Genomic DNA, 52182 nt, shown 5'->3' on the forward strand with positions numbered 1-52182 from the left:
TCAGCTATCAGCTATCAGCTTTAGGTAGGTATAAAAAAGCCCGCACTTTATTTTAGTAAAACACAGGCTCTTATCACTTTTTTCGTTTAACTTTGTGGGCCGAAGCGCTCTTTTAGGTAAGTATCTAAAAAGTTTAAGTAAGCATTGGAGGCACTAATACGGTTTTCTTTTTTGGTAAAGCCGTGGCCTTCATCGTCAAACAATACGTACTCTACGGGCACACCATTGGCTTTTACTGCGGCAACAAGTTCATCGCTTTCAACTTGTAATACCCGCGGATCGTTAGCACCTTGAATAACCATTAAAGGTTTGGTGATGTTTTTGGCGTGGAATAATGGAGAGATCGCACGATGACGTTCACCATCTGTTGCTGGATCGCCCATTTCATCGTATAACGCTTTTTTAAAGCTTTCCCACCATGGCGGAATTGAATTGAGTGTGCGTACCCAGTTGGTAACGCCAAAAATATTAATGCCGACTTTAAACTCTTCTGGCTCAAAGGCAAGCGCTGCCGCTGTCATAAAGCCGCCGTAGCTGCCACCCATAATACCGATCTTATCCGCATCAACCCAATCTAAACTTTGTAAGTGTTTTTTACCGTAAACTATATCTTGTAAATCGTCTGTGCCGTGTTTTTTATCATCCAAATGAAAAAAGGTTTTACCATAGCCTGAGCTGCCGCGATTGTTAACAGCAAAAATTGCATAGCCGTGATTAACTAGGTGCTGTTGCATAGCACTGTAACCGGTACGACTTTGCCCACCTGGACCACCATGCACCCAAATAAGTGCTGGAACTTTATTAGTACTGCTGGCTTGTTTTGGTTTATACAAAACGCCTGGTATTTCTAGGCCATCAAAACTTTTAAAACGCACGATGGTGCTCGCAACTAAATCGTTTTGATTTATATCTTCACTTAATGTGTTTGTAAGTTGTTTCGCTTCATTACTTCCCACTTGCCAAACAAATAAATTGCTTGGTGAGGTGTCTGAGTTTAAGTAAAACGCCATTGTTTTTTCATCACTTGAAAAGCTAACACCACGTAAATTACCCGCGGGTAACTGAGGCATAGCGATTTCTTTGCCTGTTTGCGTGTTTATAACGGTTACTTTGGTACTGGCATCGGCATTGATACCACTGACTTGATAGCGCCCTGATTTAGAAAAATAAATAAAACTAACATCCCAATCATCCTTTAGCGCAGCACTATGTTCACCTGAGGCTAAGTCATAACGCCATACCTGAGAAAACTCTCCTTTAGCGTCTGTAGAGTAATATAAATATTTGCTATCGACAGAGAAGGTCTCAGGTGTATATTGAGCCGGTGTGTCATGTTTTGAAATTAACTGTGGCTTAAGGGTCTTTTTAAAGGTATCAAGAATAAATGTGTCGCTGTCTTTATTGGTGTTGCTTTTAGAAAGCGCGATGTAACGCCCATTAGGGCTAATTGCCCCCACATCTAAACCTAGGGTGTTTAGATAAACAGGTTCAATTTTATAGGTCTTACTATCAACGCGGTATAAGTCCATAAACTTAGCATCGCGCTGGTTGCTGGTGATAAAAAATTGGCTGCCATCTTTGGTAAAACCTGCAAAGCTTGCGCGAGTTTCATCGCCTGGAGTTAAGTCTTTTACCGTGCCGTCAAGCTCTTGCACATAAACATGATAACGCTCGTTACCCCCTGAATCTTTAGTAAACAGTACGCGCTCATCATTGGGAAAATAGCGGATAGGGTAGGTGCTGTCTGCAAAATTAGTTAAGCGAGTTTTATTACCTGTTTTCACATCGACTTCATACAAGCTGTAGATGCCGCTTTCATCGCTACTAACTAAAACTTTATCACCTGTTGGCGAAAAGCTGCTACCCATAATAGAAGTGGTATCAAAAAAGGTTTTTGCGTTATAGGTTTTAACTTGCTGAACTTGTTGTGACTGCACCTCAGTGTGTGTAGTTGGGTTGCTTGATTGGCTGCAACCACTCAAAGCAATACTGATCGCACAGGCGAGTGTAGCGAATTTTAATCTGTTATTCATAGTACATTCCTTGGTTTATTGTTATTTAATGAGTTCTTTACCGATTTTAGTGTTGCCCGAACATTATTTAAACGCAAGTTTTTGGCCCATTTTAACGGCAATAAAGTGTTACAAAGCTTGTACCATCAAAAATACAGCCCATGTTACAATGCTTGTCATTTAAAAGGCTCTCTCATATAAAAGGAAAGTGATGATTGAAGTCATTGGTTTACATAAGCAATTTGCAGATAACATTCTATATAAAGATTACAGTATCAGCTTTACAGCACCGAGAGTATGCATAGAAGCGCCGAACGGCCAAGGTAAAACTACGCTACTCATGATGCTTGCAGGCCTTGAGCAAGCACAACGTGGGCAAGTATTATTCTCAGGAAAAGTGTTGTCAGAACCTTATAAACAGGTCGCAATTGCGAGTGACCGCATTGCACTGCCAGAGTTTTTAACCGCAAAACAAATTATTAATTTATCTGCTAAAGCGCTTAGTTGTCATTGGCCGATGGGGCTGATTGACGGTTTTAACTTTACTGAATTTTTAAATACGCGTTTTGATGCATTGTCATCTGGTAATCAGAAAAAGTGCCAATTAATTTTAGCCTTAATGCGGGATGCACCGTATTTATTATTAGATGAACCCAGTGCAGCACTTGATCAAACGAGTATTCAATACTTACTTGATTTGTTGGATAAATATCTAGTTGATAAAGCGCACGGGCAAATTATTATCACTTGCCATGAACCCGCACCGTTTATTGAACATGGTTTTGAGTGCATGCCATTATGAGTAAGCTTGTTATTAGCTCTACAATTACACAATACCGTGCCTTTATGGACTATCGCTACCAGGCCTATAAAATTGAGCTGACTCAATTACTGCAGCAACTTAAAAATTTTGGCTTATTATTTTTAGTGGTACTTGGTTCAGCCATGCTTGGTATGATTTTGCTGTTATTTTTAGGGCTGGGCAAAATTATCGACAGTAGTGAAGCGCCGCAATATGGTGCGCAAATGGCGTGGTTGTATCTTTTGCTGCAAAGCGTGATGCTCAGTGCAATGAAGTCAGCCATTAAGAATAGTCAACAACGACTCTTTCAATATACTATTGTAAGGTCAACTTGGCTTGCGTGTATGGATATAAAGCTATTACTGTTAAGTAATGCTTGGTTGTTAGCAAGTGCTGTTATTGCGCTGGATTTAACTTTTACACAATGGCTAAGAGCACCACATTTTATACTTTTCATGTTGCTGCAATTTGGCTTAGGCGTACTGTGTTTGTATAAGCCACGAGCATTAATATATGGCTTAGGGTTTACGGCTGTTTTAGTTTTGTTACCCATTAATATAACGTCGTTGGTTTATCATAGTAGCTTTATTGTATTATTTGCGCTGAGCATGTTACTGCCAGTATTTTTGTTAAACGATCGGCTATCGGTCAATTCACTCTTTACTTTTTGGTTAAGCTTTTTTATTCAGCACTGCTGGGTATTAGTATGGCGAGTGGCTTTATTGTTGTGCGTGTTCATGGCCACGACTACTTTACTGCTTGAGCGCGCTGACTTAGCGGCTATATTTAGTGTACTAGCCCTTGCTTTTATAGTGTTGTTTACCAGCTCACTGCAATTTGATTGTGGCAAGTTACATGATAAGTATTCGCTGTTCTTTCAAGCAAACAACCAGCAGCGGTGGTTTTTTATCAGCCAATTTATCCCAAGCTGTTTATTCTTTTTTATCACACTACTCAGTTATCTGTTATTCGTAGCTAAAATAGGGTGGTTGTTATTAAGTCTGAGTGTTGTTTGGTGCGCTGTACAATTATATATCGCGCAAAAAAAACCAGCGCATTATGCGCTGGCTTGGATGGTTATCACAGGCTTGTTGCTTGCTTTAATTGCTTAATTCATAAGAGTTCAAGCGGCATCAGCCTCATTGTTAGTACTTTTTCGTGCTGCATTACCGGCAAGTAAATCCGCAGGATCAAAATCGTCCACGTTAATCGCATCTAAGCGCGCTTTTTCAACACTTGCCAATTTATCAGCTTCGGCCTGAGTTAAAATACCAGCATCAAGGCCCATTTGTGCGACTTTATCAAGTTGAAAGAAAGGCAGTTTAACGCCTTTTTCACGGCATACCTTGTCAAAAAGTGGCTCAACGGCTAGCACATCTTTAAGCGTTTGCTCTTGGCGACCCACTAAGTTAAGTGGCTCATTCGTCAAATAGACATAACTTGCTAAGCGATTACGAGTTTCACTAGGCACTTGTAGAATTTGCGCTAGTTTGTGCTCAAGTTTGTCAGTTGGTTTACGTACCGGACGACCAAATGGGAATAGCATAAGTTTTAATGCTGCGCGTAACGGTGCTGATGGCATATTATTAATTAAATCAGCTAAAGCACGCTGGCAGTGATAAAGGTGATCTTGGCAGCTCCATTGAACAAGCGCTAAGTCTTCTTTTTTGCGGCCTTCATCGTTATAACGTTTAAGCGTAGCAGACACTAAGTATAAGTAGCTTAATAAGTCACCTAAGCGTGCTGAAATGCGTTCTTTACGTTTTAGGGAACCACCAAATACTGCCATGCTGATGTCAGACATCAATGCAAGGGATGCACTAAAGCGAGCAGCGGTGCGGTAAAACTCGGCTGTTTCATCTTTAAATGGTGTGCTTGCAAAGCGAGCACCGGTAAAGCTCATCCACTTAGTGCGAACTAAGTTTGAGATGGTAAAGCCAATGTGACCCATTAAGGCTTTATCGAATACTGCAAGCGCTTCTTCACGATCGTCAATTTCACAAGCACCTAACTCAGTTAATACAAACGGATGACAGCGAATAGCCCCTTGACCATAAATAATCATATTACGGGTCAAGATGTTGGCGCCTTCAACGGTAATGGCAATAGGCGCACCTTGATAGCCACGACCTAAATAGTTATTTGGGCCAAGCATGATGCCTTTACCACCGTGAATATCCATCGCATGGATAGTAGAATCACGCATTTGCTCCGTTAAGTGATATTTTATAATCGCAGATACCACTGACGGCTTTTCTCCTAAGTCAACCGCACCGGTAGACATGCTTACCGCTGCGTCTGAGCTGTAAGCGTAACCAGCCAGCTTTGCAAGTGACTCTTCAACACCTTCCATTTGCCCAATAGGTAAACGGAACTGACGACGAATACGGCTGTATGAACCACTGGCAAGCGCGATAGTTTTAATACCACCCACAGAGTTTGACGGTAACGTAATTGCACGACCAACCGATAAACACTCAACCAGCATGCGCCAGCCTTGGCCTGCCATTTCTGGGCCACCAATAATGTAATCAAGCGGTACGAAAATATCTTTACCGCGGGTAGGGCCATTTTGAAACGGCACATTCAACGGAAAGTGGCGACGGCCAATCTCAATACCTGGCATATCTGTTGGGATCAATGCACAGGTAATACCAAGCTCTTTAGTGTCTCCTAGTAGGCCGTCTGGATCTTGCATTTTAAACGCTAGACCAAGTACAGTTGCTACAGGTGCAAGGGTGATGTAACGCTTGTTCCACGTAAGGCTAATACCAACAACCTCTTCCCCTTCCCACATACCTTTACAGACAACCCCGTAATCAGGGATGGCGCTGGCATCAGAGCCCGCTTCTGGCGAAGTTAAGGCAAAGCATGGGATCTCTTGACCACTTGCAAGACGCGGAAGGTAATGATCTTTTTGCTCTTTTGTACCATAGTGCTGCAGTAATTCACCTGGACCTAATGAATTAGGCACACCAACAATTGATGACAGCAAAGTAGATTTACTGGTTAGCTTTTGCAGCACACATGATTGTGCGAACGCAGAAAATTGTAAGCCGCCGTATTCTTTTTTGATGATCATGGCAAAGAATTTATTATCTTTTAAGTATTGCCATACATCTTGTGGTAAATCTGTCAGCTCGTGAGTTGCTTGCCAATCATCGAGCATGCTACACACAGTTTCAACAGGGCCATCGATAAAGGCTTGCTCTTCGATAGTCAGTTTTGGCATAGGGTATTGGTGTAGCTTATTCCAATCAGGGCGACCACAGAATAAATCAGCTTCCCACCAGGTCGTACCGGCATCAATCGCTGATTTTTCAGTTTCAGACATGGTTGGTGTTACTTTCTTAAACGCTGCAAAAATAGGTTTAATAATGTATTGCTGGCGAATACCAGTAACAGACAGTGGCACTGCGATGATCAAAAAGATCAACCAGCTAATTGCGCCAAAAGCACCTGCAAAGGTACCAATAACAAGTGTTGCGATGGAAACGCCTAAGGCAGTATTCCAACTCGCTCTGTGGTAACTCGCGATGCTAAGCAGCACGATTAAACCAAGTACAAATATGAGTGTCATGTATTTAATCCTTAATAGAGGTCAGACCACCTTTGGTTAGAGTAGCGCTAGAGCGAATAATTATCAAGTAGCTTAGTAAAAATATCAGAGGCTTAAATTTACACGCTGTATACTTCAGCATACTGCTAAAGTCACAATTAGTCTGTACGGTTTTTAAGAAAATTATACGCAATGTATTTTAGTTTTTCTTACTTGCCTTGCTGCAGCTTATGTTTAACAATGCAGCTACAGCCTAGGTTACGGGTTTACTCTTTTTAGAAGCCATATTTTAAAAGTATAAGAATAGTCTAAAGGTTAATTTATTTTATGTGTGAGTTGCTTGGCATGTCGGCGAATGTGCCTACGGATATTTGTTTTAGTTTTTCAGGGTTGTTAGAGCGCGGTGGTAACACGGGCCCTCATAAAGATGGCTGGGGCATTACTTTTTATGAAGGTAAGGGCTGTCGTACCTTTAAAGATCCTGAGCCGAGCTGCCAATCTGAGATTGCCAAGTTAGTAAAGGCGTATCCAATCAAAAGTGTATCGGTAATAAGCCATATTCGCCAAGGTAACCGAGGCCGTGTGTGCCTTGAAAACACCCACCCGTTTACTCGCGAATTATGGGGCAGGGAGCTGACCTATGCTCATAATGGTCAACTTTCGAATTACCATGATTTAAAACCTGAGTATTACCGACCGGTAGGTAACACTGACAGTGAGCTGGCTTTTTGTTGGTTGCTCGACAAAATTCGCGAGAAATACCCAAAACGACCATCGAATATGGCTTCGGTTTTTCGTTATGCAGCGAAGCTTGCTCACACGTTGCGAGAAAAGGGCGTATTTAACATGCTTCTTACCGATGGTGTATATGTACTGGCGTATTGTACTAATAACTTACATTGGATCACCCGTCGCGCGCCGTTTGGTAAAGCAACGTTAATTGATGCAGATATGGTGGTGGATTTTCAACAAGAAACCACGCCGAATGATGTGGTGACTGTAATTGCAACTCGACCACTGACCAACGACGAACGTTGGCAAAAAATGGAGCCTGGTGAATTTGCACTGTTTAAAATGGGTGAGTTAATTTAGCCGTCAGCCGTCAGCCGTCAGCCGTCAGTTTTAAAGTGTGGATTAGTCATAAGTCATAAAACGAAAAGCCCAAGTTATGAATGTCATACTTGGGCCTTTCATTTTATCTAGGAAACAAATTTACTCTGGGGCAATTTCGCTTTTTACGGCTTCTGGAACTGCAACAGGGCTGGTAACTGTGAATGACTTAAGCTGCACTTCAAACTGTTCCATGCCTTTTTCGCCTTTCCACATTCTGACTAGCATGTAGTCCATTTCAGGGGCAAACCAGGCTAATGCTTGGCGTTTGTCGTTATCGTAAAGACGTTTTACTTTAATCGCTTCAATATTACCGATTGGTAATGAAATCATTTCTTTACCAACGACTTCAAAATTATAGTCGCGACAATTCCCTTTTTTGTCTACCAGTGGGTATGAAAAACTGGTTTTACCCATTTTTAACTCTTCACGAACTTGTACTTGGTATGAAATAGAGTCTTGGAATTGATCTGTCCACTGACACTCGAGTGGGTATTTGCTCTCGCTGCTACTAATTTGTTTTTTAGCGTTATCAAATTGCAGTGTATATTCTTTATCTGGACCGGTGCCGGTGCGGATCATACTATAGCTGACAGGGGTTACTTTTTCATCAGTATACGTGAAGTTTGATGTTTCTTTGCGTGAGTCTGAGAAGATCATCCACTCAATATCACTGTGGTAGCTAACTTGGTAGCTGTTATCCGCTAATTTTTTTAATGTGCGAACACCTTGGCCATGACTTTCACCTTTGCGCAAAATATCATAGTTAGCTTCAAATTGAGTAAGTTCACCGGCCATTAAACCAGTAGGAAGTAATAAAGTGCCTGCACAAAATAGCAAGGCACTTTGTTTTTTATTCTGGGTAGTGTGCGCCGTGTGCAGGAAGTTGTTTTTTGTCAAGAACTGCATAATCTGCTTCCATCGTAAGTCGTTGTTCACTGAACCATTTGACCACCAAAGGGTAGATTATATGCTCTTGCGCGTGCACTCGTTGTGCAAGTGTCTCGGCAGTATCATCTGCCAGCACCGGAACTTTGGCTTGAAGAATAACCGGTCCGCCGTCTAATTCTTCAGTGACAAAGTGCACACTTACGCCATGAACGTCGTCTTTTGCATCAATTGCTCTTTGGTGGGTATTCAGCCCCTGATACTTAGGCAACAAAGAAGGATGAATGTTCAACATTTTTCCTTTAAATTTTTGCACTAAGCTAGGAGTAAGAATACGCATAAACCCAGCTAATACAACTAGATTTGGTGTAAAAGAATCAATAACGTTCATTAATTGCGCATCATAGGCTTCGCGCGAGTCAAAATCTTTATGGCTGAGTACCGCTGTTGCAATGCCCGCCTTTTTTGCTCGTTCTAGGCCATAAGCGTCTGCTTTATTGCTGATCACAGCCGCTATGTTTGCGTTTATCTCGCCATTATTACAGGCATCTATAATGGCTTGTAAATTTGAGCCACTGCCTGAAATTAAGACTACTAGACGAGAAGGGGCCATTAATCACGGCCGCCTAGGATTTCTACTTGCTCTTCGCCCGCTTTAGCATCGTGGATTTCACCAAGGTGCCATGCGTTTTCGCCAAGATCTTTTAAGATGCTTAAGCTTTGCTCAAGTTTATCGGCTGGAACAACTAAAACCATGCCTACGCCACAGTTGAATGTACGGTACATTTCATGAGTTGTGATATTACCGTTTTCTTGTAGCCAGTTGAAAATACCAGGCCACTGCCAGCTATCACCTTTAACTACCGCTTTTGCAGATTCAGGTAAAACGCGTGGGATGTTTTCCCAAAAGCCGCCACCTGTGATATGCGAAAGAGCATGTACGTCAACTTGCTTGAATAATTCAAGAAGCGGTTTAACGTAAATACGCGTTGGCTCAAGTAGTGTGTCGCCTAAGGTTTTACCGTCTTCAAATTCAGCGCTGGTATCTGCATTTGATACTTCAAGTACTTTACGAATTAAAGAAAAACCATTTGAATGTGGACCGCTAGATGCAAGCGCGATTAGTTGATCACCCGCAGCTACTTTAGTGCCATCGATGATATTTGCTTTTTCAACTACGCCAGTACAAAAACCAGCCATGTCGTAATCTTCACCTTCATACATACCTGGCATTTCAGCAGTTTCACCACCAATTAATGCACAGCCAGAGATCTCACAGCCTTTGCCGATACCGGTTACTACGTCAGCCGCAGTATCAACATCGAGCTTGCCCGTTGCATAATAATCTAGGAAAAATAATGGTTCAGCGCCTTGAACGATAAGGTCATTTACACACATAGCAACTAAATCGATACCCACGGTATCATGCTTTTTCAAATCGATAGCTAAACGTAGCTTAGTACCTACACCGTCAGTGCCTGCAACTAATACTGGTTGCTTATAACCAGCTGGGATTTCACAAAGTGCGCCAAAGCCACCAATTCCGCCCATAACTTCAGGACGACGGGTTTTTTTAACTACGCCTTTAATACGCTCAACAAGTGCGTTACCGGCATCGATATCTACGCCCGCGTCTTTATAACTTAGAGACTGTTTTTGTTCGCTCACAGGATTTCCTCAAAAAAGTTGCATGGTTTTGCATGTGTATGCTTAGAAACGCGCGTATTTTACAACAATTGCAGGTGCGCGGCTAGTTCAAAAATAACTTTAACAATATTCACAAGGACAGTTGTCCGTATAAGTAAAGTTTCAAGTGATGGGGTGAAAGTAGCAAGTATAGGCACTTTCACCACTTTTAAGCTGTTGTTAGGCTTTAGCCGTTAAAATTGCACGCAGTGGTGCAGGGTAGCCTTCAATCGTTTTACTTATATCGTTTGGATCTAAAAAGTCGGCGAGTGACTCATTTTCCATCCAATCAGATTTACGTTGTTCTTCAAGCGTGGTAATTGCACAGTCTTTTACTTGTACATCTTTAAACCCAACGCGCTCCATCCACAGCTTTAATGCGCTCGTGCTTGGAATAAACCACACGTTGCGCATTTTTGCATAGCGGTCAGTAGGCACTAATACTGTGTTTTCATCGCCTTCAATCACCAGTGTTTCAAGCACGAGCTCACCGCCTGAGCGAAGTTGTGCCTTTAATTGCGCTAAAAAATCAATAGGTGAACGGCGATGATAAAGCACGCCCATTGAAAATACTGTATCAAACGCCTTCAATTCAGGCAGGGCTTCAACACCAAGCGGTAATAAGTGAACATTTTCGTCTGGGTTAAAGTGTTTGATAGCTTGGAACTGGCATAGAAATAAATCTGATGGGTCAATCCCCACTACAAATTCAGCCCCTTCACCGCGCATACGCCATAAGTGATAGCCAGAGCCACAGCCAATATCTAATACGGTACGGCCTTTAAGGGGCTCAATATGCGGCAGTAAACGATCCCACTTCCAATCACTACGCCACTCAGTATCTATTTCAATTCCGTGCACACTAAACGGGCCCTTTCGCCACGGCATCATGCGTTTTAATAAATGAATGGTTTGCTTTTGCTCACCTTCAGACATTTCGCCAGCAGCGCCAATTTCTACTTTATCAGAGATATTTACATGATTAGTGGTCACTTCTGGCAGGTTTTTTAACACCTTTTGCCATTTTGGTAAATCGCCGTGGCTAGCCTCGTTTTGCCAGTGCTTTAATTGGCTTGGCAATGTTTCTAGCCAATGACTCAGCGGGCTTTGTGCGATAGCGGCGTAAAATTGGTTAAACCATAAAGACATTGAATATTTCCTAAATTACTTAATTGCTACCAACGAGCAAAAGTTAAAACACTGATACCACACTTGAGTTTGACTGAAGCCAATATTAGTAAGGCGATTAAGATGAGTGTTTAATGTATCTGGGCGCATAACATTTTCAATCGCGGTACGCTTTTGGCTGATTTCAAGTTCTGAATAGCCATTGTGACGTTTAAAATCATGATGTAAATCAATTAGCAAGTTGTCACATTGCTCATTTTCACCTTTGATTTTTTCACTCAATAGCAGTACACCGCCGGGCTTTAAATTGGCGTAAATTTTTTCAAGTACAGCTAGGCGCTGTGCTGGAGGAATAAACTGCAAAGTAAAGTTCATCGCAACCACTGATGCGTTTTCAATAGCGAGTTCGTTAATATCGCCAAGGGTTACTGTAACCGGCACCTCTGAGCGAAATCCCTGTAAATGCAACTTACAGCGCTCAACCATGGCTTGTGAGTTATCCACGGCAATAATATGGCAGTTGTCGGTGCGGATATTACGACGCATACTTAACGTTACTGCGCCAAGCGAGCAGCCTAAATCATACAGGTTTGAATTACTCTGAGCGTATTCGCCTGCTAACTTACCCATGGTGCTGACAATGGTGGCGTAACCCGGCACTGAACGCTGGATCATATCAGGGAAAACTTCTACTACATGTTGGTCAAAGCTAAAATCTTTAACCGCTTGCTCTGTGGCATAAATACTGTCTTTTACAGTCACACAAACAGTCTCTTTAAAAAATAATAGGGCTATTTTAGCATTTTATGCTGGATAGTCAGTGATAATTTCAGTAGCTTGGCTAGAATAATGAATAACAAGTATAAAAAGAGAAGTTTATGAGCAAAAGTAAAGTAATTAGTACGGACGACATTTTGGCAACGCTGTGTCATTCAGTAACAGGCGTTTTATCATCAGCAAGTGGTAACGATATTAGTTATTCAGCCATGGTACAAAAGATAACACGTACCTGTATGCGACCTGATATCGGTTGCTTTGTATTGTTTGATGGTGGCTTTACAGGGCTAGTTATTACTAACTTTACTTCGCAAGCAGCAATGGAAATTTATCACGATTATATGCGCAGCATGGGGATGCCTGAAGAAGAGCTGGCACACAGTCACCTATCAGACGACGTATCAAATGTGCTTGGTGAATTGATGAATCAGATCGTGGGTGATTTCACCTCAAAAGTACGCGAGCAACTACATACCTCAATCACGCAAAACCAGCCGAAAATGATGGCTATTAATAAGCAAGTGCAAATTTCTGTTGATACGACGATGGACAGACCACAGGCACGACGAGTGACATTCACTACCAGCAAACAAAATATCTTTTACTTAGAATTAGCGATGGATAAAACTGAGTTCATTAAACTACATGACTTTGATATTAGTGAAGCGGTGGACCCTGACGATATTATTGAAAACGAAGCAAAGCATAAAGCCGAGAAACAAAAAGCGGCAGAAGAGGCGGCTAACGCAAGCGATGCAGACGATGATTTTATGGCTGAGCTTGGTTTATAAAGCTACGGAGCTTTACAGCTTTAAGTAAAACAATAAAAGCGCAAGTGTCTCTTGCGCTTTTTGGTTTAAGTAACTTGAATCCAAGTCTTTAGGAATATGGGTTTCTAAATGAAACCCAATTACATAATTAGCGGATAATCATTTGCTCACGCTCAGGGCCTACAGATACCATACTCACAGGTACGCCCATCAGTGCTTCGATGCGTTCAACATAGTGTTGAGCGGCCGCAGGTAGACTGTCAAAGGTACGACAACCGGTAATATCTTCATGCCACGCTGGCATACTTTCATATATTGGCGTTAAAGCGGCTGTTTGTGGCCAAATAGGGTTTTCGCTGTGATCGCCTGCATAACCAATACAGATTTTTAAATCTGTCATGCCAGATAGGCAATCAATTTTGGTTAAAGCAATTTCAGTGGCTGCTTGTAGCTCAACCCCATTACGGGTTGCAATCGCATCAAAATAACCCATATCACGAGGGCGGCCTGTTACGGCGCCGTATTCATTGGCGCTTTCGCGAAAGTTATCTTGCTCTGCCATGGCGGTAACGAGTGTGCCTGTACCCACAGATGAACTAAACGATTTAGCCACAGCAATAACACGTTCAGGGCGCAGCGCAGGTAAACCGCTGCCAATTCCTGCATAGGCGGCAGTTACGTTTGATGATGTAGTATACGGGTATTCGCCATAGACTAAATCCCGGCCAGCGCCTAGTTGCGCTTCAAATAATAAGTTGGCATCTTGCTTTTGCAGCGCTTTTAAAGGCTCTGTAACATTACAGATAAATGCACGCCACGGAGCAGTGACGTCTAATAGCCATTGAGTTATTTGTTCAGCCGTTTGTGAATAATCACAACTTGGGTAAAGGGCTTTGAGCTGTGGCATTTTCCAATCGAGCATAAATTGAATGCGCTCTAATAAAACTTCTGGTTGATTTAACCAACCCACTAAAATGCCTTTTTTCATGACGCGGTCGCCGTATGCTGGCGCAATACCTTGACGCGTCGAACCGTACGCAGCATCACCTAAACGTTGTTCTTCAAGTGTGTCTTCTAGGGCGTGTAACGGCAAGCACAGGGTTGCACGATCAGAAATACACAGCTTTACTTCAACACCAGCGGCTTTTACTTCAGCGATTTCTTCGCTTAATGCACCAGGGCTTATCACCATACCGGGGCCTAATACGGCAATACAATCTGGGTTAAAAATACCGCTTGGTAATTGGTGTAGTTTAAAGGTACCAAACTCATTCACCACGGTATGACCGGCGTTGTTACCACCTTGAAAGCGAATGCTTGCAGATGCGTTCTCTGCTAAAAAATCGACGATGCGGCCTTTACCTTCATCACCCCAGTTTGCACCTACAACAACAATTGACGGCATAATTTACTCTCCAAATTGATTGAATGAATATGGTATGCCCACTATCTAAATAAGAGAAATTAATTATAATTATTATCCTGATAAGAATTTCATATCAATTTGGGTGATCAAGGACATCAAGATGTTAGATATTCATTGGTTAAAAACCTTTGTTACATTGGCGGAACTAAAACATTTTGGTAAAACCGCCAATGCGCTGCATATGACGCAGCCCAATGTCAGTTTGCATATTAAGCAACTAGAAAAAATGACACGGGTAAAACTGATCGAGCGTAATCCGTTTAGTTTAACGCAAGCAGGTTTACGGCTATTGCAGTCTGGGCAAAAAACCTTGTGGGAATTACAGGTGTGCCAATCTGATTTAAATGCGATTAATGAGCTACGCCAAGGCACCTTGACGATTGCGGCCAGTGATATTATTTCTCGGTTATTATTGATTGAGCCGTTTCAGCTGTTTAAACGTCAGTTTCCAGGTATTGATTTTACTTTGCTCAATACGACGTCTTCACAAGCATCGGCGTTGGTTAAAAATGCCGAAGCTGATTTAGGGTTTGTTATTGCCCAAAAAGAAAGTGAGCCGCTGCACTTTACCCAGCTACAGCAAATAAAATGGTGTGCGCTGGGTAATCATTTACAGTTATGGCAGCAAGCTAAAAATAACAACACTATAACGCTAACCGAGCCACCCACATTAATTTTACTCGGCCACGATACGCGAACGCGAGAGTTACTCGATAGTGCATTACCGTCGTTAAATTTACCTGATTACCGAGTAATGGAAGTGGGCAGTGTGGATGCGCAAATTGATTGGGCTGAAGCCGGATTTGGTGTCGCTATCGTGCCAGAATTTTCACTACGTAGTAAAGCAAACTTAACCACGACAGTCACCGCGTTACCACAATTTCCAACCACGAGCTTAGGCTATATTGTGCGGCAAAATCAGGTGCTCTCAAAAGCAATAAAACAATTACTGTACTGGGTTAATGAAGAGATCTCACGTAGATACCAAGAAAAATAGACATAGTTGCTCATTGCTAACGATTAATTTTTTGCAACTACAAAGTGTAAAGCGTGTATGCATATATTAAGATGCTGCGCTGGCAGTTTTAATACTGCAATTATTCAGACCTATGCGGACCCTCTATTTAATGAGCTATTTTAAAAATTTAATTACAAAATTTATAATTATGATGCAACAGCGGCCAGGTTTATTGGCGGTTTTCGCATTTTGTAGTGGGGTGGCAAGTTATGTGTTGGTTGAGCGTAAAGAGTCATACTCGCAAATTATAGCCATACTATTACTTGTTAGTTGGGGGTGGTTGATAGTTGATAACTGGTTGCGTGATAAAGTGGAGCAGCGCTTTGGCGTGGCAGTATCGCCTAACTTTATGCGTTTTGCCCTGCAAATGGTGCAGCAAGAAAGTTTGTTTTTTGCTTTGCCGTTTTTTTTAGCTGTGACTTCGTGGAACCATCCACAAGCTGTTTTTACATCCTTAATTATACTTTGCGCGTTTATATCGGTTGTCGATCCTCTTTATTATAAAAAGTTAGCCAAGCACAGCATTCTGTTTACAGTATTTCATAACTTTGCGCTGTTTGTAGTTATTTTAGTTACTTTGCCAATTCTACTTAATCTCACTACAAGCCAGAGTTTAGGGATAGCTTTGATCACAGCGATTATTTTCACCTTGCCGAGTTTAGGTAATTTAATGCCTAACGCTCGATGGTGGCGGTTTCCATTATTAGTGTTACTGCTGTGTATGCTAAGTGCTGGTTTATGGCAGCTACGTAGTTGGGTACCTCCCGCAGCGCTTCGTTTAACAGACATCACTTTGTCGCATCAAGTTGATGTTGAGCAGCGTAAACCCGTAGGCAGTATTAAGCACCTTGACGCTAACTCATTACATCAACAAGGCCTGTATAGTTGGACTGCCGTTAAAGCACCAAGAGGATTAAACGAAAAAATATTTCATGTGTGGATCCATAACCGTGAAATAGTGGATCGCATTGCATTAAACATCAGTGGTGGCCGAGATCAAGGCTATAGAGCATGGACGCATAAAGTCAACTTTCCTGCAAACTCTGTTGGTAAGTGGCAAGTACACGTTGTCACTGAGTCAGGACAATTGATTGGTCTAACTAAATTTACAGTTACTAAATAGGCTATATCAAACTTTAGACTATTGGGATTAGTTACTCTCACTCTCTTCCTAGTTTATGATTTTACAAGGAAACAAAAATAATAATGTATTATAAACTTTTAAAAAGCTCACTTGCAGGCTTGCTTTTAATCGCAAGCCAAAGTGTTTTTTCACAAACAAATAAAGATAGCTTTTACGACTATGTTGAACTCTCTATGCGGTTTTTTACTAATCAAATATCAGAAAAAAACTTCATAGAAAGTGCAAGTAAAATGGGTATGTTACAAAGTCCGACATTACAAAGTAAAATTTTTAACTATCAGGTTTTTAATAAACGAAAAGAATTAGCGAAGAGGGCAGGTGTTAAAGTTGCCTATAAAATTACTGAGCAGGACTGGGAGGCATTATTAACGATAGATCCCACACTCTATGCGGCGCAAAAATCTAGCTATTTCACCGTTTACGGTGATACGCCGCTTGACTCGATCAGGCTTTTAAAAGCAGAACTAATCGACAGAGGAGAAAAGCAAGCCGCAGCTCAAGTTTCTGCGGCCTTAGGTCAGTCGTTATCATTTCGTGCAGGAGAAACCATTGCCGCTTTAATAGAGTATTTATATGCATTACCTGAGCTGCCAACTTTTGAAGATTCTAAAGGGGATTTTTTTTATTCAAAAGAATTTGTACTCAGAAGAGTCATATCTAGTTTTTATTTAATGGGGGCGTATGAGCGAGCAGATGAGTATATACAACAACTTTTTTCAATAAATGCGCATTACCTAGAGAGCATAGATTACCCTGAGCCACATTTTCAGTTTGCATTTGTATTGGCGCAGGTAGGTGAATACGAAAAAGCATTAGCAATATCAAATAATTTCATACAGAAAGTAGAAACTAAAAACTTATCTAATTCGGCAAAGTTATATGCGCTTCTTGCAAAAGCGGGCGTGCTAATACACAGACAAAAAGATGAGGATCTAAATCTTGCAGCAGACATTCTATCAAGTGCTTCACTTAGTTTCGATTCTAAAGTTTTAACTGAAACGGTAAGAAGTATTGCAATACAAACTCTACTGTATGCACTTAATAACGAGCGTAATAACGTACTTATTTCAATTAAACGTTTAGAAAAGTATGTGCAGTCTCATCAAGAAAAATTTAGAGATGCTGATTTTCGAGATAGTGCTGAGTTAGAGCGTTTATCTTATCAATTGATCGGTGAATCTGAGCTTGCGGTGCGGGCATCGTCTATTAGTTTATTGGCAGAAAAAAAACTGATCCTTCACTCTTTAAACTCGTCTCTAGATAAACTTGGTAATTATCTACAAAGGGATGTTGAGCTACTTGTACTTGAGCGAATAAAAGCTGAGCATGAAAAGCAGAACTTACAGCTAAAAACGCAAAACTTACGATTAATTATTTTAAACTTGGTTGTATTGTTATTAGTTTTATTAATAATTTGGCTTTGGCAGCGTCAGCGCTTTACTAAAAAGTTAGCAGAAACAGACACATTAACCGGTGCGATGAATCGTAGAGCGATGTATACGTGGATTAATAAATTAATGCCTGTCAATACATCTATGTGTATTTGCCTCATAGATTTAGATCATTTTAAAAAAATCAATGATACCTATGGTCATGGGACGGGAGATGAGGTATTGGAGACTTTTAGCACGATAGTACAAAACCGAATACGAAAAACAGATAGGCTTTGTCGATTTGGTGGAGAAGAGTTTTTATTGGTGCTGAATACTGTAGATAAAATAGAGGCACAGGCACTACTTGACGAAATTAGAGTTACTTTTGAAGCGCATAATCAGTGGAATAGCACGTCATTTATTTTTTCTGCTAGTTTTTCAGCCGGAGTCATTCAATTAACAGGGACAGCTGAATTAGATGCTGTTATTTCCCAATGTGATAATTTACTTTATTTGGCAAAGGGAAATGGTAGAGCTAAAACAGAATCTTCACTTTTTTGTGCTGCTTAATGATGCTTTCTGTTGAAGTCTAAATAAGGGTTTTTCCCTTGTGTCACTAACACACAAAATATTCGTAAATCGAGCTCTAGCTGGTGGTAGTTTGGCTCCATGTGACAACATAACTGATAAAAGCTTTTGTTGTGGTCTTTTTCTTTAAAGTGGGCGAGCTCGTGGACGACTAAAGCTTTTAGCAATGCTTCTGGTGCGCACAGTAAATCACTATTTATGGCTAAATCGTGTTTGCGGGTTTTTCCCTGCATACGATAGGTGTGTGTGCCTAGTGCGTTAGTCACCATGTCGCCTTGTTTTTTAAATGCGGCGCGGCCAAACGGCGGCGCGTTTTTTAAATAGCGTTTTTTAAGTTCCGTGGCGTATGTGTACAACGACTTGTCATTGGTGATGGTATGGGCATGCGGGTATTTTTTAGTTAAATACGCGCCGTGTTTATCATTATCAATAAGCTGTATAACTTGGCTGACAATTTGCTCTGGGTAGCCAGTAAAGTAGCGTTTAAAATCACTCATTTAATACTTCTGTCGTTAATAAATTAAAAAAGACTCGCTTGGCTGGCTTCCTTTTCGCCAATAAAAGGGCTGAGCACTGGGTGATCGTAACCTAAATCTTCACAAAATGCCCGCGCTAACAATGGGGCTTGGCGGTTATCTGCGGTATGAAAAAATACATACGGGTGTTTGCCTTCATCAAGCCATTGTTTTACTTTTTTAAGCCAAGGTTGGTAATAGCTTTTATAATCGTGCTCTAAATCGGCAATCACAAAGCGAGCCATAGGTTGACTGCCTGTTGCAATTGCATGTACGGGTAGATGCGGCTTTTTTTGCTGGGCATCAATGAGCGCCGCTGTATTAGCTTTGACAGCAAACAGCGCGCGGGTATCCATGGCTATTCGGTTGATGTTGTTTGCAATTAGTAGCTGATTTAACGCAATTTCCGCCGCGCCTTTTTTGAAAAACTCAGGATGGCGTACTTCCACGCCATAACTCAAACCTGTGGGCAGTTTTGTAATAAACTGCGCTAATAATGGCAATTGCTGCGGACTAAAACTACTGGGAAGCTGTAACATGATCTGCCCAATATGGGGCAATAATGGTTCAAACAAGTTAAACCAAGCAGTCAGTTCATCATCTACATTTGTCAGTTGCAATTCATGACTAAAGCGTCGGTGAAATTTAAACGTAAATTTAAAGTCACTATTAACAGCCCCACGCCAGCGGTTTAATGAGTCTACGCTGGGATCAGCATAGAAACTGGTATTGCCCTCAACGGAGTTAAACACCTGAGCGTACTCGTGGAGCATCTCGGCATTTTTGCAGTGACTTGATAATAAATTACCTTTCCACGCGGTACTTGACCACTGCGGACACCCTAAATACAACATAAAATGGTTAACTGATAGTGTGTTTTTGTTAGTGTAACAAATATCTAGAATGACTGAAAATTGAATGCTAACAGGACGCTGCGAGGCTCGCATTTTCAAGTAACTTGGGTATAATGCTTCCCCTAAAATGATTTATAAATAGTGGCTTTATCTCCCCAAAAACGTCAAATTCTTAGGGAAAGCGGCTATTAGTCTTACACTGACAGGAATACTATGCGCTCTATATACTGCGGACAGCTAAATAAAACTCACGTAGATCAAGAAGTTGAATTATGTGGTTGGATCAATAAACGTCGTGACCTTGGTGGGTTAATTTTTGTCGATTTACGCGATAGAGAAGGTTTAGTGCAAGTTGTATTCGATCCTGAAGTTGAAGGCTTAATGGATACAGCTAATAAATTACGTCAAGAGTTCTGTGTTCAGCTTAAAGGTGTTGTACGTGCTCGCCCAGAAAGCCAAATCAATAAAGACATGGCCACCGGTGAAGTTGAGATTTTAGGCACTAGCTTAACTATCATCAACCGTTCAGAGCCATTACCACTTGATTTTAACCAAGTGAACTCTGAAGAACGTCGCTTAAAATACCGTTATCTAGACCTTCGCCGCCTAGAAATGAGTGATCGTATTAAGTTACGTGCTAAAGCGAGCAGCTTTGTTCGTCGTTTTTTAGATGAAAACGGTTTCTTAGATATTGAAACACCAGTACTAACTAAAGCAACCCCAGAAGGCGCACGTGATTACTTAGTACCGAGTCGTGTTCACAAAGGTAGCTTTTACGCTTTACCGCAGTCTCCACAGTTGTTTAAACAATTGTTGATGATGTCGGGCTTTGACCGTTACTACCAAATCGTTAAATGTTTCCGTGATGAAGATTTACGTGCGGATCGTCAACCAGAGTTTACCCAAATAGATTTAGAGACTTCATTCATGAGCTCAGATCAAGTACGTGGTATGACTGAGAAAATGATCCGTGAAATGTGGCAGTCATTATTAAACGTTGATTTAGGTGATTTCCCAGTGATGCCTTACGCAGAGGCAATGAGCCGTTTTGGTTCGGACAAGCCTGACTTACGTAACCCGATGGAGCTTATTGACGTTGCTGATTTAGTAAAAGACGTTGAGTTTAAAGTATTCTCTGGCCCTGCCAATGACGAAAAAGGCCGCGTTGCGGTATTAACTGTGCCAGGCGGTGCCGCGCTTTCTCGTAAGCAACTAGATGACTACACTAAGTTTATTGGTATTTACGGTGCGAAGGGTCTGGCATGGATGAAAGTAAACGACCGCGATGCAGGCGCTGAAGGCGTACAATCACCTATCGCTAAATTCTTAAATGAAGAAGTGATCAATGAGCTACTTGCGCGTACTAATGCACAAACGGGTGACATCATTTTATTTGGTGCAGACAAACGCAACACAGTAAATGAAGCGATGGGCGCATTACGTCTTAAGATCGGTGTTGATTTAGAAATCACTAACCTTGATAGCTGGGCACCACTTTGGGTTGTTGACTTCCCAATGTTTGAAGAAGATGACGAAGGCACATTACACGCCGTACATCACCCATTTACAGCACCAAAAGAGATCAGTGCAAGTGAGCTTGAAGCGAACCCTGCAGCGGCTATTTCAGATGCATACGACATGGTATTAAACGGCTACGAAGTAGGTGGTGGCTCTGTACGTATCCATAATGCTGATATGCAAGAAGCTGCATTTAGAATACTAGGGATTGAAGCACAAGAGCAGCAAGATAAATTCGGTTTCTTACTAGATGCTCTTAAATACGGCACGCCACCTCATGCAGGTTTAGCATTTGGCCTAGACCGTTTGGTTATGCTACTTTGCGGCACCGATAATATTCGTGACGTAATTGCATTCCCTAAAACAACACAAGCGTCGTGTTTACTGACAGATGCCCCAAGCAAGGCTAATGCGGATTCGCTAACTGAGCTTGCTATCAGTGTTGTTGAAAAAGCAGAAAAGTCAGCAGAATAAGTGATTAATTAGCACTTAATTTTGCAATTGATTAAAAAACCCTTAGGTGTATGCCTAAGGGTTTTTTTGTGCTTTAATTTATCAGTTAAATAAAATAATAAAGGAATAATATGTCTATTGATGCGACGCTTTTGGGAACAATCATCTTAGTTTTGGTGCCTGTATTTGCGCTTGTTAGTTACTTTTTGGGAAAACGTAAAACAACAACGCCTATTATTGTTGCCGTGATAGGTGGGTTTTTAGGCTTAGTACCTGTGCTTGGGCTTATTTTTATAGCTGTTTTGGCACTTAAGAGTGATTTAGCTAAAGAAGCGGTTTGATGTTTTCACAAAACGATTATTACGATCAGCAATTTGCAAACTGTACGGCTACATCGCAGCGCTTTAGCGACATAGAGTTTGAACAATGCCAGTTTATAGAATGCGATTTTAGTCAAAGCCAATTTAGTAGTTGCCGCTTTATTGATTGCGAGTTTATGAACTGCAACTTGAGTGACTTAAGTTGGAACTACAGCTCACTAGAAGAGGTGAGTTTTAAAAGTTGCAAGTTAAACAGCATTGTTTGGGGGCAGGTTAATTGGCCGCAATTGGCATTAACCGCGCCTGTCAGCTTTAAAAGCTGTGAGTTAAGTCATAGCTCTTTTTTTGAATCGCAGCTAAAAGCCTTAACGATGACAGACTGTTTTGCTAAAAATGTTGATTTTAGACATGCTAACTTGGCCGCGAGTGATTTTACTGGCACAGATTTTAGAGATAGCCTATTTCATCAAACTAACCTTAATAAAGCTAATTTTGTTGGTGCGAGCCAGTTTAATATTGATATAAAAAATAATGAAGTGAGTAATGCCAAGTTTGAGCGGCTTGAAGCGTTAAACTTATTAACTGGTTTAGATATCGAGTTGGTAGATTAGCCGTTATTTCACGGCTAATCTTGTGCAAAATTAGCAGGCAGGGCCATTTTTGTTTCGTGCACTGGCAAGTGCTCTGGCAATTTCGAGTAGTGCAGGGGTAATATCACTTGCACCTTCTTTGATAAGTTTTGATACATCGCCTGATGAATACAGGCTATCGCGTGGTGATTTAATCCCTAATTCACGAACGAAATCTTTGGTTTTTCCCGTGCTACCGGTTTCAATAAATTTAAAAATAATACGTTCGTTATTATTTTTTGGCTCGGCTTGTAATACCGCGATTTCGTCTTTGTAAGCTTCAATTCGGCTTTGTAAGATGTCGATGCGTTGTTCAATGCTGCTATATGATTTCATGGCTACTTTCTAGATAAACGTAAATATTACGGTCATTATCGCATATATTTTTAATTAATTTTAACTTTGCTGAAAGTAAGGGGTTTTACCTGAGCCTAAGTCATATACAAATTACACTAAAAAAATTAAACTCATTGTAAATTAAATAAAAATTATAAAGATCATACGATGTTCCACACTTTACAATCCCTCGTAGTATTTGTTTTATTTAGCTTAAGTACCCTGAGCTATGCCAATAATGAGGTGATCGTTGATAAAAACCGCGACCGTGCTATTGCGATAAATATCGCATTGCCAAGTAATGGATTAAGTTGCAGTGAACAAAACAAATGCCCAGTGGTTTTCATTAACGCCGGTTATGGTATCTCTCATACTGACTATCAATTTGCTGCTGATATTTTTACCAGCAGAGGCTATTTAACCATTGCCGTTGCTCATGAATTAAAAGGCGATCCTGCACTGGATCCTAACCAGCCTTATATGGCAACGCGCATGGAAAATTGGCACCGAGGTGTCGTGACCCTCAAATTCTTAGTGAATGAGTTGAACGTTCGCTACCCAGCGTATGACTTTAGCCAGTTAACGTTATTTGGTCATTCCAATGGCGGTGATATCTCAGCGCTTTACGCGGCAATCTACCCAAACGAAGTGAGTGCAGTGATCACCTTAGATCATCGCCGTATGTTATTGCCACGTAATAAAAATATACTTGTGCTGACATTGCGCGGCAGTGATTATCCAGCTGATGCAGACGTATTGCTTAACGAGCGTGAGTTAAGTCAATATCCTGTTAAGCAAATTACCATCGAGCAGGCTCGTCACAACGATATGTATGACGGTGGTTCTAAGTGGTTAATTGAGCGAATGCGTAATGAGATAAACGCTTTTTTAGGAGCTTGATTTTGCGCTGCGCGTAATAGGTATTACGCGCAGGAAAGGTTTACTGAGTCGTCAATTCACTAACAATTAATGGATTATTATGTAGCGTTTTATGAACCGGGCATTTGTCGGCGATTTCAAGTAATCGCTGACGTTGTTCGCTTGTTAAATCACCCACTAGGGTGATTTTTCGCGTGATGGCTTCAAGCTTATCCGTTTGCTCGCAGTTATCGCAATCATTGTGATAGTCTCGAGTGTGGTCCAACTCTACCTTGACGTGATCTAGTGGCAAGTTTTTACGGCTTGCATACATACGTAAAGTCATCGCGGTGCATGCGCCAAGGCCTGCCAATAAGTGATGATACGGATCGGGTCCTAAATTACTGCCGCCGACTTTAATGGGTTCATCTGCAAGCCAAGTGTGATCTTTGGTGCTGACGTGCTGGGTAAACACATGATCTTTTTCTTCCACTAATACATTGCCATTATTAAGTTTAGCTGTGTATTGGCTGTTATCGAAATCCACATAACGTTTTGCCCATGACGCTATAACGTCTGCTGCGTAATCGGCATCGTTTTTGTTGGTAAGTAAATGATCGGCGTTATCGAGGCTAATAAAGCTTTTTGGGTGTTTAGCCGATGCATATATTTTTTCGGCTTCTGAAATATTTACAGTGGCGTCGATTGGGGAATGCATTACTAATAATGCACGTTTTAACTTGCTGATATGACTACGGTCATAATTAGCAATGTCGTCTACAAATTGCTTTTTAATTGTAAACTCGCGACCAGCTAAGTTGACTTTTGCTTCCCCTTTATTGTTGATCTCGTCTAAATGAGCGGCAAAGTTGTGAGCAACGTGCTGGGCATCTGATGGAGCGCCAATGGTGGTAATGGCTTGTACTTCAGAAATATGTTCAGCAGCTGCAAGTACCGCCGCGCCACCTAAGCTGTGGCCAATTAATAACTGGGGGGCTTTAAAATGCTCGCGCAGATGATCCGCGGCTGCGATTAAATCTTGGATATTTGATGAAAAGTTGCTGTTAGCAAAATCACCATCACTGTTACCAAGGCCTGTAAAATCAAAGCGTAATACCGCAATGCCTTGTTGAGTGAGAGCGCGGCTAATTCTACTGGCAGCGGCAATATCTTTACCGCAGGTAAAGCAGTGGGCGAATAGGGCGTAAAATTTAACCTCACTGGCGGGTGACTCTAATTGTCCGGCAAGGGTTAATTCACCACTTTTAAATGTTACCTTTTGTCGCATGAAATGTGCCTTACTGTTGATAGAAAGAGGAGATTATTTAAGAGTAGACCATTTTAATAACGGTTTGATTTCAATTTGATTTTATCATTTTGCAGAATAAACGAATGTTGATCTGTATCAAAGCTTGGTTTGTCACTAATCTAGAGAGGACATAAGTCCTTATGTTTTTTAGGCTATTTTATTATGCTCGCGCAGCGCAACAATGAAGCAACTGCTATGATTAGCAAAGGCTTTTGACAACTTAATTCATTGGATACGAACATGCAACTACCTACCGTTGATTATAAAGCGAGTGATGCGGCCGCTCAATTTGTTGAGTCTCTTAGAAATACTGGCTTTGGTGTATTAAAAAACCACCCAATACCGCAGTCTTTAGTTGAATCAATTTATAAAAATTGGCAGGATTTTTTTAATTCTGAGCAAAAACATGCGTTTTTATTTTCTAAAGACACCCAAGATGGTTATTTCCCGCCATCAGTATCGGAAGTTGCAAAAGGCTTTACAGTAAAAGACATTAAAGAATACTTTCATGTTTATCCAAAAGGTCGTGTACCAGCAGAATTAGAAGCAGATATTCGAGAATATTATCGTTTAGCTAATGATTTTGCTGCTACGCTTTTGAGCTGGGTACAAGCAGAAGCGCCAGCCGATGTGCGTGCTAAGTTTTCAATCGACTTAAAAGACATGATTGCTAACTCTGAGCAGACATTGCTGCGTATCTTACATTACCCACCAATGACAGGTGATGAAGAGCCTGGGGCAATTCGTGCCGCTGCGCACGGTGACATTAATTTGCTGACGGTTTTACCAGCGTCAAACGAGCCGGGTTTGCAAGTGCAAAAAACTGACGGTGGTTGGTTAGATGTGCCATGTGATTTTGGTAGCTTAATTATTAATATCGGCGACATGTTGCAAGAAGCATCGGGTGGCTATTTTCCATCAACGATTCACCGAGTCATTAATCCTACGGGTAAAGCGTCAACTAAATCGCGTATTTCGTTACCGTTATTTTTACACCCGCGACCTGATGTTGTGCTTTCTGAGCGTTATACCGCAGATAGTTACTTACAAGAGCGCTTGCGTGAGCTGGGTGTTAAGTAATTGTTCTACTTAGAGATATGAAAGCGGCTTTAAGTCGCTTTTTTTATTTTTCGGAATATTTTACTTTCATGATTTTAACAGACAAAGCGATGAGTTGTTCAAGTACGGCTAAATCTATATTTTTTAAGTTATTAATATATAGGCAACTTTTCCCTTTTGTGTGTTTCCCTAACCGATTAAGTAACGTCACAATTTCATTATGTTCGAAGCCGGGCACTATATAAATAGATAACTTTGTCTTGCGCGGCGAAAAGCCAGTCAACGGCCATTCACCACTTTGGCCTGAATCGTATTTGTATTGGTAATAGCCAAAGCCGATAATATCTTTGCCCCACACAATCGCAGGCTCCTGTGTTATTTTTTCAAACAGTGCGATTAACTGGTTTGCATCTTCTAAGCGTTTAGGGTCGGTGTTTGCAAGACATTCTTGTAATGTTATTTGATTTGCTTGTGTTTTTATTGCCATTGTTAACTCCTGTGTCACTACACAACAAGTTAGCATATAAAGTGCAGAGTTAATATTCAATGCATTATTGGTCACGATCGGTATAATGCGCGCAACTGGCCACTTTGGCCTTATTTAAAAGAGAGTTTATATGAGTTTTGATGGGTTAGGTTTATCACAGTCTTTAGTTAATGCGGTTTTAGAAAAGGGCTATGAAACGCCAACACCAATTCAGGCTCAAGCTATTCCAGCGATCATTGAAGGTCGTGATGTAATGGCCGCAGCACAAACTGGTACAGGTAAAACAGCGGGGTTTACATTACCGCTAATTGAACGTTTATCTAAAGGTCAAAAAGCCAAAGTTAACCAAGTTCGTGCTTTAATTTTAACACCTACACGTGAGCTGGCATTACAAGTAAGTGAGAACGTAGAAGAGTATGCAAAGCACTCTAATATTAGTTCGTTTGTGGTGTACGGTGGTGTTAAAATTAATCCGCAAATGATGCGTTTACGCAAAGGTGTAGATATTTTAGTTGCGACACCCGGGCGATTGATGGATTTGCATAATCAAAATGCATTAAAGTTTGATAACCTAGAAGTGTTGGTATTGGATGAAGCCGACCGTATGCTTGATATGGGCTTTATCCATGATATTAAACGTATAATCAGCAAATTACCGGCTAAGCGTCAAAACTTGATGTTCTCTGCTACCTTCTCTGATGATATTAGAGCGCTTGCTAAAGGGCTTATTAACGATCCGGTTGAAATCTCAGTGGCAGCAAAAAATACCACCGCAAAAAGTGTTAGCCAGTGTGTTTACGCCGTAGATAAAGCGCGTAAAACAGCTTTATTAAGTCATTTGATCCGTAGTAATGATTGGCAACAAGTGTTGGTTTTTAGTCGTACAAAGCACGGCGCTAACCGTTTAGTTAAACAATTAGAGCGTGATGATATCGTCGGCGCGGCTATTCATGGTAACAAGTCACAAGGCGCACGTGTTAAAGCGCTTGACGGTTTTAAAAGTGGTGAAGTTCGTGTGCTAGTGGCAACTGACATTGTTGCTCGTGGTTTAGACATTGTTGAATTACCACATGTTGTGAACTACGACTTACCTAATGTATATGAAGATTATGTTCACCGTATTGGTCGTACAGGTCGTGCGGGTGCATCAGGCCATGCGATTTCATTTGTAACAACTGAAGATGCGGTTGATTTATACGGTATTGAGCGTTTTATTGGGGAACTAATTCCTCGTGCCGAAGAAGACGGTTTTGAGCCTGTTAACCCAGTCGCAGAGCGTGCATTAGATGCTCGTCCGTTACCAGCTAAAAAGCCTAAGAAAAAGCAGCCTTTTAACAAGCCTAAATCGGATAGTAAAAAACCAAATAGCAATGGTAGCGGCACGGGCCCACGTCGCGGTGGTTCAGGTAAAAAACCTGATGCGAATAAAGCCACTGGTGAGCAAGCGCAAAACCCGTGGGCTAAACGGCAATCAGTGAGTGGTTCTGGCCAACGCCGTCGTCGTCCAAACAATGTTGGTTCACAAGGTAATTCGTAAAATTACCTTGATAAGCTAAAGATAAAAGCGCGCGATTTATGCGCGTTTTTTATATTGCGATGAGTGCATTAACCGCTAAACCAATGAATAAAGTAACGGTGACGCTTAACAAAGTGCCTAGCATTACATACTCAGTGAGTTTTTTGTCCTTACTGGCACTTAAATCACCAAAGCGAAATACAGATTTTGCCGCGAGTAAAAAACCCACTCCTGCAAATTGGTCCAGCAAAATAAATGTCAGCATTAATACGCGTTCAAGCATGCCGATACTTTGCCCTGCGGCGGGTAAACTGCCCGTAGTGCTAAACCCTGCCGTTAGTCGCTCCAACATCATTCGAATAAATACCGCGCTTGGATTCAAAACCAGTAAATAGCCGCATAGCAGCCATAAGGTACTGGGAGTAATCAGCCATTGCCATACAATTGTAAAAAACTCACTATTATCACTTAACCACATAGTCAGTATGAGTATGACGAGTAAATGAGCAAGTTGATCAACGATAAAAGGCACGACGCCTTTGCTTGAATACGACTTTGCTAAATCAATGAGATAGTGTGTCACAATGATAATAGCCGTTGCGCTACTAATACGTAGAATATCTTGCCAGCCAAAACTAAACTCCCACCACGTGATAATTGCAGCTGCGGATATGCCATGTACTAACACATGCAAGTATAGTTTTTTAGCCCGAAAATGGCGGGTATTACGATTGTTGACCCAACTCATCGGCTGCCAGTAAAAATCAGCCAATAGATGGCCGATAATTAAGGCGCTTAACAATACGGTAAAACTCATTGCGCTGCTCCTGCAAGGCTTTGTATGATGGTTTTTTCGGCGTACAGTAAAAATCGCTCGATTAATTGATAGTGTGCAAGATTAAGTAATTTAGTGACATTTTCACGGCTTGTTTTTAAATGCTTAGCAAGTTCACTATGTTGGTTATTTTGCATAGTTAAATACACGTAGAGCGCGTTTGCTTGTTTTTGTGTCATTTTAGTCAGTAGCGTATCAGCAAAAGCAAGATTAAGTGTTAATCCTTCATCAGCGGGCTCAATAATGCTATTAAATATGAAACGTTGATTGTGTATTTCATCAAGGCTGCGACCCGATAAAGTAAATGCAGAGCCGGTAGCTGTTTTAATATCCGCTCTGGCGTTATCTATTTCACCAATTGCTAAGCTTTGGCGAATTTCATAGCCGCTCGCCTTTAAATGTAAATACAATAAAATAGCAATACTGCAAACGTGCTCAGGTTGGTTTACTTGCAGTTGAAATGCATCGCCTCGATAAATAATGCTCTGATTCTGCTTACCTTCAGTAATTGCACGCAAGCTTTGATCGAGCTGATAGAGCATTGCATCGTAGTCATGCTTGGGAATATGTTGTGATTTGATCACATCACCGCTGATCACCGCAATCATAAATGTCCTAACTTAGTTACATATAAAAATGTAACCAATACTGGTTACATAATGCTATGTAACTAATTTAGGTTACTTACGCGATAAATGCAAGGTCTTAAGTGGACGTAGGTATGTTACAGTAGGGTGATAATCAAAAGGAATAATGCATGAAGCAAGAAACACACAGTTTAGCAAGCTCAAAACCTAAGGTAGGTATTTTTGTTGATGTACAAAATATTTATTACACCTGTCGTGAAAGTTACCGCAAAAACTTTGATTACAATGCGTTTTGGGCACAGATCAGCCGTGACTACGATATAGAATGTGCGATTGCGTATGCTATTTATCGAGGTGATGAAAAGCAATCTCAGTTTCAGAATATTCTGCGGGCGATTGGTTTTGAGGTGAAACTAAAGCCATTTATTCAACGTAAGGACGGCAGTGCAAAGGGGGACTGGGATGTAGGAATTACAATTGATATGCTAGAGCAGGGGAAAAATTTAGACCGCGTAGTTTTACTCTCCGGAGATGGTGATTTTGCGCTGTTACTTGGCCACTTGCAGCATAATTATAATGTACCTGCCGATGTGTACGGCGCTGATAAACTGACTGCAGAAGCATTGAAACAAAGCGCAGAGCATTTTTACTGCATTGATGACACTTTATTATTGTAATGTAAGTATAGAATTCTTAACTTCATGTTAAATATTTTTGACGTGGTTGTTGTGTGAAGCTATAGTTATTGATGTTAATTATTTTTAACATTGAGTTGGCTTTACTTTACATTGTTGGAGGGGATATGAGTTACACACAAAAATCACGATTACTAGAAGTGGCTATTACATTTGTTGTCTTGTTTAACTATCTGCAAGCTGTGCTGTCGATGACTCCAGAAGCGCAAATGGATCCGTCACTTGCCAGTGGTTTGTTGATAAAACTTGTGATTCAAACGGTGGTTATGCTTGTTGTCATGCATAGTATTTTGGCTGCATTTAACAGCAAGTATGCAAATCGGGCGAAAGATGAACGAGAGCAGGCTATTGCACTAAAGGCTAAAAGTGTGAGCTTGTTTATTTTACAATTAGGCGTGGTTAATGCTGTATTTGCTTTATTAGTCAATACTGTATATCCAATACCTATGAGTCCTGTACACCAGTTGGTGATTGCTGCATTACTGAGTGAAATCATTGGAGGGGCTGTGGAAGTATGGCTATTGCAAAGGGGTTAAAATGGCAAAGTTAGCAATTAGCAATTCAATCCGTACATTGAGATTTCAACATGATGAAATGACACAGCAACAATTAGCAGATGCTGTGGGGGTTACACGCCAAACCATAGCTGCAATTGAAGCTGCAAGATATTCCCCGTCGTTGGAGGTTGCTTTTAAAATAGCGGTTGTTTTTAATCAGCCTCTAGAAAAAATATTCCAATATAAGCAGTGATTCTTTACTAAATTATTGTTTTAGGTAAACTGGTACAACATTACACAGCGTATTTTAAGCCATTAGCCATTTATTTGTCCCTTTAAAATAAATGGCTAAATCATTATTTTAGGTATTGATTTAGGTAATTATGTCACTTTTAAGCTTTATTCTTTATGTTGAAAAATAGTTGCTACTAATTTAGTGGATTTTAATTATTTATTTAATTCAGTCAATTAGAGATAAATATGGGATATATGTGAATTTTTATAAAAAATATAATGACAACGCTGTCATTTGTTGTGTAACATTAATTCAACATGGGTTGAGGGTGAATCGCATTAAGATAATAAAAAAAGGTGCGATTAATACAAATATTAAACGAAGGTTAGAGGTCGTTAAATGATGGCTAAGAGTGCGAATGAGGACCAATTGTTTATTGGTATCGATGGTGGCGGAACTAAATGCCGTGCAACTATATACTCTACACAACATGGGGTATTAGGAACTGGTCTAGGTGGCCCCGCGAATCCATTACATGGGTTAGAGCGCACATTAGAGTCAATAATGGTATCTACACAACTGGCTATGCGTGATGCCGGTTTACAGTTAGAAACTATTCACCAAATCTATGCTGGCTTAGGGTTAGCAGGCGTTAATTTACCAAGTTTGTATGAAAAAATAACAGAATGGGAACATCCATTCAAACAAATGTTTTTAACTACAGACTTACATACGGCATGCATCGGCGCTCATGAAGGCGGTGATGGGGCCGTTATTATTACGGGCACTGGCTCATGTGGCTTTTCACATGTCAAAGGGCAATCGGTGAACTATGGTGGTCACGGTTTTGCTTTAGGCGATAAAGGGAGCGGCGCTTGGATGGGGCTTGAGGCTATTAAAGCGGTGCTAGTTGAGCTAGATGGTTTAGGTCCGCAAACAGCTTTGACTCCAGTAATAAAGAATCATTTTAATGCAATAAATGCAATGGATATAGCAGAGCAAATGGCAGGGCAGCCGTCCAGCAGTTATGCTAAGCTTGCTCGCTATGTTTTTGATGCGGCGCACCAAGGTGACGTGATTGCATTGGCTATCGTAAAAGATGGCGCAGCCTACGTGAGTCAATTAGCACATCGTTTATTAGAAAATAATCCACCACGTTTATCTATGATTGGTGGTCTTGCTGAGCCATTAAATAAATGGCTTGATCCTGAAATTGCAAAACTGGTCGAAATCCCAAAACAACCGCCAGAAATGGGGGCTATTTACTTTGCCCAGCAATCGGTACTTGAACAAGATCAAAAGGTAGCCTTGTAATGAAAACCTTCTATCGCGCTACGCGCCTATTTACCGCAGAAAACTTTGTTGATAACGCATTATTTAGTGTTGAAAATGGTGTATTTAAGCTTGAAGAAACAACTACTGAGTCAGTAATAGAGCTAAATGGTCTTGTTGCTCCCGGTTTTATTGACGTTCAAGTCAATGGCGGTGGTGGAGCATTTTTCAACGCACAGCAAAACACTGATTGCTTAGACCGTATCGCAAAAGCACATGGGAAATTTGGTACAACTGCACTGATGCCAACGTTAATTACAGATAAAGTTGAAATCATGCAAGCCGCCGCAGATGCAACGGCGCAAGCTATCAGTGAAGGTGTTTCGGGAGTATTAGGTATTCACTTTGAAGGCCCGCACTTATCTTTTCCAAAAAAAGGCACTCATAGTGAACAATTTATTCGCCCGATCAGCGAGCAAGAGTTTGCCATTTATGCTCGTCAAGATTTAGGCATCAAAATGGTCACCTTGGCGCCAGAAAACGTCAGTATTGCCGATGTTGAGCGTTTAGTTGCGTGTGGTGTGAAAGTATCACTCGGTCATACAAATGCCGATTATCAAACAACTATCGCTGCACTTAATGCCGGCGCTGATGGCTTTACGCATTTATACAATGCTATGTCGCCATTTACATCGCGCGAGCCAGGTGTTGTTGGTGCCGCACTTTGGCATGATAACAGTTGGTGTGGATTGATTGTTGATGGCCACCATGTGCACCCTCTATCTGCGCAGTTAGCAATTCGTACAAAGCAACGTGGCAAAATTATGTTGGTTACGGATGCAATGCCACCTGTGGGCACTGATGATATGGAATTTGATTTCTTTGATGGGCGAAAAGTAATTCGTACCGGAGATAGATTAAATTCAAGCACTGGCGAATTAGCGGGCAGTGTTTTAGATATGGCAAGCGCTGTGCGCAACACTGTTAATACTTTAGATGTTAGCCTAAGCGAAAGCTTACGGATGGCTGCATTGTATCCGGCACAATATTTGAACCTCAAGAACAAGGGACGTTTACTTGATGGCTTTGATGCTGACTTTGTCGTGCTCGATGAACAGCAGTATGTCAAAGCAACTTATATTGCTGGAATTGCAATCTAACGTTTCCCTGGAAAAAACCCCGCCGTTGTATCGCGGGGCTTTTTTGTTTTAAGAGTAAAATAAAATGACAACAACACACAGCGAAAAACCGGTTAAAAAGCGTCTAGCATCACTGGATGCTTTACGTGGTATGGATATGTTTTGGATTTTGGGGGGGCAATCTATTTTTGCCGCTTTATTTGTCTTAACAGGCTGGACAGGCTGGAAAATTTTTGAAGCACATACTGTACATAGTGCTTGGCATGGTTTTACATTTTACGATTTAATTTTTCCATTATTTATCTTTTTATCGGGCGTGGCGATGGGGCTCGCACCAAAGCGTATTGATCACCTATCATGGGATGAGCGCAAAGTTTACTACCGTAAAGCGGTTAAGCGTTTACTGTTATTATGTTTATTAGGAATAATGTACAACCACGGGTGGGGAACTGGTATTCCTTTAGCGTTAGATGAAATTCGCTACACCAGTGTACTTGGGCGCATTGCTATCGCATGGTTTTTTTGTGCCATGTTAGTATGGCATACCAGTATTCGCACCCAAGTATTTACTGCCATCGGTTTATTAATTGGTTATTGGATTCTACTGTGTTTTATCCCAGTGCCCGGTGGTACAGCAGGGGATTTGAGTGCGCAAGGCAGTTGGAATGCGTGGTTTGATACACACTTTTTACCCGGTATTAGCTATCAAAATCGACCTGTCGATCCTGAGGGCGTATTATCGAGCTTTCCTGCCATTATAAATGCCATGATTGGTGTGTTTGCAGGGCAACTTGTTAGCAGAGCACAGCAAATTGGCGAATGGAAAACAGCAGGGATCTTATTTATTGCCGGCGTAATTAGTGTCTGCTTTGGTTGGTTGTGGGATCTTCAATTCCCGGTTAATAAAGAGTTATGGACGAGCTCTTTTGTACTTGTCACTGTAGGTTGGAGCGCTATATTACTTGCTGTATTCTATGCTTTAGTTGATATTTTAAATGGTCAAAAACTAGCTTACCCATTCGTTATAATTGGCGCAAATTCAATTATCATCTATTTAGCGTCTAGTTTAGTCGATTGGGCTTTTATTAGTCGTAGTGTATTCGGTGGCTTTATTAATGCAGTTCCTGAGCTTTGGCAACCATTGCTTAGCGTTACTGCTTTGTTACTAGTACAAATCCTTGTTTTACACTGGATGTATAAGCGTAAAATATTTGTTAGCGTATAAAACGCACAACTAAAAACAGTAAAAATAATTTTTTTATTCACTTTTACTTTACAAACTAAAATGAAATGGTAATAATGACAGCGTTGTCATAATGGTATTGGCCAAACAGTGTATCCCTGTTTGGTTTGATCTAAGGCCCAATTCGATTGCACGTGGAATTGGGACTTAGATCCCATTTTTTCATCAACTAATTTAATAACTGAGCAAACAAATATGCAAATAGTAATTTTAAATGATGCAGCAGCAGTAGCTGCATATGGCGCAAATATTTTCGCAGCCCAATTACAAAAAAAACCAACGTCAGTGCTCGGTTTAGCAACGGGCTCTACGCCAGTTGCGTTATACCAACTATTAATTGCTAAAAATAAAGCGGGTGATATTTCATTCTCACAAGCGACAACGTTTAACTTGGACGAGTACTTAGGTTTAACGGGTGAGCACCCACAAAGTTACCGCTATTTTATGAACGAGCAACTATTTAATCATGTTGATATCAATAAAGAGAATACCTTTGTACCACCTGGCGATGCAGTAAATCCAATCACTGCATGTAAAGAATATGAAAATAAGATAGCCGCAGCGGGTGGCGTTGATGTGCAATTATTAGGCATTGGCCGTAATGGTCATATTGGCTTTAATGAACCTTCATCAGGGCTGCGTTCACGTACTCGCGTAAAAACGCTAACTAAAGCAACTGTTGATGATAATGCGCGTTTTTTTGCCGCGGATGAATATCAACCCCATTTGTCAATAACCATGGGTATTGGCACAATTTTAGAAGCGAAAAAAGTTGTTTTACTTGCTACCGGTGAAAATAAAGCCGATGCAGTTCATGCCATGATTGAAGGGCCATTAATGGCTAAATGTCCGGCATCTGCGCTTCAGCTGCATAAAGATGCTGTGATTGTGATTGATAAAGCAGCAGCAAGTAAACTTGACGATTTAGAGTTTTATCAGCATATCGAAGCAGAAAATCAAAAATTACAGGCTCATTTAGCTACATTGTAATTGTAAAAAGAATTTATTGTGTGTTCAAAAAAGTCCGTAAGGGCTTTTTTTTTGCCTTTTTATCAGTGGCTAACAATTGGGTTTGGCCGAGTGTTGTGGTAGTTTTAGCCATCTAAATAATAAAAAGGACGAGCATGCTTAATTACTCCGCAATGTCGTTAAATCGAGCATCAAATTTACGTAAAGAGCCAAATTGGTTAGCAGCTCAAGTCAATGAGCAAAGCCGCTGGCTATTGGTGAAAAACAGTCAAACCTTATTTGATAGTAATAGTTATGTAGTGACATTTTTGAGCTTCGCAACGGTGCGTAATTTAGATTTATCTGAGGCGATATTCTTAGGTTTAGATGAGCAGCAAACGAGCCATTTTGCACTTGATGTTAGCCAATTAGATGATGCGCTAGTCACACAGTTGATTGGCAATGCTGAGTTTGTTGATATTCGCCGTTATGGGGTGAATGTTGCGCTTGAACAAGGCTCAATGGCAGCCCTCGCGCGAGGTTTGTGCTACTGGCATGCAACACATTGTTTTTGCGGACGATGCGGCAGCAAAAATATGCTTGTCGAAGCAGGCCACTCGCGTTTATGTAGCAACGAGCAATGTAAACACCAAACATTTCCACGCACAGATCCTGCGGTGATCATGGTGGTAACGCGTACTTTCGCCGATGGTATTGAGCGCTGTTTATTGGGTCGCCAAGCTGTATGGGCGCCGGGTATGTATTCATCTTTAGCGGGTTTTGTTGACCCCGGTGAAAGCCTTGAACAAGCGGTTGCACGGGAAGTGATGGAAGAGGCTGGTATTGTCGTTGGCAATGTTCGTTATATTGCCTCACAACCTTGGCCGTTCCCTTCATCAATTATGCTAGGTTTTATTGCGGAAGCCGTCACTGAAGATATTCACGTTGATAAAGACGAGCTTGATGATGCCCAGTGGTTTAGCCGAGAAGAAATAAAAAGCTTTGGTAATTGGCATGACGAAGGTACCCATTTAAAGTTACCTCGCACCGACTCTATATCACGGTATCTAATTGACCACTGGTGTAATTTAAACGATTAAGCATTTTTTAATGCAAGTTTTGATGACATATTTTTAAGGATTAATCATGACGACAAGTAATAAAAATACGCAGTTAGTCAGTGCTGGACGTAAAAAAGCCTATACTCATGGCGTTGTTAACCCTGTTGTACAACGTGCGTCAACCATTGTGTTTGACTCTGTGGCTGAGCTTAAGGATGCGGCAAAAAAACGGGGTGATAAAACGTTATTTTATGGGCGCCGTGGTACTACTACACATTTTGCACTGCAAGAAGCAATTACTGAATTGGAAGGCGGAGAAGGCTGCGCATTGTACCCATGCGGAGCAGCGGCAATTAGTAGTGCATTACTGGCTTTTGTGAAAGCTGGCGATCATATTTTAATGGTTGATAATGCTTATGAACCAACCCGTGATTTTTGCGATAAAATTTTAGCTGGCTTTGGTGTTGAAACTACCTATTATCCACCAACAATTGGCGCAGATATTAAAACGCTGATCAAAGAAAATACCAAGGTGTTATTTTTAGAATCACCAGGCTCTATCACCATGGAAGTACAAGATGTACCGGCAATGGTTGCCGTTGCTAATGAACACGGCGTGATGACCATGCTTGATAATACCTACGGTAATGGCTTGCATTATCGCCCATTAGAGCACGGTGTTGATATTAGCATTCAAGCGGCGACTAAATATATTGTTGGTCATTCTGACGTGATGATGGGCGTTGCGGTTGCAAATAAAAAATATTGGCCAAGATTACGGGAGCAATCTTACTTACTTGGTCAGTGTACCTCTGCGGATGATGCTTATTTAGCACTTCGGGGGTTACGTACTATGGCTGTGCGTTTAAAGCAGCATGAGAAAGCCGCAATTGAAGTGGCAAGCTGGTTAGAGCAGCATCCATTAGTTGATCATATTCGTCACCCCGCTTTTGAGAGTTGCCCAGGCCATGAGTTTTTCAAACGTGACTTTGATGGCAGCAATGGCTTATTTTCATTTGTAATGAAAGAAGGTAATCAAGAGGCGATTGATGCTTTTTTAGATAATCTAGAGCATTTTAAAATGGGCTTTTCATGGGGGGGATTTGAGAGTTTAGTGACCGCTAATTTAACGATGAAAGGTCTACGCTCAGCGACAGGATGGCAGTTGGGCCCGGTGATCCGCCTACATATTGGTCTTGAAGATGTTGATGATCTAATTACTGATTTAACACAGGCATTGGACGTATATAAGCAACATTTATAAGCGTTTGCTTGTTGCATTTTAATCTATTGTTACAGAGCTCACCATTCGGTGGGCTTTTTTTTGCTAGTAATTCAACACGTTTGCACTTAGTGTAAGCTGTATATCAATTAAATAGGAATACCTGTGTCACAATTACACCCACAGCGATTATTAAACATTGCCCAGTTTGAATTGGTAAGGTTATTTTTGACTAAACGTGGCTTGCTGGCTGTTGCTGCTTTTGCAATTTGTTGGTTACTCATTTTACGTTATCCAATTGGTCAAGCGGTAAGTTTGATCAGCTCTCCCGAGATAGCCGAATTAGCACAGCAAGTGTTTGGTGCTATAGGATTAAGTAAATTGCTCGATTGGCCTGAGGCTGAGCTTGCCATGTATTGGTTAATTGCATTATACAGTTTCCCCAGTTTTTGCTTATTTTTATGCAGTGACCAACTCGTTGGTGATAAGCAGCGAGGCACGCTTAGATTTTTATCTTTAAGAGCGACCCGTAACGAAATGCTATTTGGTCGGTTTTTAGGGCAAGTGTTTATTTTGGCCGCGCTGTTAATTGTGACCTTAGTAGCGGCTGTCGCGGTAATGGCATTTCGTGAGCCGGCATTATTAATGACGGGGCTTAGTCGCAGTTTCATGTTGTTCTGTTACCTTTTAATAGCCGTTTTACCCTTTATAGCACTGATGACTTTATTAAATACCTTTGCGCGTTCGGCACGTTTAACCGTGGTGCTGGCCGTGTTATTTTTTGCTGGCGGAAATATTGTTGTTGGTCTATTGAGTTGGCAAATTCCCGCAATGGCCATGCTTGATTATATTTTTCCTGGAGTACAGTTAGATCAAATGGCGGGGCAGAATGCAGGATTGTTTAATAGTTTAGGTATTCCCGTTATTCAAACTGTGGTTATGTTAGCCCTAGCCCAGCGTATTTTTGCAAGGAGTTCCTTATGAGCACATTAATACAGGCAACAGCTTTAACTAAGCAGTTCGGCAGTAAATTAGCACTTGATAATGTGAGTTTTGAGATTCAAAAAGGTGCGCCAGTTGCGTTAGTCGGACCTAATGGGGCAGGTAAAACCACATTGTTTAGCCTGTTATGTGGTTATATATTACCAACTAAAGGCACGCTCAGCATTTTAGGCTATAACCCTGGCAGCAGTGAGTTATTTGGCAAACTCAGTGCGCTGCCGCAAGATGCGCAACTTGATCCCCGTTTTAGTATTTCTCATCAACTCGCGTTTTATGGCCAGTTGCAAGGGCTTTCAAGTAAACAAAGTCAAGCTGAAGCAATCCGTGTTTTGGAGCTTGTAGGCTTAGCGGAAGCAGCGAAGCAACGCGCCGATGATTTATCGCATGGTATGCGCAAACGGGTCACAATAGGGCAGGCACTGATCGGTAAACCGCAAATTGTGATGCTGGATGAAGCCACCGCAGGGCTTGATCCCATTCATGCTCGTGAAATACGTCAATTAGTTTCAGAATTAAGTTCTGAGGCGACGTTTATTTTAAGCTCACACGATCTGACCGAGCTAGAACGGTTATGTTCACATGTACTGCACCTTGATAAAGGAAAGCTCACCGCGCACCCCAAGCAAAATAATAGCAATGAACAGCAAACTGGCTTTATTACCTTGTTATTAAATGAGCAATATGCTGATGTTGAGGCAAAAATTCAGGCATTGGCAGGGGTATCTAAGGTCTATATGAGCCAAGCGAAAGAATATGTTGTTGAGTATCAAAAAGCAGCCACACCCTTTGATATAACGCTATTACAATATTGTTATCAGCAAGGGTGGCGATATCGTCAATTAGTAAATGGACACACATTAGAGAATCAAATTTTTAAACAGGAGACAGTATAATGGGTTTATTAAGTGGATTAATGGGCAATGCCAGCGAAGTTGATGACGGTGATTTAGAAAAAGTACTAGCGAATACCTTGATTGAGGGAGAGCAAGTAGAAAAAGCCTATAAAGTTGTGCGCGATATGTTTATTTTTACTAATAAGCGCTTAATTTTACTCGACAAGCAGGGAGTAACAGGCTCAAAAATGGAAATGATCAGTATCGCTTATTCAAAAATTACTAAGTTTAGTAAAGAAAGTGCTGGGCACTTTGATTTAGATGCGGAATTAAAAATTTGGGTTGGCTCTGATCCAACTCCAATTAGTAAAGATTTCAAATCCGGTGATAACATCAATGATGTTTATCGCATCATTAGTCAATATGCACTGTAAATATTAGAATAAATGGATTGTGGCGATTGTTTCAATAATGGCCACATTATTTTTACAATAACCTACAAAATTTTACATTTTCATAATTAATACAATTACTTAGTTAAGTTTCCATTCAGTTTGTTCGCGTTAGCATGTCCCCGTCTTAGCCAATCGGTTAAAACATGTAGCAATCAACAATGTAAAATAGGGAAATCTTTATGAAAAAATTAGCAGTTATTATTTCGAGTATTCTTCTTTCAAGCGCCGCGACTGCTGCGGACAACTATCAGTCAATTAGCCATTTAGGATATATGGATACTGATGGCAATGACAAAGTGAGCATTGATTCAACGTATTACTTCTCTCCAAAAACGACTTTAGGTCCTTACGACCAATTCGAGTATATCAATAAGCAAACTAATGTTTATGGTGCATACAGCGATGATGATTTAAATGATGTAGCTACCATTGGTGGTGAGTATTTTTTACAAGATTTTGTTGTAGGTGCTGAGTACAGCAATAATGACTTTGACGCTGGTTCAAGCACAGACGAAATTAAACTGTCTGCGGGTTACTTCTTTAATCCAAATCTTCTTTTAAAAGCAACGTTTATCGATGTTGAAGATGGCGAAAATCGTGTTTTATTTGATTTAGCATACAACCACCAGTTAAACAGCACAGATTACATCGGTTTCACCGTAACATCTGATGACGAGTTTGATTACCGCGCCGTGAACGCTAAATACTTCATGGATCTTAAGCAAGGTAACTTCCTAACTGTTGAAGGTACTGTATCAGATGATGATAATCGCTCATCTTCATGGGAGTTAGAATCTAACTACTACTTCACTAAAGCAACATCAGCGTTTGTTACATTTAACAAAAACGATGATTACACGTTTGGTGCTCAACATTTCTTCAACAAAAATGTTGGTTTAAAAGCAGGTTACGGTAATAACTGGGATGATTCTGGTTATGACGCTTACTTTGCAAATGTAAGCTTACAGTTCTAATCAAACTGTAAATTTAGTACTGCAATACTAAAAAAGCCCGCTCAATTGAGCGGGCTTTTGCATTTTTGCTATTTAACTAGTTTACTTACCAACCACATTGACGGCCTTTATTTTGCTCATCAAGGTATTTTTGCAGTGGTGCAAAGTAATCAAGTAGGGCTGTTGCATCCATTTCAGGCTTACCTGTTATGGTGGCTAATGCTTCTTGCCAAGGGCGGCTTGAACCCATTTCTAGCATCGCATTGAGTTTTTCACCGGCTTCTTTAGAGTTATATACTGAACAGCGATGAATGGCTTCTTTGTTACCAGCAATTTCACATAAACTACGATGAAAATCAAACTGTAAAATATGCGCTAAGAAGTAACGGGTATACGGTGTGTTACCTGGCACATGGTATTTTGCACCTGGATCAAAGTCAGCTTCGCTTCGTGCGATAGGTGCTTTTACACCTTGGTATTTTTCACGTAATTCCCACCATGCCTTATTGTAGTTTTCAGGCGTTACCGCACCAGAGAATACTTGCCAACGCCATTGATCCACAAGTAAACCAAATGGTATAAACGCGACTTTATCCAGCGCCATTTTCATCAGTAAGCCAATGTCTTTTGATTCATCAGGAACTTGCTCTAATAAACCAATTTCTTTTAAGTAACCAGGCGTTACCGAAAGCGCAATGGTATCGCCAATGGCTTCGTGGAAACCGTCGTTAGCACTTTCTTGATAATAAAGCGGTTGGGTGTTGTAAGCGCGTTGATAAAAGTTGTGACCTAACTCATGATGAATAACGGAGAACTCTTCACCAGTACGCTGAATACACATTTTTATGCGCAGATCGTCTTTGCTGTCTATATTCCACGCAGAGGCGTGGCATTGAACATCACGATCAGCAGGCTTGGTGAATAACGAACGTTCATAAAAAGTCTCAGGTAGAGGTGCAAAGCCCATTGATGTAAAAAATTTCTCAGCGCCTTGCACCATTTTTAGTTCATCGTAGTTATGCTCGGCGAGTAATGCGGTGACGTCATAGCCAGGATCGGCATTTTCAGGCGCAACGACATCGTAAATATTGCCCCATGTTTGTGCCCACATATTACCTAATAAATGTGCAGGAATTGGTTGATCTTGTGGTACTTTATCTTCGCCATACTTTTCACCCAACTTGGCACGAACATGACAATGCAGCGAGTCATACAGTGGTTTTACTTGGCCCCAGATACGATCAAGCTCTGTTGCAAAGTCATCCGCTGGCATATCGTATTTACTACGCCACATTGCGCCTGTGTCAGCATAACCAAGCTCTTTAGCACCTTCATTGGTTAACACAACTTGCTGCTCATACAGTGGTCGCATTGGCTTTGAAACCTGGCGCCAGCCCTGCCATAAATCGAGCAGCTCGTTGTAATCACGACTGGTGGCCATTGTTGCTGTCATATCACCAAGGCTTAAACAGCTACCGTCGTCTTTACAGTATTTTCCTTTACCGTACATACCGCCAAGTTCAGCCACAAGCTGTGATAATTTTGCTGTTTTTTCGGCATCTTGTGGAGCAGGTAAAGTGAGGGCTAATTTTAATTTATCGAGCTTACGACGAGCATCGTAATCAAGCTCAAGTGAGTCAAACCGTGCTGCTTCGTTTGCTAGACGAACCACCGCGGCGGTCATTTTACGGTTTACTTCTGCGGATAGTGCCGAGGTATCATGTGTAATAAAGTTTGCGTAAATCCATTCTGCGCGGCTGGATTCTAAGTATAGCGCGCTGAGCTCTTGCTCTGTGGCATCTAAAAAAGCTTGTGCATCGTTTGCAGTTACCAGTGCTGGGCCAGTAGCAGCTTGTGCTGGAGTGTTATTTGCTTCTTGGTTACAGCCAGTTAATGCCAATGTACTGGCAACCATTATCGCGCTCAGACTGCGCTTAAAATGTGGAGTAGTCATGTTGACCCTTATATTTGTTATTTATCGCATAGGATAATAGCAGCGTCTCTATGTTAGGCAAACTATATCAAGAATTGGTGTTACTATGCAGGGCAATGCAAGTTTACAGTGACATTGTATTTATTAAAGGATCGGTCATAATTAAGCCAATGCATTTCATTAATTAATAAGGATAGTTTTCATGTCAGTATTTATCTTGTTACTGGTGGTCGTCATCGTTATTTTTGCGGTCAAAGATATTCGCTTAAATTTAGTTAGCCGCCCGACATTTAAAATGTTTAAAAAAGTACTTCCGCCGCTTTCGCAAACTGAGCGAGAGGCGATGGAAGCCGGAGATGTGTGGTGGGATGGAGAGCTGTTTAGTGGTAATCCTGATTGGCAGCTATTACATAGTTACCCAAAACCCGAACTTAGTGAGAAAGAACGAGCATTTTTAGACAACGAAGTCGAAACACTATTAGCAATGCTTGATGACTATCAAATAGTGCAAAAAGATAAAGACTTGCCAAAAGAGGTATGGGATTACTTAAAAACGCAGGGGTTCTTTGCGATGATTATTCCAGAAAAATTTGGTGGTCGGCAGTTCTCAGCAATCGCAAACTCGACCATAGTTGCTAAAATTGCGACTAAAAGCTTAACCGCCGCTGTAACCGTTATGGTACCTAACAGCTTAGGCCCGGGTGAATTGTTATTACATTATGGTACCAAAGAACAGCAGCAACGTTGGTTACCCAGTTTAGCTAATGGTCAAGATGTGCCTTGTTTTGCACTTACAGGCCCAGAAGCCGGTTCAGATGCAGGCAGTATTCCTGATTCTGGTGTGGTCTGTAAAGGTGAGTTTGAAGGTAAAGAAGTGTTGGGCCTGCGCTTAAATTGGTCAAAGCGTTATATTACACTTGCTCCTGTGGCGACAGTTCTTGGTCTTGCTTTTAAAATGTATGATCCGGATGGCTTACTAGGTAAACAAAAAGAACTTGGTATTACCTGTGCGCTGATCCCCACAGATCACCCAGGCGTTGAAACCGGAGAGCGTCACTTTCCTCTTAATATGGCGTTTATGAATGGTACAACGTACGGAAAAGATGTATTCATTCCGCTTGATTGGATCATTGGTGGTCAACAAGGTGCTGGGCGAGGCTGGCGCATGTTGGTCGAATGCTTAAGTGCAGGGCGTGGTATTTCATTACCTGCGCTTAGCAGTGCAACAGGTCACTTATGTGCTCGAATGACATCTGCGTATGCCACAGTTCGCCAACAATTTGGTGTATCTATTGGTCAGTTTGAAGGCGTACAAGAAGCACTGGCACGTATTGGCGGGCTTACTTATAGTTTAGAATCATGTCGTTTAATGACTGCAGGCGCAATCGACCTTAAATTAAGCCCGTCTGTGGTCACGGCTATTGCTAAATACCATATGACCGAAATGGGTCGTACAGTGATGAATGATGCAATGGATATTCATTCAGGCAAAGGAATACAAGTTGGACCAAATAACTATTTAGCCCATGGCTACATGGGTATTCCGGTCTCAATCACAGTTGAAGGGGCAAATATTTTAACCCGTAATTTGATGATTTTTGGTCAAGGTGCAACACGTTGCCATCCATTTGTACTCAAAGAAATGGAAGCTGCGGCAATGGAAGATGATGATTTAGCATTAAAAGAGTTCGATGCACTGTTGTTGCAACATATTATCTTTGCAGCTACTAACGCGGGTATGGCATTTGTGCACGGCCTAACCCGTAGCTATTTTGCAAAATCGCCGGTATGTGGTGCTACAGCACGCTATTATAAGCAACTTGGAAGAATGAGCCGTGGGCTTGCGTTTAGTACTGATGTAGCTATGTTAGTCCTTGGTGGCGAGCTTAAACGCAAAGAGATGATTTCAGCGCGTTTAGGTGATGTGTTAAGTCATTTGTATTTGGCATCTTGTGTTCTTAAACGTTTTGAAGATGAAGGACGTCAACAGGCTGACCTGCCTTTTGTTAAATATGCGGTGGAGCTATCACTGTTTGAAATAGGCCAAGCATTTGACGGCTTCTTTAAAAACTTCTCCAACCCAGTTGTTAATTTCATACTTAAACGTATCGTATTTCCGCTTGGTAACCACTACCAAAGGCCGAGTGATGAGATTGCACAAGAAATCTGTGAGCATATGACTCAACCCGGGGTATTTAGAAATCGTCTAACCCATTTATGTCATGTGGACGAAAATGCAGGTACAGGGATGATGGAAAATGCCTTTATAGCCATGCATGATACAAGCGCGGCATTCAAACGATTGAAAAAATGGCAACGTGAGGGCACGCTTAATCGTAACCATGATATTGAAACTGCTATTAACAGTGCACGTAAAAAGCAGTTGATCACTGATGAACAAGCAGAAAAACTGCACGGAGCTAATAATTTACGTAAGCAAGCCATTGCAGTCGATAATTATAAAGCGGGTGAATTATAACTTTAGGGTAATTGATTTACGCCGAAATAAAGAAAGCCTTGCATCTGCAAGGCTTTTTGTTAATTAACCAGCGCTAAGCTAGTTTTGGTAATTACTACTTTTTAACGTGCAAAGGGATCGGCATTAATTTTATCAACATACCAATTGCCTTTTTTACGGACCATTTTTACGCTGCGCATATCATCGACTTTATTGCCATTAAACTGGCCAGTAAAAATTAAGTTGATATTAGCTGTCTCACCGTATTGCTCTCTTAAGCTCATATTTGTCATATCAACTTCAATCACCACGCTATCGTATTGTAAGTTGACTAAATTACGAGCAAACTGCTTGGATGTACCATATGACATCATGATCCGCGCCATTCTTGGGGTGGCCATCGTACTGGCTTTAGTAAGATCTTGTTCGTTATAAAGTGTATCAAAGAACAGGGCAGCACTATTTCCTGGCGTGTTTTTCTCACCTCTTGGTGTATCGTCATTGCCGCAGCCACTTACTAACAATAAAAATGTAGCAGCAAATAGAGTTAAAAATAATTTCATTAGATAAATAGACTTATTAGTGATGATTTAGTGTGTGATGAAATGTGGCAGATGTAAAGTTTACGATAAAAATTAGTGCGGTTAAGGCAATAAATAATAAAAAAGGATGCATTTTGCATCCTTTTATAAAAGCAATAATGTTATTGAACAAGTTCTTGCTCAGAAAACTCTTCAGCAAAAAGTGGGCTTGATAAATAACGTTCAGTTGCACTTGGCAAGATAACCACGACATTTTTACCTGCATTCTCAGGCAACTCAGCAATACGCTTGGCTGCTACAACCGCAGCGCCTGATGAAATACCAACTAAGATACCTTCATCTTTCATAAGCTTGTGAGCCATTTCAATGGCTTCTTCGTTTGAAACAAGTTCAGCACCATCGATGACACTGAGATCTAAGTTACCCGGGATGAAACCTGCACCAATCCCTTGAATTTTATGGGGACCAGGCTTAATTTCTTCCCCCGCTAAGGTTTGGCTGATAACAGGTGAGTTTGTCGGCTCTACAGCGATTGATTTAACATCAAGGCCTTTTTCAAGTTTCAAATAACGGCTAACCCCGGTAATTGTGCCACCAGTACCAACGCCAGCGACGAAGAAATCAACGTTACCGTCAGTTGCTTCGAAGATTTCAGGACCTGTTGTTTCAAAGTGAATTTTTGGATTTGCTGGGTTTTCAAATTGTTGTAATAAAATGAATTTTTCAGGATCACTGGCTTGAATTTCTTTTGCTTTTTCAATTGCGCCATTCATGCCTTTCGCCCCATCTGTTAATACTAAATTCGCACCGAGTGCTTTTAGCAATTTACGACGCTCAAGACTCATGGTATTTGGCATTGTTAGGGTTAGTTTGTAACCACGAGAAGCCGCTACAAACGCAAGTGCAATACCTGTGTTTCCTGACGTTGGTTCAATCAATTCTTTATCTTTAGTGAGTTGGCCTGATTTTTCAGCTTCCCAGATCATTGATGCACCGATACGGCATTTAACACTAAAACTAGGGTTACGAGATTCAACTTTAGCAAAAATATTACCAGTAGTTACACGGTTTAGCTTTACTAATGGTGTATTACCAATACTGAGTGAGTTATCTTCAAAAATTGTAGACATAATGTTCCCTTAGGTGCAATTTATTCAATCGGGACCGATTTTAAGTAATCGATCTGTAATAATGACACTTTACTGCTGTATTAAAAAAACTAAAGTAAAGTTTGGCTATAAGATATATCTATTCGACTTATAATTGAATGAAATAAAAACAGCTTAGTTCTATAGGTTTAGTCAAGTCACCATCCGGTTGCTAGTAAACCTGAGCAGAAGAAAATGAGTATGCGTTAGGTCATGTTGCTTAAAGATAGCTAATCGACACTTATTTTGACCGCTGCGAAGTGATGAGTTTATATTCTTACGGCGAGGTAATTAGGCTGGGTGTTAAATGATAAAAGTGATGGTATTTTGTGCAAACAAGCTGCTATTTAACGGTTTTATGATACAAGTAATTAAAAACATGTTAAAACCACATCCACCAAAATTTATAAAGTGATCACAATGACATTAATATTAAAATTAATTGCCGGCATATTGGGCGGTATTTTAGTGGGTCTGTATGTTCCACTGACTGGAGTTGAACTCCTATACACAATAAAAGAAATAATTGGCCAGTTGATCACTTTCACGATTCCGTTGATTATTTTGTTCTTTATTGCTTCGGGTATCGCGGGTTTACCAAAAGGTTCGGGTCACTTACTTGGCAAAACCGTTGGCTTTGCTTATGGTTCAACGGTTATTGCTGGCACGCTAGCAGTCTTGGCTGTTAGTGCGATTATTCCGCTGTTCGATGGCGGCTTAACCTTTGAAGCGGAAGTCGCCACTGAAGTAGCCAGTTTTATTGATTTAGAGATCCCCCCTCTGATGGGTGTGATGACTGCACTTGCGACAGCATTCGTGTTTGGTATTGGTATGAGCCAGTTGCAACTAGAAACGCTGAGAAAAGTATCAGATCAAGGTCGTGACGTGATTGACGGCTTATTAGCAAAAGTGATCATTCCAGCCTTACCTTTTTATATTGCAGGTGTATTTGCTGAAATGACGGTCGCAGGCACAGTTGTTGATACCTTGCAAACATTCGGTATCGTGTTAATTGCGGCACTTATTATGCACTGGGTTTGGCTAAGTATTCTTTATATCGGCACCGGCGTACTATTAAAGCGTAATCCTGTTGAATTAATTAAAAATATGCTGCCAGCTTATTTCACGGCCTTAGGCACCATGTCTAGTGCGGCGACAATTCCTGTATCGCTGCGTTCGAGCAAGGCAAACAATGTAAAAGAAGATGTTGCTAATTTTACTGTACCACTGTGCGCCACTATACATTTGTCAGGTTCAACTATTACTATTGTTACCTGTGCTATGGCGGTGATGTTTTTATCACCTAACATGGATGTACCTTCACTATTTGGTATGTTGCCATTTATAATGATGTTAGGTGTTGTGATGATTGCAGCACCGGGAGCTCCAGGCGGTGCCGTGATGTCGGCATTAGGTTTGTTAACCAGTATGCTAGGGTTTAACGAAGGAGCTGTGGCGTTGATGATCGCACTTTATCTGGCACAAGACAGCTTTGGCACCGCGTGTAATGTTACCGGCGATGGCGTTATAGCATTGTGGGTAGACCGCTTTAGTGAAAAAGCATCATCTTAAATTTAGTTATCTGAGACGATATTAGAGTTATCGTTTCAGATTTTCTGTGTTAGTGTGCTGTATTAAGTTGTCACAATGACATGCTGTTAGGTTATATGAGGGTGTCCCATTGATTAACGTACTTTTAGTTGATGACCATGAACTCGTACGAACGGGTATCAAACGTATTTTAGATGATGTTCGTGGGTTTAAAGTAATTGGTGAAGCTAAAACAGGTGAAGAGGCTGTGCAATTTTGCCGCCAACACTCGCCTGATATTGTGCTAATGGACATGAATATGCCAGGTATTGGCGGATTAGAAGCGACTAAAAAGATTTGCCGCTATTGCCCAGATGTGAAAATCATTGTGTTAACAGTGCACTGTGAAGATCCATTCCCAAGCAAAGTCATGCAAATTGGTGCCCATGGTTATTTAACCAAAGGAGCTGGCTCTGACGAAATGGTGAACGCTATTCGAGCCGTAAATGCAGGACAACGCTATATTGCTCCAGAAATTGCGCAACAAATTGCTTTAGCGCAAGTCACAGGTCGCACAGATGAAAGCCCATTTCAAAGTTTATCTGAGCGTGAGCTACAAATTATGCTAATGATCACTAAAGGTGAAAAGGTACAAGATATAGCTGAGCGCCTTAATCTAAGTTCTAAAACAGTGAATAGTTATCGCTATAGAATGTTTGAAAAGCTCAATGTTGGTGGTGATGTAGAACTTACCCATTTAGCTATTCGCCATAAGATGATTGACATCGATAGCGCTCATTAGTCTTGCCCCATGGCAGAATTTGATCACGTACACTTTCTAAAGACACTATCAAGCGATCCTGGCGTTTACCGGATGCTTGATAGCGACAACAATGTTATTTACGTCGGTAAAGCGAAAAACCTGAAGAAACGTGTCAGCAGCTATTTTCGAAGCAATGTCACCGATGGTAAAACGCGTGCACTGGTTAGCAATATTAGTGATATTGATATCACGCTCACTAACACCGAGACTGAAGCTTTACTGCTTGAAAATAATCTAATAAAAAAATACCAGCCTCGCTACAACATTTTATTACGCGATGATAAATCCTATCCTTATATTTTATTAACGGCACACAAACATCCTAGATTGGCGTTTCACCGTGGTAGTCGCAAAGTAAAAGGCGAGTATTTTGGCCCATTTCCAAGTGCAGGCGCTGTTTCTGAAAGCTTGCGATTAATGCAAAAAATATTTCCAGTTCGCCAATGTGAAGATGCCTATTATCGTGCTCGTAGCCGGCCATGTTTGCAATTTCAATTAAAGCGCTGCTCAGCACCATGCACTGGCGAAGTTAGCGATGATGAATATAGCCAGCAAGTCGATTTTGTGAGAAAGTTTTTAGCTGGTAAATCACATGAAGTTATCGCCTCTCTCATTACTAAAATGGAAGCTGCTAGCCAAGCGTTACAGTTTGAACTGGCTGCGAAAATACGCGACCAAATAATGTTACTGCGTAAAATGCAAGAGCAGCAGTCAATCTCAGGCAATTATGCTGAAATGGATGTGGTGGGCTTTGCTCACCTCAATGGCCTAAATGGGATTCATTTATTGATGATCCGTGATCATAAAGTGCTGGGCAGTAAAACCTACTTTCCTAAAGTCCCAAAAGATTCACAACAGCAAGAAATACTAGCATCATTCCTTGGTCAGTATTATTTAGCGCCAGGTGCAACAGGGCGCATAGCAAAAGAAGTGATTTTGCCCTTTGCGATTGATGAAGCAGATGTGCTGGGTGAGGCGTTAAGTCAAATAAGTGAGAGAAAAGTCACTTTAAAAACCGTCACACGCGGTGAGCGTGCGCAATACTTACAACTTGCAAATAAAAATGCACTTAATAGTATTACCGTGAAGCAAAGCACCCAAGACTCAATTAATAAACGCTATGCTCAACTAAAAGCAACGTTAGGCCTTGATGATATTAGCCGTATGGAGTGCTTTGATATTAGTCATACCATGGGTGAGAATACTGTGGCCAGCTGTGTGGTGTTTGATTCCCAAGGGCCTAACAATAAAGAATATCGTCGCTTTAATGTGACAGGTATCACTGGTGGTGATGATTACGCTGCAATGGAGTTTGCATTAAATAAACGTTACAACAAGTTAGTGGATGAAAATAAAATTCCCGATGTGATTTTTATCGATGGTGGTAAAGGGCAGTTATCACGGGCTGAGCAGTATTTTTCTACTTGGCCTCATGCAAAAATGCCATTACTAGTTGGTGTTGCAAAAGGCACCAGCCGAAAACCTGGGCTGGAAACGTTATTAATAGATGGTGGACGTAAAACAATCCCAATGGACTCCGATGCTCCAGCACTGCATTTAATCCAGCACATTCGTGACGAATCGCATAGATTCGCAATTGCAGGGCATCGTAATAAGCGGCAAAAACAACGTACACAATCATTATTAGAAGAAATAAGTGGGGTTGGCTCAACGCGACGCCAAACATTATTAAAATTTTTAGGGGGCATGCAGGGAGTAAAAGCTGCTAATATAGATCAATTGAAGCAAGTACCTGGGATCAGCTCTGACATGGCTGAGAAGATATTTAACCATTTGCATGACAAGGGCTAGCCCTTCATGCGAATATAGCAAAAAAGACATCCTCAAGTAGTTATGTGGAATATTCCAAACACACTCACAACATTTAGACTTTTTCTTATCCCCATTTTTTTGGTGATATTTTATTTGCCTTATTCATGGGCTTTCTTTGCGGCTGCCTTTATTTTTTGGTTGGCATCAATAACCGATATTCTTGATGGTTATTTAGCTCGTAAACTTGAACAATCAACACCTTTTGGTGCATTCCTCGATCCTGTAGCAGATAAAGTTATGGTCTGTGCTGCATTAGTTGCACTGTCTAGTTATTATCAATCAATGTATATGACTATTCCTGCATTAATCATTATTAGTCGTGAGATTGTGATTTCAGCTTTGCGCGAATGGATGGCCGAGCAGGGCAAAAGAGGTAATGTCGCCGTATCAAATATGGGTAAAGTAAAAACGGCAGCACAAATGTTAGCCATTATTGGTTTGATTTGGCAGTACGATACTTGGATGATGTATTTAAGTTATGCCTTATTGTACATTGCTACCTTCTTAACCTTGAGTTCAATGCTGCAATATTTGATGGCAGCATGGGGAGAATTGACTAAAAATTGATTGTAAACGTCTAATAACGCACCGTTTTAGATAAAAAATAATCAAACAGTTCAAAACTAGCATTTTTTGTATTGACGCGTTTAATAATCTCTGTAGAATGCGTCCGTGTTGAGAGGGCATAGCCCCTTAGATAAACCAAGTAGCACTGGTTAAGTTGTTAGAATGTTATGAAGCGACATTGTTGCACTGATATAATAATAGCTTACAAGTATTAAGCGGCACTAGCTCAGTTGGTA

Annotated in this window: 49 protein-coding genes; 31 read left to right on the top strand and 18 right to left on the bottom strand. The window is 41.0% G+C overall.

The annotated features are described in order from the left end of the window. Positions 1 to 86 precede the first annotated feature (86 nt). Positions 87 to 2033, bottom strand: coding sequence for a S9 family peptidase (locus CWB85_RS19235; RefSeq protein WP_016707725.1), 1947 nt, complete (start codon positions 2031 to 2033; stop codon positions 87 to 89). Between the two features lie 190 nt (positions 2034 to 2223). Here CWB85_RS19235 and CWB85_RS19240 point away from each other — a divergent pair, with 190 nt between their 5' ends. Then, on the top strand, positions 2224 to 2814 hold the full coding sequence (locus CWB85_RS19240; protein WP_016707724.1) for an ABC transporter ATP-binding protein: 591 nt from the start codon (positions 2224 to 2226) through the stop codon (positions 2812 to 2814). Beyond that, entirely contained in the window at positions 2811 to 3926 is a 1116-nt protein-coding gene (locus CWB85_RS19245; RefSeq protein ID WP_016707723.1) for a DUF6136 family protein, read from the top strand. The genes CWB85_RS19240 and CWB85_RS19245 overlap by 4 nt, the downstream gene beginning before the upstream one ends. A gap of 11 nt (positions 3927 to 3937) precedes the next feature. Here the strand turns inward: CWB85_RS19245 and fadE are convergent, their stop codons facing one another. After that, entirely contained in the window at positions 3938 to 6394 is a 2457-nt protein-coding gene (fadE, locus tag CWB85_RS19250) for an acyl-CoA dehydrogenase FadE (protein ID WP_016707722.1), read from the bottom strand. A gap of 306 nt (positions 6395 to 6700) precedes the next feature. On the opposite strand from fadE, the gene CWB85_RS19255 reads away from it, so the two are divergent. Next, the gene (locus tag CWB85_RS19255) at positions 6701 to 7465 is read left to right on the top strand and encodes a class II glutamine amidotransferase (protein ID WP_138555746.1); all 765 of its coding nucleotides are present in this window, start codon (positions 6701 to 6703) and stop codon (positions 7463 to 7465) included. 120 nt (positions 7466 to 7585) lie between these two features. Here the strand turns inward: CWB85_RS19255 and CWB85_RS19260 are convergent, their stop codons facing one another. The 5 genes from CWB85_RS19260 to cmoA form a co-directional block, all read right to left on the bottom strand. After that, positions 7586 to 8281 (bottom strand): DUF3108 domain-containing protein, encoded by a 696-nt coding sequence (locus CWB85_RS19260; protein ID WP_244390937.1) that lies wholly within the window; start codon positions 8279 to 8281, stop codon positions 7586 to 7588. Positions 8282 to 8336: 55 nt separating this feature from the next. Continuing rightward, entirely contained in the window at positions 8337 to 8984 is a 648-nt protein-coding gene (gene purN, locus CWB85_RS19265) for a phosphoribosylglycinamide formyltransferase (protein ID WP_016707717.1), read from the bottom strand. Further along, on the bottom strand, positions 8984 to 10039 hold the full coding sequence (gene purM / locus CWB85_RS19270) for a phosphoribosylformylglycinamidine cyclo-ligase (RefSeq protein ID WP_016707716.1): 1056 nt from the start codon (positions 10037 to 10039) through the stop codon (positions 8984 to 8986). Before purM ends, purN begins: the two co-directional genes overlap by 1 nt. Positions 10040 to 10237: 198 nt before the next feature. After that, positions 10238 to 11206 carry a tRNA 5-methoxyuridine(34)/uridine 5-oxyacetic acid(34) synthase CmoB gene (cmoB, locus tag CWB85_RS19275; RefSeq protein ID WP_138555747.1) on the bottom strand — a complete coding sequence of 323 codons (969 nt, stop codon included), beginning with the start codon at positions 11204 to 11206 and terminating at the stop codon, positions 10238 to 10240. Between the two features lie 15 nt (positions 11207 to 11221). Further along, positions 11222 to 11947, bottom strand: a complete 726-nt coding sequence (gene cmoA, locus CWB85_RS19280) for a carboxy-S-adenosyl-L-methionine synthase CmoA (protein ID WP_138555748.1) — start codon at positions 11945 to 11947, stop codon at positions 11222 to 11224. Positions 11948 to 12063: 116 nt separating this feature from the next. Here cmoA and CWB85_RS19285 point away from each other — a divergent pair, with 116 nt between their 5' ends. Next, a complete protein-coding gene (locus tag CWB85_RS19285; RefSeq protein WP_016707713.1) occupies positions 12064 to 12753 on the top strand; it encodes a DUF3334 family protein in 690 nt (229 codons plus the stop codon). 127 nt (positions 12754 to 12880) lie between these two features. Here the strand turns inward: CWB85_RS19285 and CWB85_RS19290 are convergent, their stop codons facing one another. Next, the gene (locus CWB85_RS19290) at positions 12881 to 14137 is read right to left on the bottom strand and encodes an adenylosuccinate synthase (protein WP_016707712.1); all 1257 of its coding nucleotides are present in this window, start codon (positions 14135 to 14137) and stop codon (positions 12881 to 12883) included. Between the two features lie 121 nt (positions 14138 to 14258). On the opposite strand from CWB85_RS19290, the gene CWB85_RS19295 reads away from it, so the two are divergent. The 3 genes from CWB85_RS19295 to CWB85_RS19305 all read left to right on the top strand — a co-directional run bounded on the left by CWB85_RS19295 (position 14259) and on the right by CWB85_RS19305 (position 18263). Next, a complete protein-coding gene (locus CWB85_RS19295) occupies positions 14259 to 15155 on the top strand; it encodes a LysR family transcriptional regulator (RefSeq protein WP_138555749.1) in 897 nt (298 codons plus the stop codon). 130 nt (positions 15156 to 15285) lie between these two features. Then, positions 15286 to 16299 carry a DUF5924 family protein gene (locus tag CWB85_RS19300; protein ID WP_016707710.1) on the top strand — a complete coding sequence of 338 codons (1014 nt, stop codon included), beginning with the start codon at positions 15286 to 15288 and terminating at the stop codon, positions 16297 to 16299. An 83-nt stretch (positions 16300 to 16382) separates the two neighbouring features. Then, a complete protein-coding gene (locus CWB85_RS19305; protein ID WP_138555750.1) occupies positions 16383 to 18263 on the top strand; it encodes a GGDEF domain-containing protein in 1881 nt (626 codons plus the stop codon). Here the strand turns inward: CWB85_RS19305 and CWB85_RS19310 are convergent. Together CWB85_RS19310 and CWB85_RS19315 are read right to left on the bottom strand one after the other, a co-directional pair. Then, the gene (locus tag CWB85_RS19310) at positions 18260 to 18778 is read right to left on the bottom strand and encodes a M48 metallopeptidase family protein (RefSeq protein WP_138555751.1); all 519 of its coding nucleotides are present in this window, start codon (positions 18776 to 18778) and stop codon (positions 18260 to 18262) included. The two genes, CWB85_RS19305 and CWB85_RS19310, sit on opposite strands and share 4 nt — an antisense overlap. Positions 18779 to 18801: 23 nt before the next feature. Further along, positions 18802 to 19650: a DUF72 domain-containing protein gene (locus CWB85_RS19315; RefSeq protein WP_138555772.1), complete on the bottom strand. Its 849-nt coding sequence runs from the start codon at positions 19648 to 19650 to the stop codon at positions 18802 to 18804. 213 nt (positions 19651 to 19863) lie between these two features. Here CWB85_RS19315 and aspS point away from each other — a divergent pair, with 213 nt between their 5' ends. The 3 genes from aspS (at position 19864) to CWB85_RS19330 (ending at position 22552) form a co-directional block, all read left to right on the top strand. Further along, positions 19864 to 21642 carry an aspartate--tRNA ligase gene (aspS, locus tag CWB85_RS19320; protein ID WP_016707707.1) on the top strand — a complete coding sequence of 593 codons (1779 nt, stop codon included), beginning with the start codon at positions 19864 to 19866 and terminating at the stop codon, positions 21640 to 21642. A gap of 110 nt (positions 21643 to 21752) precedes the next feature. After that, the gene (locus CWB85_RS19325) at positions 21753 to 21962 is read left to right on the top strand and encodes a hypothetical protein (RefSeq protein WP_016707706.1); all 210 of its coding nucleotides are present in this window, start codon (positions 21753 to 21755) and stop codon (positions 21960 to 21962) included. Then, the gene (locus CWB85_RS19330; RefSeq protein ID WP_138555752.1) at positions 21962 to 22552 is read left to right on the top strand and encodes a pentapeptide repeat-containing protein; all 591 of its coding nucleotides are present in this window, start codon (positions 21962 to 21964) and stop codon (positions 22550 to 22552) included. The genes CWB85_RS19325 and CWB85_RS19330 overlap by 1 nt, the downstream gene beginning before the upstream one ends. Before the next feature lie 30 nt (positions 22553 to 22582). Here the strand turns inward: CWB85_RS19330 and CWB85_RS19335 are convergent, their stop codons facing one another. Beyond that, positions 22583 to 22906, bottom strand: coding sequence for a hypothetical protein (locus CWB85_RS19335; protein WP_138555753.1), 324 nt, complete (start codon positions 22904 to 22906; stop codon positions 22583 to 22585). A gap of 168 nt (positions 22907 to 23074) precedes the next feature. Between CWB85_RS19335 and CWB85_RS19340 the strand changes: the two genes are divergently transcribed. Beyond that, positions 23075 to 23806 (top strand): alpha/beta fold hydrolase, encoded by a 732-nt coding sequence (locus CWB85_RS19340; RefSeq protein ID WP_138555754.1) that lies wholly within the window; start codon positions 23075 to 23077, stop codon positions 23804 to 23806. 40 nt (positions 23807 to 23846) lie between these two features. Here the strand turns inward: CWB85_RS19340 and CWB85_RS19345 are convergent, their stop codons facing one another. After that, entirely contained in the window at positions 23847 to 25052 is a 1206-nt protein-coding gene (locus CWB85_RS19345) for a bifunctional alpha/beta hydrolase/OsmC family protein (protein WP_138555755.1), read from the bottom strand. Between the two features lie 261 nt (positions 25053 to 25313). On the opposite strand from CWB85_RS19345, the gene CWB85_RS19350 reads away from it, so the two are divergent. Further along, complete coding sequence (locus CWB85_RS19350) at positions 25314 to 26153, top strand: isopenicillin N synthase family dioxygenase (RefSeq protein ID WP_138555756.1); 840 nt, start codon at positions 25314 to 25316, stop codon at positions 26151 to 26153. A gap of 43 nt (positions 26154 to 26196) precedes the next feature. Here CWB85_RS19350 and CWB85_RS19355 read toward each other — a convergent pair whose 3' ends face one another. Beyond that, on the bottom strand, positions 26197 to 26619 hold the full coding sequence (locus CWB85_RS19355; RefSeq protein WP_138555757.1) for a DUF1801 domain-containing protein: 423 nt from the start codon (positions 26617 to 26619) through the stop codon (positions 26197 to 26199). 130 nt (positions 26620 to 26749) lie between these two features. Between CWB85_RS19355 and CWB85_RS19360 the strand changes: the two genes are divergently transcribed. Then, complete coding sequence (locus CWB85_RS19360; RefSeq protein ID WP_138555758.1) at positions 26750 to 28156, top strand: DEAD/DEAH box helicase; 1407 nt, start codon at positions 26750 to 26752, stop codon at positions 28154 to 28156. Between the two features lie 49 nt (positions 28157 to 28205). On the opposite strand, the gene CWB85_RS19365 is transcribed toward CWB85_RS19360, so the two are convergent. After that, on the bottom strand, positions 28206 to 28952 hold the full coding sequence (locus tag CWB85_RS19365; protein ID WP_138555759.1) for a DUF3307 domain-containing protein: 747 nt from the start codon (positions 28950 to 28952) through the stop codon (positions 28206 to 28208). Beyond that, positions 28949 to 29578, bottom strand: a complete 630-nt coding sequence (locus CWB85_RS19370; protein ID WP_016707698.1) for a hypothetical protein — start codon at positions 29576 to 29578, stop codon at positions 28949 to 28951. Before CWB85_RS19370 ends, CWB85_RS19365 begins: the two co-directional genes overlap by 4 nt. A 149-nt stretch (positions 29579 to 29727) precedes the next feature. On the opposite strand from CWB85_RS19370, the gene CWB85_RS19375 reads away from it, so the two are divergent. The 13 genes from CWB85_RS19375 (at position 29728) to CWB85_RS19435 (ending at position 41133) form a co-directional block, all read left to right on the top strand. Continuing rightward, a complete protein-coding gene (locus CWB85_RS19375) occupies positions 29728 to 30234 on the top strand; it encodes a LabA-like NYN domain-containing protein (RefSeq protein WP_016707697.1) in 507 nt (168 codons plus the stop codon). A 125-nt stretch (positions 30235 to 30359) separates the two neighbouring features. Continuing rightward, entirely contained in the window at positions 30360 to 30788 is a 429-nt protein-coding gene (locus tag CWB85_RS19380) for a hypothetical protein (protein ID WP_138555760.1), read from the top strand. A gap of 1 nt (position 30789) precedes the next feature. Further along, on the top strand, positions 30790 to 31002 hold the full coding sequence (locus tag CWB85_RS19385; RefSeq protein WP_016707695.1) for a helix-turn-helix transcriptional regulator: 213 nt from the start codon (positions 30790 to 30792) through the stop codon (positions 31000 to 31002). Positions 31003 to 31383: 381 nt separating this feature from the next. Then, on the top strand, positions 31384 to 32298 hold the full coding sequence (nagK, locus tag CWB85_RS19390) for an N-acetylglucosamine kinase (protein ID WP_016707694.1): 915 nt from the start codon (positions 31384 to 31386) through the stop codon (positions 32296 to 32298). Further along, complete coding sequence (gene nagA, locus CWB85_RS19395) at positions 32298 to 33416, top strand: N-acetylglucosamine-6-phosphate deacetylase (protein ID WP_138555761.1); 1119 nt, start codon at positions 32298 to 32300, stop codon at positions 33414 to 33416. Before nagK ends, nagA begins: the two co-directional genes overlap by 1 nt. A 64-nt stretch (positions 33417 to 33480) precedes the next feature. Beyond that, positions 33481 to 34620 (top strand): transmembrane glucosamine N-acetyltransferase NagX, encoded by a 1140-nt coding sequence (gene nagX, locus CWB85_RS19400; protein ID WP_138555762.1) that lies wholly within the window; start codon positions 33481 to 33483, stop codon positions 34618 to 34620. A gap of 213 nt (positions 34621 to 34833) precedes the next feature. Further along, on the top strand, positions 34834 to 35628 hold the full coding sequence (gene nagB, locus CWB85_RS19405) for a glucosamine-6-phosphate deaminase (protein ID WP_138555763.1): 795 nt from the start codon (positions 34834 to 34836) through the stop codon (positions 35626 to 35628). 134 nt (positions 35629 to 35762) lie between these two features. Then, complete coding sequence (gene nudC, locus CWB85_RS19410; RefSeq protein ID WP_016707690.1) at positions 35763 to 36686, top strand: NAD(+) diphosphatase; 924 nt, start codon at positions 35763 to 35765, stop codon at positions 36684 to 36686. Positions 36687 to 36732: 46 nt separating this feature from the next. After that, positions 36733 to 37911: a cystathionine beta-lyase gene (locus tag CWB85_RS19415; protein ID WP_016707689.1), complete on the top strand. Its 1179-nt coding sequence runs from the start codon at positions 36733 to 36735 to the stop codon at positions 37909 to 37911. Between the two features lie 123 nt (positions 37912 to 38034). After that, positions 38035 to 38853, top strand: coding sequence for a DUF2705 family protein (locus CWB85_RS19420; RefSeq protein ID WP_016707688.1), 819 nt, complete (start codon positions 38035 to 38037; stop codon positions 38851 to 38853). Beyond that, the gene (locus CWB85_RS19425) at positions 38850 to 39764 is read left to right on the top strand and encodes an ABC transporter ATP-binding protein (protein ID WP_016707687.1); all 915 of its coding nucleotides are present in this window, start codon (positions 38850 to 38852) and stop codon (positions 39762 to 39764) included. Before CWB85_RS19420 ends, CWB85_RS19425 begins: the two co-directional genes overlap by 4 nt. Next, positions 39764 to 40138, top strand: coding sequence for a PH domain-containing protein (locus CWB85_RS19430; RefSeq protein WP_016707686.1), 375 nt, complete (start codon positions 39764 to 39766; stop codon positions 40136 to 40138). Before CWB85_RS19425 ends, CWB85_RS19430 begins: the two co-directional genes overlap by 1 nt. Positions 40139 to 40338: 200 nt before the next feature. Beyond that, a complete protein-coding gene (locus CWB85_RS19435) occupies positions 40339 to 41133 on the top strand; it encodes a putative porin (RefSeq protein WP_138555765.1) in 795 nt (264 codons plus the stop codon). Between the two features lie 85 nt (positions 41134 to 41218). Here CWB85_RS19435 and CWB85_RS19440 read toward each other — a convergent pair whose 3' ends face one another. After that, on the bottom strand, positions 41219 to 43066 hold the full coding sequence (locus CWB85_RS19440) for a M2 family metallopeptidase (protein WP_138555766.1): 1848 nt from the start codon (positions 43064 to 43066) through the stop codon (positions 41219 to 41221). A gap of 181 nt (positions 43067 to 43247) precedes the next feature. Here CWB85_RS19440 and CWB85_RS19445 point away from each other — a divergent pair, with 181 nt between their 5' ends. After that, entirely contained in the window at positions 43248 to 45524 is a 2277-nt protein-coding gene (locus CWB85_RS19445; protein ID WP_138555767.1) for an acyl-CoA dehydrogenase, read from the top strand. 101 nt (positions 45525 to 45625) lie between these two features. Here CWB85_RS19445 and CWB85_RS19450 read toward each other — a convergent pair whose 3' ends face one another. Then, entirely contained in the window at positions 45626 to 46066 is a 441-nt protein-coding gene (locus CWB85_RS19450; protein WP_016707682.1) for a hypothetical protein, read from the bottom strand. 140 nt (positions 46067 to 46206) lie between these two features. Continuing rightward, complete coding sequence (gene cysK, locus CWB85_RS19455; protein WP_016707680.1) at positions 46207 to 47175, bottom strand: cysteine synthase A; 969 nt, start codon at positions 47173 to 47175, stop codon at positions 46207 to 46209. A 438-nt stretch (positions 47176 to 47613) separates the two neighbouring features. Between cysK and CWB85_RS19460 the strand changes: the two genes are divergently transcribed. The 4 genes from CWB85_RS19460 (at position 47614) to pgsA (ending at position 51946) form a co-directional block, all read left to right on the top strand. Then, positions 47614 to 48765 carry a dicarboxylate/amino acid:cation symporter gene (locus CWB85_RS19460; RefSeq protein WP_138555768.1) on the top strand — a complete coding sequence of 384 codons (1152 nt, stop codon included), beginning with the start codon at positions 47614 to 47616 and terminating at the stop codon, positions 48763 to 48765. Positions 48766 to 48874: 109 nt separating this feature from the next. Then, complete coding sequence (uvrY, locus tag CWB85_RS19465; protein WP_016707677.1) at positions 48875 to 49525, top strand: UvrY/SirA/GacA family response regulator transcription factor; 651 nt, start codon at positions 48875 to 48877, stop codon at positions 49523 to 49525. Between the two features lie 9 nt (positions 49526 to 49534). Then, positions 49535 to 51358 (top strand): excinuclease ABC subunit UvrC, encoded by a 1824-nt coding sequence (gene uvrC / locus CWB85_RS19470; RefSeq protein WP_138555769.1) that lies wholly within the window; start codon positions 49535 to 49537, stop codon positions 51356 to 51358. Positions 51359 to 51400: 42 nt separating this feature from the next. Then, positions 51401 to 51946 carry a CDP-diacylglycerol--glycerol-3-phosphate 3-phosphatidyltransferase gene (gene pgsA, locus CWB85_RS19475; protein ID WP_138555770.1) on the top strand — a complete coding sequence of 182 codons (546 nt, stop codon included), beginning with the start codon at positions 51401 to 51403 and terminating at the stop codon, positions 51944 to 51946. The last annotated feature ends 236 nt before the right edge of the window (positions 51947 to 52182 follow it).

This window comes from Pseudoalteromonas sp. S1727 (assembly GCF_005886375.1).
Lineage (GTDB): Bacteria > Pseudomonadota > Gammaproteobacteria > Enterobacterales > Alteromonadaceae > Pseudoalteromonas > Pseudoalteromonas haloplanktis.

Coding starts and splice junctions, on each gene's coding strand:
- CWB85_RS19235 (WP_016707725.1), bottom strand. CDS start 2,033: ATGAATAACAGATTAAAATTCGCTACACTCGCCTGTGCGATCAGTATT.
- CWB85_RS19240 (WP_016707724.1), top strand. CDS start 2,224: ATGATTGAAGTCATTGGTTTACATAAGCAATTTGCAGATAACATTCTA.
- CWB85_RS19245 (WP_016707723.1), top strand. CDS start 2,811: ATGAGTAAGCTTGTTATTAGCTCTACAATTACACAATACCGTGCCTTT.
- fadE (WP_016707722.1), bottom strand. CDS start 6,394: ATGACACTCATATTTGTACTTGGTTTAATCGTGCTGCTTAGCATCGCG.
- CWB85_RS19255 (WP_138555746.1), top strand. CDS start 6,701: ATGTGTGAGTTGCTTGGCATGTCGGCGAATGTGCCTACGGATATTTGT.
- CWB85_RS19260 (WP_244390937.1), bottom strand. CDS start 8,281: ATGGCCGGTGAACTTACTCAATTTGAAGCTAACTATGATATTTTGCGC.
- purN (WP_016707717.1), bottom strand. CDS start 8,984: ATGGCCCCTTCTCGTCTAGTAGTCTTAATTTCAGGCAGTGGCTCAAAT.
- cmoB (WP_138555747.1), bottom strand. CDS start 11,206: ATGTCTTTATGGTTTAACCAATTTTACGCCGCTATCGCACAAAGCCCG.
- CWB85_RS19285 (WP_016707713.1), top strand. CDS start 12,064: ATGAGCAAAAGTAAAGTAATTAGTACGGACGACATTTTGGCAACGCTG.
- CWB85_RS19290 (WP_016707712.1), bottom strand. CDS start 14,137: ATGCCGTCAATTGTTGTTGTAGGTGCAAACTGGGGTGATGAAGGTAAA.
- CWB85_RS19295 (WP_138555749.1), top strand. CDS start 14,259: ATGTTAGATATTCATTGGTTAAAAACCTTTGTTACATTGGCGGAACTA.
- CWB85_RS19300 (WP_016707710.1), top strand. CDS start 15,286: ATGAGCTATTTTAAAAATTTAATTACAAAATTTATAATTATGATGCAA.
- CWB85_RS19305 (WP_138555750.1), top strand. CDS start 16,383: ATGTATTATAAACTTTTAAAAAGCTCACTTGCAGGCTTGCTTTTAATC.
- CWB85_RS19310 (WP_138555751.1), bottom strand. CDS start 18,778: ATGAGTGATTTTAAACGCTACTTTACTGGCTACCCAGAGCAAATTGTC.
- CWB85_RS19315 (WP_138555772.1), bottom strand. CDS start 19,650: ATGTTGTATTTAGGGTGTCCGCAGTGGTCAAGTACCGCGTGGAAAGGT.
- aspS (WP_016707707.1), top strand. CDS start 19,864: ATGCGCTCTATATACTGCGGACAGCTAAATAAAACTCACGTAGATCAA.
- CWB85_RS19325 (WP_016707706.1), top strand. CDS start 21,753: ATGTCTATTGATGCGACGCTTTTGGGAACAATCATCTTAGTTTTGGTG.
- CWB85_RS19330 (WP_138555752.1), top strand. CDS start 21,962: ATGTTTTCACAAAACGATTATTACGATCAGCAATTTGCAAACTGTACG.
- CWB85_RS19335 (WP_138555753.1), bottom strand. CDS start 22,906: ATGAAATCATATAGCAGCATTGAACAACGCATCGACATCTTACAAAGC.
- CWB85_RS19340 (WP_138555754.1), top strand. CDS start 23,075: ATGTTCCACACTTTACAATCCCTCGTAGTATTTGTTTTATTTAGCTTA.
- CWB85_RS19345 (WP_138555755.1), bottom strand. CDS start 25,052: ATGCGACAAAAGGTAACATTTAAAAGTGGTGAATTAACCCTTGCCGGA.
- CWB85_RS19350 (WP_138555756.1), top strand. CDS start 25,314: ATGCAACTACCTACCGTTGATTATAAAGCGAGTGATGCGGCCGCTCAA.
- CWB85_RS19355 (WP_138555757.1), bottom strand. CDS start 26,619: ATGGCAATAAAAACACAAGCAAATCAAATAACATTACAAGAATGTCTT.
- CWB85_RS19360 (WP_138555758.1), top strand. CDS start 26,750: ATGAGTTTTGATGGGTTAGGTTTATCACAGTCTTTAGTTAATGCGGTT.
- CWB85_RS19365 (WP_138555759.1), bottom strand. CDS start 28,952: ATGAGTTTTACCGTATTGTTAAGCGCCTTAATTATCGGCCATCTATTG.
- CWB85_RS19370 (WP_016707698.1), bottom strand. CDS start 29,578: ATGATTGCGGTGATCAGCGGTGATGTGATCAAATCACAACATATTCCC.
- CWB85_RS19375 (WP_016707697.1), top strand. CDS start 29,728: ATGAAGCAAGAAACACACAGTTTAGCAAGCTCAAAACCTAAGGTAGGT.
- CWB85_RS19380 (WP_138555760.1), top strand. CDS start 30,360: ATGAGTTACACACAAAAATCACGATTACTAGAAGTGGCTATTACATTT.
- CWB85_RS19385 (WP_016707695.1), top strand. CDS start 30,790: ATGGCAAAGTTAGCAATTAGCAATTCAATCCGTACATTGAGATTTCAA.
- nagK (WP_016707694.1), top strand. CDS start 31,384: ATGATGGCTAAGAGTGCGAATGAGGACCAATTGTTTATTGGTATCGAT.
- nagA (WP_138555761.1), top strand. CDS start 32,298: ATGAAAACCTTCTATCGCGCTACGCGCCTATTTACCGCAGAAAACTTT.
- nagX (WP_138555762.1), top strand. CDS start 33,481: ATGACAACAACACACAGCGAAAAACCGGTTAAAAAGCGTCTAGCATCA.
- nagB (WP_138555763.1), top strand. CDS start 34,834: ATGCAAATAGTAATTTTAAATGATGCAGCAGCAGTAGCTGCATATGGC.
- nudC (WP_016707690.1), top strand. CDS start 35,763: ATGCTTAATTACTCCGCAATGTCGTTAAATCGAGCATCAAATTTACGT.
- CWB85_RS19415 (WP_016707689.1), top strand. CDS start 36,733: ATGACGACAAGTAATAAAAATACGCAGTTAGTCAGTGCTGGACGTAAA.
- CWB85_RS19425 (WP_016707687.1), top strand. CDS start 38,850: ATGAGCACATTAATACAGGCAACAGCTTTAACTAAGCAGTTCGGCAGT.
- CWB85_RS19430 (WP_016707686.1), top strand. CDS start 39,764: ATGGGTTTATTAAGTGGATTAATGGGCAATGCCAGCGAAGTTGATGAC.
- CWB85_RS19435 (WP_138555765.1), top strand. CDS start 40,339: ATGAAAAAATTAGCAGTTATTATTTCGAGTATTCTTCTTTCAAGCGCC.
- CWB85_RS19440 (WP_138555766.1), bottom strand. CDS start 43,066: ATGACTACTCCACATTTTAAGCGCAGTCTGAGCGCGATAATGGTTGCC.
- CWB85_RS19445 (WP_138555767.1), top strand. CDS start 43,248: ATGTCAGTATTTATCTTGTTACTGGTGGTCGTCATCGTTATTTTTGCG.
- CWB85_RS19450 (WP_016707682.1), bottom strand. CDS start 46,066: ATGAAATTATTTTTAACTCTATTTGCTGCTACATTTTTATTGTTAGTA.
- cysK (WP_016707680.1), bottom strand. CDS start 47,175: ATGTCTACAATTTTTGAAGATAACTCACTCAGTATTGGTAATACACCA.
- CWB85_RS19460 (WP_138555768.1), top strand. CDS start 47,614: ATGACATTAATATTAAAATTAATTGCCGGCATATTGGGCGGTATTTTA.
- uvrC (WP_138555769.1), top strand. CDS start 49,535: ATGGCAGAATTTGATCACGTACACTTTCTAAAGACACTATCAAGCGAT.
- pgsA (WP_138555770.1), top strand. CDS start 51,401: ATGTGGAATATTCCAAACACACTCACAACATTTAGACTTTTTCTTATC.